The organism is Lentzea terrae (assembly GCF_003265345.1).
Classification (GTDB): Bacteria; Actinomycetota; Actinomycetes; order Mycobacteriales; family Pseudonocardiaceae; genus Lentzea; species Lentzea terrae.
This window is the reverse complement of record NZ_QFWW01000013.1, coordinates 111,933-166,646: the sequence shown is the minus strand read 5'-3', so window position 1 is coordinate 166,646 and position 54,714 is coordinate 111,933. Positions and strand designations below refer to the sequence as shown.

The window sequence follows — 54,714 nt, the reverse complement described above, 5'->3', positions numbered from 1 at the left end:
CGGCGCCACGGCCTTGCCGGAGATCTGGTTCGCCAGCAGCTCAACCGCAGCCCGCCCCATCGCCTCAATGGGTTGGCGAACGGTCGTCAGCGGCGGATCAGTGCAGGTCATGAACGCCGAATCGTCATACCCGATGATCGACACGTCCTGCGGCACGTCCAACCCGGCCCGCCGCACAGCCCGGATCGCCCCGAGAGCAAGCGGATCGCTGGCACAGATGATCGCCGTGACCCCGCGCTGCACGAGCTTGGTGGCCGCCGCCTGCCCACCTTCGAGACTGAACATGGCGTGCTCGACATCAGCCCCGCCACACCTGTCGATGGCCTGCTGCTTGCGCAGGCTGGGCACGTGATCCGGCGGCCCGAGCACGGCCCCGATCCTCTTGTGCCCCAACGAGACCAGGTGCCCGTACGCCTGCTCCACCGCCACCGCGTCGTCACACGAAACCCGCGGAAACGCCAGGTCGTCGATGGCCGCGTTGACCAGCACCGCCGGCAACTTCCTGCTCATCATCTGCTGGTAGTGCCCGTGGCTGGCGTCCTTCTGCGCATACAGCCCGCCAGCGAACACGATCCCGCTGACGTGCTGCTCCAACAGCAGCTCGAGGTACTCCGCCTCCGTAACGCCACCAGCCGTTCTGGTGCACAACACCGGCGTGAAGCCCCTTTGCGCCAACGCGTTGCCCACGACGTCCGCGAACGCGGGAAAGATCGGGTTCTGCAGCTCGGGCAACACCAGCCCGACCAGCCTCGCGCGCTCACCCCTGAGTTGCGTCGGCCGCTCGTAACCCAGCACGTCAAGCGCCGTGAGCACGGCACTGCGCGTGGCGTCCGAGACGCCCGGCTTGCCGTTCAGCACCCGGCTGACGGTGGCCTCGCTGACCCCGACCTTGGCCGCGACCTCGGCCAGCCTCCGTTGCGTCATGACGCAAGTGTACGCAAGTTCTTGCGCTCGCTTGCAGCGCCGCTCCACCCGCCTGGTCGTCGCCCGGATGGCCGCTGCGCGGATACGCTCCAATGAGCTGGCAAGGGGAGGAGACACCCATGAGCTCCCACCAGGTACCGGCCATGCCTGAGCCGGTGCCGCCATCCGTGCCGCCGGCGCCACAGGCGCCAGGTCAGCCGGTGACCGAGGTCGACTGGTTCCGCAGGATGCCGAACGGCGGCGGAACCGTTTACGCACGTCCCGCGGACTGAGTCCGCGTGCGGCCGCGCCTGCTGATCTACTTCGGCGGCCTGATCGCGGCCATCGTGCTGGTGAACACGCCAGCGCCGAAGATCTTCATGTCTGCGGTGCTCAACCCCGAGGCGGGCGACGCCGTTGGTCGAAGCCTCAGTTCGGTCACCAAAGACCTGGTGCTGGTGCTGTTGATCTCACTGTACTTCGAGTGGGCGCGCACCAGGGGACAGGCTGAGCTGCTCCGGGACATCGACCACAAACTCGATGCCATGCGGGAGGAGTCCCGCTCAGCGTCGGCGTCGTCCACCCGAAAGCTCGTACTCGACGCGACACCGCCGGAAGAACTCGTCACAACGGCATTGGATCGGCACATTCCGCAGTCGCGGGACAAGTCGTCGTTCGTGTCGCTGATGCTGTCGCCGAAACCAGCTCACCACGACGTTTCCGTCATGATGCGGGCCGAGCGCGGAGCCGGAGACACCCTGCTCATCAGCCACCGCTTCGACTTCACCACGTCACGCGGTCCTATTCTGATCGCAGCCACCACATCGCCGAAGCACGCCGCGACGTTGTCTGCAGCCTGCCCTCAGCTGCTCGACGCCACCGCCTTGCCGCGTTCCACACCGTTTCCCGAGGCGGTGAAAGCGTATGGAGACCGGTTGGAGTGCTACGTGGAGCGACAGCAGGGCAGCCTCAAGAAGGTCGACTTCCGCACAGTGCTCCCAGGCGAACTGACGAGGTACATCTCGCCGCCGGTCAAGATCGCGCTGGCTGACATCGCCCTTTTCGTCGCGGATCTCAGCCAGGAGAGCAGCGAACGAGTGCGGCTCAGCGTGCACACCCGGTGGTCGCAGGCGCTGTCCGAGCACTTCATCTACTGGTTCGCTGACCGGCCGATGTTTCTGCGCACCCTCACGGTGGACGTCCGGGCGGTGCTGGAACCGGAACGGGAGGTGCACGTGCAGGAGTTTCTCGGCGGTGTCGGCTCGCTGATGCGCGACGTCGGCGACGGCCATCTCGCCCTGAGCCCTGACCGGTGGGTGGTGCAGGGTCAGGGCGTGATCGCGGTGTGGTGACTCAGCGGCGCTGTTCCCGCCACAGCAACGCCACCCCGTGCCCAGGCAGCATCCACGACCGCACATCCAGGTCACCCAGTTGGTCGGCCCGCAGCCACTGCGCCGCCTCGGTGCCGGACCGGAACGTGAACGGCATGATCCGGAACTCGTGGCCGGGGGAGTGGTCGACGGCGAGCTCCGTCGCGTCGAAGCTTATGGTGTCCACATAGGACGGATAGGGTGACTGCCAGTACGCGAAGCCGTCGTTGGTGCGCTGCAAGGTCCGCGACGAGACGGTGAGGCCGAGAATGGCGCGGACGATGTGGTCGTCGGCGATGCCGCTGAGGTCGCACTCCAGGATGCGCAGGTCGCTCATGTGGTCGAGGGGGCTGAGCTTCGGCAGCGGTGGCATCGCCTCGCGGAAGAAGGTCAGGTAGTTCGCCCACTGGTCGAACTTCACCTCGATCGGCGGGATCTGGCTCGGCTCCGCGGACCGGCGCTGGCCGTCGTGGTCGAGGTAGTCGATGGTGATCTTCGTCGAGTCGCAGATGTCGTCGACCGAGTCGAGGAACAGTGACGCGTCCGGCATGAAGTAGAGCTCGAACAACGGGAACCGGCACGCGGCGCTGATCGTGTCGCGCAGAGTGGCGTTGCTGGTGGCGAAGATGACGAACCGGTCCACGGGGACGCTGTGCCGGAACATGTGGCTCTGCGTCGTGGTCAGGTGGTAGGTCTTCGTGTCCACGCCCTGCAGTTCGAGGCGGACGGTGGTGCGCGTGCTGATCGTCAGGTCGTCGCCCTTGGGGCGCATGCCGCTGCCGCCGAGCACGCCGGACACCACGTCGTCGTTCTGCTGGCCGGTGCCGTAGATCCGCGACAGGAACGTCCGCAGCACCTCGCTCGGCAACAGGTGCTCGACGATGCCGGGGCCGGAGATGCGGCCCATCTCGCTCACCAGTCGCTGGTGCAGGAACAATTCGTAGGAGCCCAGCAGGAAACCTGCCAGCGCGGGCAACGGCCACAGCACCACCAGCACGTCGTGCAGCACGCTTCGGGTCGTGGGTTGCCACAGCAGGACCGCGGTCAGGTCAACGGCCGCCACGACCAGCAGCAGAACCGCGACGGCCAGCGCTTGTTTGTGCCTGCGCGCCGCCACCACCTGGTCGCCGCCCCCTCACTCCACCCGGTTGTTCCATACATGGTGGGAGTACCGAGGGATTGGCGCCAGACCCTTTCGGTGCAGGACGAACACGGAGAACCTAGCGGCCCTTGCCCCAGATCGGGTTGTCTGACACCCCTACGTACGTGCTGAGGGTGGCTCGCGGCTGCGTGTCGTCGGACGCGACGTCGTTGTACAGACCCAGCAGGTGCGTGGTCATGGCGCTCTTCGCACCCACCTCGTCGTGCCTGCGCAGGAACCAGACGATCTGCTCGTGCTCGTTCGCGGAACGGTTGTGCACCTCACGAGACGGGTGCGCGTGCCGCTTGCAGTCCTGCAGGCCCGGCACGAGCGCCTGGTACATCTGCTCCAGCAGCTCGTTGTGGGACGCGCGGATCAGCGTCGAGTGGAACTCCTCGTCCGACTCGATGACCTCCTGCGTGTCCTCGACCGGTGCGCGCTGGTAGCGGCGGTTGAGCTTCGCGAGCTCGTCCAGCTCACCGTCGCCGGCGCGGACCGCCGCGAGCGACGCGGCCGTGGTCTCCAGGGCGATGCGCACTTCCAGCAGGTCCGTCTGGGAGAACTGCCTGGCGGCGAGCCTGCCCTCCAGGTGCTCCTCGACGGCGGCCAGGTCGGTGCGGCGCACGTACCAACCGAGGCCGCGGCGCACCTCGACGATGCCCTGCAGCTGCAGCCGCTGCAGAGCTGTACGCAGCGAGGACCGGGCGACATCCAGCTTGCGGGCCAGTTCCGGCTCGGTGGGGAGGCGGTCGCCCGCCTTGAGACTGCCGCCGATGATCTGCTCCCGGAGCTTCTGCTCGATGAGCTCCGGAAGTGGACGTCGCGAATCAGGCGAGAGCGCCCAGCTCTCGCCGAGATGTGCTTCGTCGGCGGGCATTGGTCCAGCTTAGGCCTGTTGCCTGTCGGTTGCAACTTGTCTGGCAACCTGGCGACCGTTGACAGACAACCGACCACGCGGGACCCTGTAATCAGGCAAGACGCTCAGGACCGCCCACACCTGGGAGCACGTACTTGCCTAGTCGGGAGGGAATCGAGATGTCTGCAGGGAGTGCACTCGGAATCGCCGCCGCCGTAGCAGTCGCCGTCACCGCCATCGGCTGGCGCACAGTGATCACGATGATCGCCGTCTCGGTCGTCGCACTGGCCGTCGTCGGCTTCGTGAACGTCACCAGCATCATGTTCGGATAACGAGGGGAATGCGGCGGCCGGCTCGCGCCTGATCCGAGGTGCGAACCGGCCGCCTGCCGTTTTGGGGGATGCCGTGTTGTGCAGATCACCACGTGGTTTACGCTTTGCCGCCATCAGGGACCCGCTGGTGTGGTGGGGCCCACTGACTCCATGGCGTCGGGGGACGTGATTACGGGGTCTTCGGTGATGGGTTCGTCCACCACGGGCGCGCATGTGCTGCATGCGGCAGTGGCGCCTGCGTCCGAACTGCTCGAAGAGCGGCGCACGCTCTACCGTCTGGCTGCGGAGCTCTTCACTCCGGGAACCGAGTTGTCGGACAACCTCGCGGATCACCCGATCGTCCGCTACGAGATCGGCCGGGTGCTCGCCGGGCACGGCGATCTGGACCCGGCGCGGCTGGCTGAGGTCGCCGCGATGCGCGTGCGCGATGCCGGCGTGCCGGTCGCCGCGGACCGCGATGCCGCCGAGCTGCTCGAAGCGCCCTTGCGCATCGTCGCCCCGCCGGGCGTGCGGCCGCTGCCGTTGACCGAGGCGGACGGCGAGAGGTTCGGCACCGCGATGACGATCGTGGCGGAAGGCGTCCGACTGTTCCGCACCCTCGCGCCGGACATGGCGGAGGACCTCCTCGCCCACGTGTCGATGGTCGCGGTGCTCAAGCGGGAGACCTCCGGTGGTGTGGTTTCCGCGTCATCGAGGTACGTGCCCGGTCTCGTGTTGATCGACGAACCCTCGCTGCCGATCGAGGTGGCGGAGGCGTTGGTCCACGAAGGAGCGCACGAAAAGTTCTTCGACTTCGCCATTGCGAAAGATTTTCTTGACGCGCGGGCCGAGGACGCGGATTATTTCGAGACTTCGTGGTCGCACGCGCGGTGGCCACTGGAACAGACGTTCGCGGCTTGGCACGCCTACAGCTGCCTGGCGCAGTTCTACACCTCAATTGGCACCGAACAACTCGGCCAGGATTCATTGCTGTCGAAAGCAAGAGAGCGGGCTGACGAGATCGGCCAGTGGCTGCTCGCACATGAGAACGACCTGCTTGAAGACGCACGCTGGCTCCTGCACGCCCTGATGGGCGACAAGGATGAACCCACCGGTGAGGCGGCCGCGCGGTCTCAAGTGGACGATGTCACACTGTCCCTCGACATTTCAGAGGACTGCCATTTCCATCTGCTCCCGGACGTGCGTTACAAGCGCGCGGCGACAGGGCGTGTGGTCGTGGGCAGGGCGGCACAACCCCCTGAAGTCTTCTGGCTGGACGAGGACGCGAGCTGGACTCTGGGCCAGTGGCGTAACGATAGAACGCCGAAAACGTTCGGGTGGATACTCGCCCGGGCAGCCGAGGAATGGCTGGTCGACCACGTGACAGCGTCGGCCCGGCTGAGAAAGGCACTCGGTTCGCTTCGGAGTTCGTCGCTCGTCGGGCTGTCCGACCAAGCACATTAAGTCGCCTCCCGAGAAGGAACCATGACCACCCCGAACCAGCCTCAACGCCTGCCGCAGTTCCCGCAGAACGCGGGCGTTCCTGTTTCCCACCCCGTCAGCGGAGTGGGCCCGGTGATCGGCCAGCCGGTCACCCCAGTTTCGTGGTTCAGGCGGATGCCGACCGGGGGCACGGTCTACGTGAAGCCCACCGAGGCGCAGCAGAGCTGACATCCCCGTGGTGAGGGGGTCGCCCGTCGGCCCCTTCGACCTTCGCCAGGCGATGGCGAGTTTGTTCATCGAATTTCGCGGTGTCTTCTGCGTGCCCTGACAGAGCGCGGTTTCCGCTGGTGCGGGCCGAACTGCTCTGAATCCGGGCTGTCGGGCAAGTCTTCGTTGAGCGTCAATCTCAAGAAGGATCCGATGACACAGAACGAGTCACTCTCTTCGCCACAGCAGCCTCTGCCTGTCCACCCTCCGCGTCTTTGTGTGGCAGGTCAGGCGCGTCGGCCCGTCACCCCCGTGCATCCCTGGTTTCGGCCCCAGGCCCTGGCGTGCACCCCACGGTGGCGCCACCGTCCACCTCAGGCCGTCAGCCGCGAGTTCGAGCGACTGAGTCTCCTCGGCTGACGTGTTGACCTTGAAGGGGCCGGTTCGCCGGCCCCTTCGGCGTTCGGTCGTTCGGGATTCAACTTCACAGGCGTATAACAACTAGGCCACAGGGCGTACCGCAGGCCGTAACTACCCCGATAGGGGGACGTCGATGGTCTTAGATCTCGACATCCCGCCGATCCCCAACGGAGTAACCCGATGCGCCTGACGCCCCTGAGAAGATCCGGCCTGCTCGGTGCCGCCACCATGGCGGCCGTGGCCACGCTCACCGTCGTGACCACCGCGTTCGCCACGCCCGACAAGCCGGTTCTGAACTCCGGTGACGAGCGTGCCGTCGCCCATGACAAGAACGTTGCGGAAGGTCATGGCGACGTCTGCACCGTCGGTGGGCTGACCGGCTCGGTGATCGACAAGGCGAAGTTGACCTTCACCGGTGGTGTCGCGAACGTGGACCAGTACCTCAACATCACGGCCGTGGACGCCGGAGTGACGGTCACCGGTGTGGTCGTGAAGGGCGGGGACGCGTTCAACGTCTACCTCGCGGCCAAGCTCGGCCCGCTGCCGTGGAACAAGCTCCGGTCGCCGGACAACAACGGTGGCAACATCCCCGCCATCAGCCACTGGTACGCCTGCGGTGTCAAGAAGGACCAGACGTCCAGCAGCAGCTCGTCCTCGTCTTCGACGTCGTCCTCGACCGTGACGCACTCGTCGACCCCGTCTTCGTCGGCGCCGTCGTCCTCGGAGGTCGCGGCCACCACGACGACCACCAAGGCCGTCGCCGCGTCGGGCAGTGACAACCTCGCGGCGACCGGTTTCGGGTCCGCCTGGATGGCCGGCCTCGGTGTCGCTCTGCTGGCCGCTGGTGCCGCCGTTCTGCTCGTGCTGCGCAGGCGTAGCGCTTCTTAAGTCCGTTCCATCAGCACGCCCCAGAGCGTGCCGAAGAGGACGCGGGTCTCGACGTGGAACTCCACGTCTTCAGGAGCCGCCCCGCCGCCGTAGGTCTCCACGGCGCGCTGGGCGGCTTCTGTGCCTACAGCGCCGGCTAGACACGCCAGGTCCCACGCGATGGGGCCGCGCCAGGTGTCCTCGAAGTCGTTCCAAACAGGCCCGTCAGCGGTCATCAGCACGTTGCCGTAGTGCGAGTCGCCGTGCAGTGGCTGGACGTCGTTGTAGTGCACGTCCCATGACGCCAGTAGCTCAGCACGTCGCGTGTAGAACGGCTCCAGCTCCGGTACGCCGATGCTCTCCAGGTAGGCGAGCGTGTTGTCGACGTCGTCGAGAGGCCCGCGCGTAGGTAGGTCGCCCTCGTACAGCCGTAGCTCGGCGTGGAGGTCGGGCAGCATCTTGAGCACATCCGGGCGGGTCAGCTCCGCAGCAGGATCGTGCGGCACATAAGTGCTGAACGTGAGCACATAGCCGTCAGCCACATGAGGCCCGGCCGGCAGCTCGTCAGAGGGCGTCACCACCGGAACGCCGCGCGAGGCGAGAAACGCCGACACCGACAGGTCACGAGCCAGGTGATTGGCAACGGACGGGCGCACCAGGGCCGTGCGCGCGGCGATTCGGGCTACGACCGGGGCCGGGCGCAGGTGCACGATGATGTTGCTGCCGTCTTTCAGGACGACCGGGTCGACGCAAACGACGCCGTGAGCGGCCGCCAACGAGACGGCTGTGCGTACGGCTGCTGAGGTGCTCACGCGAAGGAGGCTGGCATCAGCCCTGCGGGAGGAGCGACTCCATTTCCGCGATCTCCTTCTCCTGGTGCGTGATCACGTCCTGGGCCAGCGTGCGGGCCGCGGGGTCGGTGCCCGACGAGAGGTGCTTGCGCGCCATCTCCACCGCACCGCGGTGGTGCTGGATCATCAGTGAAAGCCACTGGCGGTCGAACTCGGTGTCCGAGAGGTCGGCGAGGTTGCCCAGCTCGACCATGCCGTGCGAGTCGGAGTGGCCGTGTGCCGAGTGCGACGACGCCTGCACCGGCGCGTTCCAGGTCCTGAGCCAGCCGTTCATGCGGTCGATCTCCGGCTTCTGCGACCCCGAGATGCGCTTCGCCAGGTCGATCACGTGGGAGTTCGAGGTGCGTGAGGCGACGAGGTCGCTCATCTCCAGCGCCTGCTCGTGGTGGGGGACCATGCCCTGCGCGAACGCGACGTCCGCGGAGTTGTGCGTGGCGGGCGAGCCGCAGGCGGCCAGCAACAGGACAACAGCGACAGCGAGCATTCGGAGCACGGCGGCAGGATACGTGTGACGTGCGCTACGCCGCTGGCCACCGGCCATGGCCCACCCGAATGGAGCTGATCGGCTCCGTCTAATATCCGGTGAGTTTCCCGAACGACTGGTCCCACCAAGGCCTGGAGGCACCGTGACGGCCGTAGCCCCGCAGCCGATCGCAACGCGTCCTTATCCGACGCGCACTGCGGTCAAGGGGTCCTTCCTGCTGCGGATGTTCCGCACCACGGACCACAAGCAGATCGGCATTTTGTACCTGGTCACCTCGTTCGCCTTCTTCATGGTCGGCGGCGCGATGGCCATGCTGATGCGGACCGAGCTGGCCCGTCCCGGCATGCAGTTCCTCAGCCAGGAGCAGTTCAACCAGCTCTTCACGATGCACGGCACCGTGATGCTGCTGCTGTACGCGACGCCCATCGTGTTCGGCTTCGCGAACTTCGTGCTCCCGCTGCAGATCGGCTCGCCCGACGTGGCGTTCCCCCGGTTGAACGCGTTCTCGTACTGGCTGTACCTCTTCGGCGGCCTGATCGTGATGTCCGGCTTCATCACCCCCGGTGGTGCGGCTGACTTCGGCTGGTTCGCCTACACGCCGCTGAGCAACGCCATCCACTCGCCCGGCGTCGGCGCCGACCTGTGGATCTCCGGCCTCGTCATCGGTGGTCTCGGCACGATCCTCGGCGCGGTGAACATGATCACCACCGTGGTCTGCCTGCGCGCGCCAGGCATGACGATGTTCCGGATGCCGATCTTCACCTGGAACATCCTGGTGACGTCGGTGCTGGTGCTGCTCGCGTTCCCGATCCTCACCGCGGCGCTGCTCGGTCTGCTGGCCGACCGCCACCTCGGTGCCCACGTGTTCGACCCCGCCAACGGCGGCGTGATCCTGTGGCAGCACCTCTTCTGGTTCTTCGGGCACCCCGAGGTCTACATCGTCGCGCTGCCGTTCTTCGGCATCGTGTCGGAGATCTTCCCGGTGTTCAGCCGCAAGCCGATCTTCGGTTACAACGGCCTGGTCTACGCGACGCTCGGCATCGCGGCCCTGTCCGTCGCCGTGTGGGCGCACCACATGTACGCGACCGGCGCCGTGCTGCTGCCGTTCTTCGCCTTCATGACGTTCCTCATCGCGGTCCCGACCGGTGTGAAGTTCTTCAACTGGATCGGCACGATGTGGAAGGGCCAGCTGACGTTCGAGACGCCGATGCTGTTCTCGATCGGCTTCATCGTCACGTTCCTCTTCGGTGGCCTCTCCGGCATCCTGCTGGCCGCGCCCGCGATCGACTTCCACGTGTCGGACACGTACTTCGTCGTCGCGCACTTCCACTACGTGCTCTACGGCACGATCGTGTTCGCGACCTTCGCCGGCATCTACTTCTGGTTCCCGAAGATCACCGGCCGGTTCCTCGACGAGCCGCTCGGCAAGCTGCACTTCTGGACGACCTTCATCGGCTTCCACGCGACGTTCCTCGTCCAGCACTGGCTGGGCAACGAGGGCATGCCGCGCCGATACGCCGACTACCTCGCGTCCGACGGCTTCACGACGCTCAACATGATCTCCACGATCGGTGCCTACATTCTGGGCGCGTCGACGCTGCCGTTCATCTGGAACATCTTCCGGAGCTACCGCTTCGGTGAGGTCGTGACGGTGGACGACCCGTGGGGCTACGGCAACTCGCTCGAGTGGGCCACCTCGTCCCCGCCGCCGCGGCACAACTTCACCGAGCTGCCCCGGATCCGGTCCGAGCGCCCGGCGTTCGAGCTGCACTACCCGCACATGGTGGAGCGCATCCGCAACGAGGGTCACGTGACCTTCACCGGCAAGACGATCCCGCACAAGGACGCGCCGCCCGCGCTGTCCGAGATGGCGGGTGCCGCGATCCAGTCCGGCACGGCCTCCGAGAAGTCGGAGTCCGACCACAAGTAACCTGCACTTCACAGGTTCAACGACGAGCCCCGGCCGCTGCCACGCTGCCGGGGCTCTTCGCGTCTGACGAGGAGACGACGACGTGAAAACGCCCGTGCTCATCACCGTGACCGGTCCCGACAAGCCCGGTGTCTCCTCCGTGCTCTTCGCCGTGCTGACCAGGCACGGAGTCGAAGTGCTGGACGTGGAGCAGGTCGTCATCCGGGGCCGGCTGGTGCTCGGCGCGCTGGTCTCGACCGACCACGACCCCGAGGGGCTGCAGGAGTCGGTCGAGCAGGCCATGGCCACCGTCTCGATGCACGTCGAGATCGAGATCGGCGCCGACTCGAAGCGCACCGCGCGCCTGGAGTCGTCGCACGTGCTGATCGTGCTGGGCCGCCCGGTCACCGCGAAGGCGTTCACCGAGGTCGCGCGCCGGCTCGCGTCGCTCGGCGTGAACATCGACGCGATCCGAGGTGTCGCCGACTACCCCGTCACGGGCCTTGAACTGCGCGTTTCGGTCGCGGACGACACGCTGGAGAACGACGCGGAGCTGCGTTCGGCGCTGGCTGACGTCTCGGTGCGGGTGGGCCTCGACATCGCCGTCGAACGGGCCGGGCTGACGCGGCGGGCCAAGCGCCTGGTCGTGTTCGACGTCGACTCCACGCTCATCCAGGGCGAGGTGATCGAGATGCTGGCCGCGCACGTCGGGTGCGAGGAGCAGGTGCGCGAGATCACCGAGGCCGCGATGCGCGGCGAGCTGGACTTCGCCCAGTCGCTGCGGCGCCGGGTCGCGCTGCTGGAGGGCCTCGACGAGAAGGTGCTGGACGAGGTCGGCGCGTCGCTGGAGCTCACGCCCGGTGCACGGACGACGATCCGCACGTTGAAGCGCCTCGGTTTCTACTGCGGTGTCGTCTCCGGCGGCTTCACGTCGGTGATCACGCCGCTGGCCGACGAGCTGCAGCTGGACTTCTGCGCGGCGAACACGCTGGAGGTCGTCGACGGCAAGCTGACCGGTCAGGTGATCGGCGACATCGTGGACCGGCCGGGCAAGGCCGTGGCGCTGCGCCGGTTCGCCGAGGAGGCGGGCGTGTCGCTGGCGCAGTGCGTGGCGGTCGGTGACGGCGCGAACGACATCGACATGCTGGGCGCGGCCGGGCTGGGCATCGCGTTCAACGCCAAGCCGGCGTTGCGCGAGGTGGCCGACACGGCGTTGTCGCACCCGTTCCTCGACGCGGTGCTGTTCATCCTCGGCGTCACGCGCGCCGAGGTGGAGGCCGCGGACGCCGCGGACGGCCTGGAGCTGACCCGGTTGTGATGATCCTCGACCTGATCGCCTCCCGTAACTACGCGGAGGAGTCCGAAGTGCGCGCGATGCCGATGGTGTTGCGCATCGAACGAGTTGATCCGCCTTCGAGAACGGCGTTGCTGGAGGCCGCGGCCGCTTCGGCGGTCGCGGTGTGCCTCGACCCGCGCGCGGACGTCGGTGGCGAGTGGCACGAGGCCGTGCGGGCGTGGGTGGCCGGGCGGATCCGCAAGGTGTCGCGGCGGGCCCGTGGCGTGCAGTGGGACGCCGTGCAGGAGCTGCCGGGCGTGACGATCACCGTGGACGGCGCGTCGGTCCGCTCGTTGCTGCCGGTGCTGGTGTCCGAGACGCCGCGTGAGGTCGCGAAGCTGCAGATCTCGGGCTCCGACCTGCCCGTCGACTCGCCGGGGCCGGTTCCCGCAGGAGCGCGGCTGCTGTACGTGAACCCGCGCGTCGAGATGTCCGCCGGCAAGCTCGCAGCTCAGGTTGGGCACGCGTCGATGCTGCTGGCGCCGCGGCTGTCCGTGGACGAGCTGAAGGCGTGGGCGTCGCTGGACTACCGGTGTGCCGTGCGGACACCGTCCGTGGCCGAGTGGGACTCGTTGGTGAACGGCGACGACGTCGTGGCGGTGCGGGACGCGGGCTTCACCGAGGTGGAGCCGGGCACGACCACCGTTCTGGCTGTTTGAGATCGGCCTAAACGGGTAAATCCGCCTTTCGTGGGCTTACTCGACGTGCTCGACGCGCGGCTCGGTGACGGGCTGGAAAACGTGCTGTGCTCCCACCACGCCCGAAGACTGCGGCGGCTGGGCTGGGGCGAGGTGCTGGACGGCGAGGGCGCGGGCTGGTTCACGCCCCGCCGGACCGTCCAGCACGGCAACAAGGTCGAGGTCCTGATCGACGGCGCCACCGCGTTTCCCGTTGTGGCGGAAGCGATCGAGAACGCCCAGAAGTACGTCCACATCGCGAACTGGCACGCCTCGCCGGACTTCCGGCTGACCCGCGAGCCGGGCGCGCCGCAGCTGCGCGAGCTGCTTTCGGCTGCGGCGGAACGGGTTCCGGTGCGCGTGCTGCTCTGGGCCGGCCCGCCGATCCCGTTCTTCGAGCCGACCCGCAAGCGCGCCGCTGCGGCCCAGAAGGCCTTTTTGGAGTGTGGCGCGGTCCGGTGCGAGCTCGACGCCCGCGAGCGAACCCTGCACTGCCACCACGAGAAGATCGTGGTCGTCGACGACGTGGCGTTCGTGGGCGGGCTGGACATGACAGCAGTCGAGGGGGACCGGCACGACTCACCCGAGCACCCGCCGCGCGACCTCGGCTGGCACGACCACGTGGCGCGGCTGGAGGGCCCGGTCGTGGCGGAGGTGGCCGCGCACTTCGCCGCGCGGTGGCTGGAGATCGCGGGGGAGACCCTGCCGGCGCCCGTCGTCCCGCCAGAGGCCGGTCCGTCGTCGGCACAGCTCGTCCGCACGATTCCGGAGCGGACCTACGGCTTCGCGCCGCACGGCGACTTCACCCTGCTCGACTCGTACCTGCGAGCGCTGCGCTCGGCCCAGTCGTTGATCTACGTGGAGAACCAGTTCCTGTGGTCGCCGGAGATCACCGAGGTGCTGATCGAGAAGCTGCGCCGCCCGCCGTCGCGCGAGTTCCGGATGGTGCTGCTGTTGCCGCAGAAGCCCAGCAACGGCGCCGACACCACCCGCGGCCAGCTGGGCCGGCTGATCGACGCGGACTCCGATGGGCGGCTCGTCGCTGCAACCCTTGTCGCACATGGCGATGCTCCGGTCTACGTACACGCGAAGCTGACCATTGTGGACGATCAGTGGCTCTCGGTCGGCTCGGCGAACCTCAACGAGCACTCGCTGTTCAACGACACCGAGGTCAACGTGGTGACCGACGACGCGTCGGTGGCTCGCATGACCCGGCTGCGGCTGTGGGCGGAGCACCTGGATGCGGACGTGTCGGGCCCGGTGGACGAGGTGGTGGACTCCGTGTGGAGGCCTTCGCTGGAGGGCCGTTCGCGAGTGATGCCGTTGCCGGGGGTGTCGCGGCGGGCTGGAAGGTTGCAAGGACCGTTACGTGGATTGCTGGTCGACGGCTGATCTCTGGGTCTAGTTTGGCGACGTGGCCAACGAGGTGACGATCCCGCTGTTGCCGTGCGCCTCCATCGACGAGGTGGCCGAGTTCTACGTGATGCTCGGGTTCACGGTCACGTATCGGCAGTACCGGCCGAACGCGTACCTCTCGGTGCGGCGCGAGGAGATCAACCTCCACTTCTTCGGCATCCCCGGCTACGAGGTCGAGCGGTCGTACAGCTCGTGCCTGATCCAGGTCGAGGACCCGCGGGAGCTGTACGAGGCGTTCGCCGTCGGCATGCGCGCGGTGTACGGGCAGGTGCTGGTCACCGGCATTCCGCGGATGACCCGGCCACGGCGGGACGGGTTCCTCTTCGTCGACCCCGGCGGCAACTGGATCCGGGTGGTGCCTGCGGTGCGGGAGCGGGAGCCGGCGCGGAACGGGCTGACGCGGGCGTTGCGCAACGCGGTGACGCTGGCCGGGTCGCACGGGGCTGAGCGGCAGGCGTTGAAGATCCTCGAAGGGGCGTTGGTGCGGGAGACGCATGCCTCGGAGGACGAACGGGCTGAGGCGTTGGAGTTCCGCGACGAACTGCTTGAACGGCTTAATCTACATAGGTAGTATTGGTGGCGTGGAGCCACTGCAACGCATCGGCAAGGCCACCGTCGACGTGCTCGAGGTGCTGCTCGGCACCGACGAGCCGCGCTGGGGCCTGGAGATCATCAAGCTGACCGGCCGGCCATCGGGCAGCGTCTACCCGCTGCTGGACCGGCTGGAGCGGGCCGGCTGGGTCACGTCGACCTGGGATGACGACGCGGAACGGCGCGGGCCGCGGCGGCGGATGTACCGGCTGACACCCGAGGGGGCGCAGGAGGCTCGCCGGGTGGTCGCGAAAGCCGCGGCGGCGCCACAAGTGCGACCTGTCCCGAGGACGGCGCAATGAGAGCCGCGTTGTTGTTGGTGCGGTTCGCTGCGGCGGTCATCAACGACGACCGCTATCGCGAGCAGTGGGAAGCGGATGTTGTTGGGGCGCGCGAGCTCGGCATGTCGCCGTTGAGGGTTGCGTTCGGGGCGTTGCGCGCTGTTGTGGTCATGCCGTCGAAAGGGGTTGCTGTGGCTGGGATTGGTCCGTTGGGCATCGCGTTGAAGCACGCGCAGACGCCGCGTGGGCGGGTGCTCGCGATTGCGGTGGTGTCAGCTTTGTTGTTGCTCGGCGGGGCGGCGATGCTGTTCGCTTGAGCAAATAGCTCCGTGTCGTTTTGACGGTTTCGGGCTTAGCTTCGGGCGGTGGCGAACGAACTGACGATTCCCCTCTTGCCCTGTCCCGACAGCGACGAGATCGCGTCGTTCTACGAGATGCTCGGCTTCGAGATCACCTATCGGCAGACGCGGCCGAACCCGCACGTCGCGCTCAAGCGGGAAGACATCAACCTGCACTTCTTCGGGATGGACGGCTTCGATCCCGAGCAGTCGTACGGCACGTGCCTGGTGATCGTGGAGGACACCGGGCCGTTGTACGAAGCCTTCGCCGAAGGCATGCGGCAGAAGCACGGGAAGGTGCTCATCTCCGGCATTCCGCGGATGACCCGGCCGCGGCTGCGCAACGACAGGTACACCGGGTTCAGCGTGGTCGATCCCGGTGGCAACTGGATCCGGATCAACAAGGCCGCCCAGGAACCCGAGGCGACGACCAAGCTCGCCAAGGCCATGGAGAACGCCGCGCGGCAGGCCGACGCGCGCGGGGACGAGCGTCAGGCGTTGAAGATCCTTGAAGGCGCGTTGAAACGAGCCGACGCGACTGACCCGGGCTTCGAAGAGGCTCAGCAGTACCGGGACGAGCTCGTCGAGCGGATCACGGGGTCTGGGCCGCGTCCAGTCGTTTGAGGGCGGCGCGCACCACTTCCGAGTCGTAGGTCGTCCAGAACGGGGGGAGTGAGGCGCGCAGGAAGCCGCCGTAGCGGGCCGTGGCCAGCCTCGGGTCGAGGATGGCCACCACGCCCTTGTCCGACATCGAGCGCAGCAACCGGCCGGCGCCCTGGGCCAGCAGCAGGGCGGCGTGCGTGGCGGCGACGGTCAGGAAGCCGTTGCCGCCGCGCGAGTTGATGGCCTTCTGGCGGGCCGAGGCCAGCGGGTCGTCCGGGCGCGGGAACGGGATGCGGTCCATGATCACGAGCTGCAGCGACGGGCCGGGCACGTCGACGCCCTGCCACAGCGACAACGTGCCGAACAGGCACGTGCGCTCGTCCTCGGCGAACTTCTTGACCAGCAGGCCCGTCGCGTCCTCGCCCTGGCAGAGGATCGGGTGTTCCAGCTTGTCGCGCAACGCTTCCGTGGCCGCCTTGGCCGCCCGCGTGGACGAGAACAGCCCGAGTGCCCTGCCGCCGGCCGCGTTCACCAGGCCCTCGATCTCGTCGAGGTACTCCGGCGGCAGGCCGTCACGGCCCGGCTGCGGCAGATGCCTTGCCACGTAGAGGATTCCGCTCGACCCGTGCTGGAACGGCGAGCCGACGTCGAGCCCCGTCCACTTCGGCCCCTCGACGTCCTTGATCTCCTTGTCGGTGGCCGCGCCCTCGATCTTGCGGACCTTCTCCGACGGCGGCAGGCCCCACTGCCGCGCCATCGTGTCGAACGCGCCGCCCAACGTGAGCGTCGCGGACGTGAGAACCGTGGTGCGCTTGGCGAACAGCCGCTCGCGCAACAGCCCGCCGACGCCGAGCGGTGCGACGCGCAGCACGGGCGCCTTCTGGTTGAAGTCGCCGGACACCCACACGACATCGTGTTCCTCGCCGAACGCCTCGAGGATCCGCACCGCGCAGTCGTGCACCTCTTCGAGCAACGCCAGCGCGAGCTTGCGCGCCGTCGCCCCGTCCGGGTCCTCCTTGCGCTCCGGCCCCATCGCCGACACGCAGTTGTGCGCCGCGTCGCGGGTGGCCGCCAGTGCCCCGGCCAACGCGCGGGGCAGCGCGTCGAGTCGGCCGGACGGCATGTCCTCGAGGATCATCGCCAGCCCGTCGCTCGCCTCGGCGAGCCGGTCCGCGATGTCCTGGTCGATCAGCCGGCCGCACCTGCGCGCGGCCAGTGCCACGGACGCCCCGCTCAGCTCCTCCGTCGCCACCGACGTGACGCGGTCGACGAGGTCGTGCGCCTCGTCGATCACCACCACGTCGTGGTCCGGCAGGACCTGGTAGCCCTCCAACGCGTCGATGGCGAGCATCGCGTGGTTCGTGACCACCACGTCGGCCTTGCCCGCCTGCGCCCGCGCCCGTTCCGCGAAGCAGTCGGCCCCGATCGGGCACTTCGACACGCCCAGGCACTCGCGCGCCGTGACCGACACCTGCCGCCACGCCTGCTCGCTCACGCCGGGCACCAGCTCGTCGCGGTCGCCGGTCTCGGTGTCCGACGACCACTCGTGCAGCCGCTTCACCTCGCGCCCGAGCTTCGACACCGCGAACGGGTCGAACAGCGCGGCCTCGTCCGGCTCGTCGGGCGCGCCGTTGTGCACGCGGTGCATGCACAGGTAGTTCCTGCGGCCCTTGAGGATCGCGAACGTGGGCTCCCTGCCCAGCTCCTTCTTCAACGCCTTGGCGAGCCGCGGCAGATCCCGGTCGACCAGCTGCCGTTGCAGGGCGATCGTGGCCGTGGAGACCACCACCGTCTCGGCCTCGGCCACGGCGTGCCTGATCGACGGCACCAGGTACGCCAGTGACTTGCCCGTGCCCGTCCCCGCCTGCACGGCGAGATGCTCGCCCGTCCGGATCGAGTGGTCGACGGCCTCGGCCATCTCCACCTGGCCAGGGCGCTCCGCACCACCGACGGCGTGGACGGCGGTCTCGAGCAGGCTCAGCGTGGGGGGAACTTCAGGCACGAGACAGACCGTACCCGGCGGGTCCGACACTCCGGTGCGACCCGCTCAGTCACCGCCTCCGCCACCGCAGCCGCCGCCACCGCTGTCGCCACCGGACGAGCACCCGCTGCCGGACGAACAGCCACTTCCGCAGCTGCTGCCGGACGAGGTGTCCCGGGCGGGCAGCATCCCGACCATCACGGGCGTGAGGCCGAACATCCCGGCGACCGCGAGCCCGCCGATCTTCCCGCGCAGCCCGCGCAACGCCACCGCGCCCAGCGGGTCCTGCGGCGAGACGCGCCGCTCGGCCCGGTTCACCAGCCGGTATCCGGTTCTGGTCCGCAACCGGCCGGGGTCGCGCGCACCCAGCACCGAGGCCCAGACGATCACCAGAACCCCGGCCGCGAAGAAGACCCAGCGCGGGATCTCGGCGAGCCGCGGCACGAAGTCCGCCAGCGACTCGGTGATGTCCGGGAAGACGAGATCGACGAACCCGAACAGGACGAGACCGATGCCCAGCGTGAACAGCCACGGGTAGAGCCGGGGCCGCAACGAGCGCCGCCGCCGCAACAAGCCGCGGCCGGCCAGGTGCGACCGCAGCCCCTCGGCCTCGGCCGAGACCGCGGCGTCGCGCAGCACCTCGTCCAGGTACCGGCGGCCCCGCAACCCCTGCAGGACGTGGGCTTCCAGCGGAGTCACCCGGCCGGGGTTCTGGTGGACGGCGGTCACCACGCCGTCACGGGAGATCCGGACCAGGCCGGCCTGCAGCAGCCGGGCCAGGGCGACCTCGGCGGCACGGCCGGGGCCGCCGGCCAGGCAGCCCAGCTCTTCCGGGGTATGCGTCGTCACGCGGACTTTCTCGGCCGCGGACCGCACGTCGTTACCGGCGCCGGACGAGCGCCCAGGCTCCCGGCAGCACACCGGCCGCCAGTGCGATCTTCAGCGCGTCGCCGAGCAGGAACGGCAGCACACCGACGGCGACCGCCTTCGACAGCGACATCCCGGTCACCGCCGTCAGCCACGGCACACCGACGGCGTAGATCGCCAGGTTGCCCAGCGCCATCGTGCCGACAACGCGCAACGGCGTGCGGTCACCACCACGGCCGGCCAACGCGCCGACAAGGGCGCCAGCGAACACGAAGCCCACGATGTAGCCGAGGGACGCCGGCGCACCCGACGTACCGCCCTGGAACCACGGCACGCCGGCGACGCCCGCGATCAAGTACAGGAGCATCGAGGTCGCGCCGCGCTGCCACCCGAGCGTGGCACCCACCAGCAGAGCGGCGAAGGTCTGGCCGGTCAACGGCACCGGGCTGCCCGGGATCGGCAGGGCCACCTGGGCGGCGAGGCCGGTGAAGGCGGCGCCGGCGACCACCAGGGTCAGGTCGCGGACCACCGCGCCCGGCACGAAGTCGGCGAGCACGGTGCGACGAGGCGCGAGTGCGAGAGTCACGTTCCCTCCCTGGCAGCAATGGCGGAGAAGCTGAGGTTAACCAGGGAAACTCGAGAACGTCTTTGTCGGATCTCCACAAAGTGACGGGTTACACATCCACCGCGACCTTGCCCGCCACGCGTTCGGTGTTGCGGCGGGTCTTCGTCCAGCCGTTGTGCCCGCGTACCAAGCGGATCAGCGCGCGCCACGACGTGATGTAGAAGGTGTAGATGTACAGCGCGTAGCCGAGCCCGTACGCAATGGACTTCCAGAAGCTCACGGGCACGCAACGCGCGCGGTACACCGGTCCCCACAAGATGAACGGCAACAGTCCGAACGCGCCGTACACGGTGAAGAGGATCCACGCGCCATCGTTGAACCACGCCACGACCTCGGCCGGCGACACCACGAACCGGTACGCCAGCAGAGCCATCGGAATCGGGTAGATCACCGTGCCCAGCAGCTGCATCCACGGTTGCGCGAGGTAGTACATCATCTCTGCGGCACCGAGAGTCGTGAGGTGCTCGGAGTCCCAGATGCGCCGCAGATAACGCATGCACTGCATGGTGCCCTGGCCCCAACGGGTGCGTTGCGCCAGGAACCGGCGCAACGAGTACAGCGCCTCCTGGTTCACGTGCGTGTCCAACGTGAACCCGGTGTGCCAGCCCGCGGTCAGCAGGTGCACGCCGAGCTCGAAGTCCTCCAGCAACGAGCCGCGCCACGGGCTGCCGGTCGGCCCGGCGATGGAGTCCAAAGCGGACAGTCGGGTGAACTGGCCGTTGCCGCCCATGGAGATCGTGCCGGTGGCGCCGCGCGAGAGCTGGATCGCCGCGATGGCCGTGCGGAACTCCAGGTCCTGCATCCGCACGAGTCCGGCTCCGAACGCACGCTGCCACCGGGACACGCCGGGCTGGCGCTGGCCGGCGTTGATCATCCGCACGTCGACCTGCACGGCACCGATGCGCGGGTTGCCGAAAAGATGCGCAGCCGCACAGACTTCCAGGCAGTTCGGCGCCGGCCGGCCGTCCGCGTCCACCACCACGACGATCGCGCGGTCGGCGTCTGCGCGCCGGCCCATCCACATCTTCAACGTGCGGTAGGCGTCGTTCAGCGCGTTGCCCTTGCCGGTGCGGGCGTACGGACGTTGGCGCTGCACGAGGTGGATGTGTGTGTCCCGCACACCGCCGTTGCGCTTCAACATCCGCACGACGCCGGCGGTGTGGTCGTCGGAGTCGTCGTCGATGACCCACACGTGCGCGATGGGGAAAGTGCCCCGCAGATACCGAATCGTGTCGCCGATGACCGCCTCTTCGTCGCGGCACGGCACGAAGAAGTGCCACTCCAACGACGAAGGCTCGCCCAGCGGTGCCGGTTTGCGCCGCAGGTACGGCACCACGATCACGAACACGTACGTCACGAAGGCGACGCTCATCGTCAGAGCGAGCGCCTGCGTGAACCCGAGGACGAGGTCGAAGCTCACTTCCGGGTGGCCAGCCAGACGAACGCGACCAACGCCGCCGCGCCACCGAACACGCTCACCATCGAGCCGAGCAGCGTGTGGCCCCAGTAGTAGCCGGTGTCGACGCCCAGCCAGTCCACCAGGCCCACCAGCGTCAGCACGCGGAACTGGTTCACGATCACGACCGCCAGCGCCGCGATGCCCAGCGCCATCAGCACGCGAGCCTGGATCCGCGGCCGCAACGCGATCATCACGGCACCCACGACGATCAGCGGCAACACCAGGAAGGCGGACGTGCACTCCGGCGTCATCCGCAGGCCCAGCGGGGTGTCCGAGCCCAGTCCGAAGTAGACGGTCTGTCGCTCGGGGATCACGTCCACGCCGTACGAGCTGATGAGGCTGAGGATCGCGCCGGACAGCGAGATCTCCGCCGTGCGGTACAGGCGGTGTGCGAGCACGAGTCCTGCGGCGAGGGTGAGCAGGACGACCACCGTCACCCGGCTCGGGAATGCGGTGCGGCGCACGGCAAGCGTCACCCGAGGATCCTTTCCACCGATTGAGGGAGCGCCCAGACGGGCTACCTGACGTTCCATCGGTAGACGGAACGTCAGCCCTCATCCCCGGATCGAGTGACGCCGTAACCGGAAATTGATCAAAAAACCCACGATGAGTGGCGCTGATTGGGCGAGTCGAGTGGTCGTGTCGCTCGATACGGGGAGTAACCCTCAGTTCCCTCGAAAGAAAGCCGATGCCGGTAATTGCCCCCGGAAAGCGTGAACCAGATTGGTTCCAACGTGCCCTGGGGTCGGAGGAACCAAGGGAAGGAGTTTCATGCGTGTCCGAATGACGGGACTGGCAGGAGTCATCGCGATTGCCGCACTCCTGGTCGGTGCCGCACCTGCTTCGGCCGCTCCGGGGGACGCCTCGGCATACGGTGCGAAGCTCAACGTGACGCTGCTCGGCAACCCGGCGGTCAACGCCGAACCGTTCGCCGCCGCCAACGCGAACGGGCCGACGCAGAACACGTTCGCCGGTGTTGATCTGCCCGGGATCTTGAAGACCGGTCTCATCAACGCCTCCGCGTCGCGGGACGAGAAGTCCGGTGGCGTGTACTCGCGGGCGAGCACCGCGGACGTGCGGGTCGACCTGCTGTCCAAGGTCACCGGCAAGATCTCCGCCGAGCTGGTCGAGGCGGAGTGCACGGCGACCCAGAAGGGTCTGGCCGGCAAGTCCAAGCTCGCGGGCGTCAACCTCGGCAAGCTCGGCCAGGTCAACGCCGATCCAGCGGCCAACACGGTTCTCGACGTGCAGCTGGCCGGCATCAAGATCGCTGAGGTGATCTTCAACGAGCAGATCAAGAACAACGACGGCAGCCTCACCGTGAACGCGATTCACATCAAGCTGCTGCAGGGCAAGCTCGGCTCCATCGGCACCGGCGACGTGATCATCTCGTCCGCCACCTGCGGTCCCGCCGGCCTGCCCATCCCGATGGCGTCGGGTGCGGGCCTGTGGATCGGCCTCGGCCTGCTCGGTGTCGTCGCCGCTCCGGTCGCCTTCGTGGCGCTGCGCCGCCGCGCGTCGCTCAACGCGGCCTAAGAGGAGCGGCAGATGTACAAGGTCCCCGGTACCGGCATCGGTGTCGGCACGGGTGTCGGAGCCCTCGCGGTCACCGGCGCGAACGTGACGTGGTGGATCGTCGCGGGAATCGTCCTCCTGCTCGTGGGCGCATTTCTCCTGCACAGCACGCGCCGCAAGCGCGTCCCGGCCACCGCGAAGGCCAGAAACCGAGCCGGCTGACAGAGCCCGCCTGGGGTTGCCCCCGGTCCCAGGCGGGCCTCCCGGTCTCCCCGAGAGAGGACAACGGTGAGCAAAGAAGTTCTGCTGGTGGCCGGTACGCGGCCAGAAGCCGTGAAGATCGCCCCGGTCGCCATCGCGTTGCGGGGGCACCCCGGCCTCCGCCCCACGATCGTCCACAGCGGACAGCACTCCGGCATGGTCGAGCAGGCGCTGGGCGCGTTCGACCTGGTGCCCGATGTGCGGCTGGACGTGCCCAGGGTCAACGGCACCCAGGCCGAGCTGGTCTCCCGGCTGCTGCCCGAGTTCGACGCCGTGCTCGAGGAACGCGACCCCGCGGTCACCCTCGTGCAGGGCGACACGACGACGACGCTGGCCGCGGCGCTGGCGTCGTTCTGGCGCGGCATTCCCGTGGCACACCTCGAAGCCGGTCTGCGCACCGGCGACCTCTACGGTCCGTTCCCCGAGGAGGGGAACCGGCAGATGATCTCCCGCATCACCTCGCTGCACCTCGCGCCGACCGACGACGCCGCCAACGCGTTGAACACGGAGTCCCTGCCGGACAGCCACATCGTCGTCACCGGCAACACCGTCGTCGACGCCGTGCAGCGCGTGGCGTCGGCGGACCTTCCCGCCTCCAGCCCGGATCTGGTTGCGCTGGAACGCACTCTGGACGCAACCGGTGGCCGGCTCGTGCTCCTCACGGTGCACCGCCGCGAGTCGTGGGGCCGTCCGCTGATGCGCGTGCTGAACGCCGTGCGCTCGATCGCCGACCGCCACCCCGACGTGCACGTGCTGATCCCCGCGCATCCGAACCCCGGTGTGCGCGAACAGGTCGTGTCACTGCTCGGCGGTCACGAGCGAGTCGTCATCACCGATCCGTTGGACTACCCGGACCTCGTGCGGGTGCTGCGCCGCGCGGCCCTGGTCCTGACCGACTCCGGTGGCATCCAGGAGGAAGCGCCCACGTTCGGCGTGCCGGTGCTGGTGCTGCGGGAGACCACCGAACGCATGCTCGCCGTCGACGCCGGGTGCGCCTGGCTCGTCGGCACGGACACCACCCGCATCCTCGCCGAAGCGGGCTGGGTGCTCGGCTCCCGGCTGCGGCTTCCGCTGGGGCGCAACCCGTTCGGCGACGGGCGTGCCGCGGTCCGGGTGTGCTTCGCGCTGGAGAGGTTGGCGGGACTGCCGACTGCTTTACCGCGCCGGGAGCCGTTCGCCACGCTCGTGGGCGTGCACTGACTTGTCACCCGGTCGGGTAATCGCGAATTCACGAATGGGTGACGTGAGTGCGGATCCGTTATCAGCATCACGCCGCACAACCATTATCGGGCGGTGGGAATTCGAGCCATAGGGGAGAAGGCAACAGTGCGCAAGAATTTGGTCGCAGGGGCGGTGGTCGCGTTGACGTTGGCGACCGCGGCCCCCGCACTCGCCAGCAACCCACCCGGCACCGCGTCCTCCGGTTCGGCCGACTTCGCCAAGGCGGACCAGACGTTCAAGGTCGAGCCGCTCGCGGTGTGCAACGTCAACCCCGAGCAGGCGGGCACCGTCACCGGCAGCAGCCCCGCGGTGAGCAAGAGCGGGCTGAAGATCGGTGAGACCAGCTCCACCTGCACGACCGAGGTCGTGAACCCGGATGAGTTCATCACCAAGACCAGGTCGGTGGCCGTCGGCAAGGCGTTCGAGCTGTCCGCGCTCGTCGCCGCGAAGGGCCCGCGGCTCAAGATCGGCGAGTGGAAGATCACCTGCGAGGCCACCGACGCCGGCACCGCGGCCGGCTGGGAGCTCAAGGGGATGTCCGGCTGGACCGGGCTGCCGCAGCAGATCCCGTCCGGCTACGTGCACGAGGTCAAGGCCAGCACCGGAACCGTGCTCGCCAAGGCCAAGTTCACCGACACCGTGTTCCCGGTGCCGAACGACGGCAGCATCAGCATGACGCTGCTGAAGATCACCTTCGAACCGTCGTCCGGCTACACGGGCAGCATCACCGTCGGCACCACGGCCTGCACGCCAACGCCTTAAGCAACACCGACACCCGCGGCGCGCAGCTCGGACAGGGCGGCGTCGCGGGTGTTCTGCGCAACGGCCGCAGTCAACTCGACCAGCACCGTGGTGCGGAAGCCGTTGCGTTGCGCGTCCAGGGCGGTGGCGCGGACGCAGTGGTCGGTCGCGATGCCGACGACGTCCACATCGGTCACGCCCCGGTCCGTCAACCACCCCGCGAGGTCGTTCTCCGCCTCGAAACCCGAGTAGGCGGCGGCGAACCGGCCCTTCGAGAAGACCTGCTCCACCGCGGAGACGTCCAGCTCCGGGTGGAACGACGCACCGGGCGTCCCGGCCACGCAGTGCGCGGGCCAGGTGTCCACGTAGTCCGGCGTCTCCGCGAAGTGCGCACCCGGATCCACGTGGTAGTCCCGCGTCGCCACGACGTGGTCGTACGACGACGAAGCGATGTGCTGGGAGATGGCTGCCGCGACGGCCGCTCCACCGGAGACGGCCAGCGAGCCGCCCTCGCAGAAGTCGTTCTGCACGTCGACGACGATCAGGGCCTTGGTCATCGGGACTCCTCCAGGTAGACCGTCGGGATCGCGGGCTCACCGCGCGAGAGCTTGAGGCCTTCCCACGGCACGCTCACCAGTGCCGCGCGCAGCCGTTCGCGGCTCTGCTCCAGCGTGGGGACCTCCGGCGAGATCTGTCCAGCGCGCATCAGCGGGATCTGCACGAGCCGGTCGTACGGGCCGAGGCCGGGATCGGCGGACGCCTGGAACACGACCTCCTCCAGCGCCGTGCCGGTGTCCTTGTGCCGCCGCAACGCCTTCTTCCAGCCGCCGCGCGACTGCTTGGACGTGCTGCGCTTCTCGACGTGCTTGCCGTCGACCTCGACCAGCTTGTAGACCATGCCCGCGGTCGGCGCGCCGGACCCGGTCACCACCGAGGTGCCCACGCCGTACGCGTCCACGGGCTCGGCGCGCAGGGCGGCGATCGCGTACTCGTCGAGGTCGCTGGACACGACGATCCGGGTGTTGCGGGCACCCAGCGAGTCGAGCAGGTCGCGAGCCTGCCTGGCCATGACGCCGAGATCACCCGAGTCGATCCGGATCGCACCGAGATCGGGCCCCGCGACCGCGACGGCGGTCTTGATGCCCTCGGTGATGTCGTAGGTGTCGACCAGCAACGTCGTGCCGACGCCCAGCGCCTCGACCTGGCTGCGGAAGGCTTCTTCTTCACTGTCGTGCAGCAATGTGAACGCGTGCGCGCACGTGCCGGCCGTCGGGATGCCGTGGCGGCGGCCTGCTTCGAGGTTCGACGTCGCGGTGAAGCCCGCCAAGTAAGACGCACGGGCACACGCCACGGCGGCTTCCTCGTGCGTGCGGCGCGAGCCCATCTCGATCATGCGTCGGCCGTTCGCCGCGGTCACCATGCGGGCGGCGGCGGACGCGATCGCGCTGTCGTGGTTGAGGATCGAGAGCGCGAGCGTCTCCAGCACCACGCCCTCGGCGAACGACGCGCGCACCGTGAGGATCGGTGAACCGGGGAAGTACAGCTCGCCCTCCGGATAACCGTCGATCTCACCGGAGAACCGGTAGTTCGCGAGCCAGGCCAGCGTCGAGTCGTCGACCACGGCGTTGCGGCGCAACTGGTCGATCTCCTCCTCGCCGAAGCGGAAGTTCTCGATCGCCTCCAGCAGCCTGTTGACGCCCGCGACCACGCCGTAGCGGCGGCCGTCGGGAAGCCTGCGGGCGAAGACCTCGAACACGCACGGACGGTCACCGGTCCCGTCACGCAGCGCGGCCGCGAGCATGGTCAGCTCGTAGTGGTCGGTCAGCAACGCCGTCGAGTTCATGGTCGCCAACCCTAAGGTCGCATCCGGTTTAGCCGCATGCGGTCTCCGCCACTGCGGCGAACATGACACCATTGGCGGTATGACCACGCCCGTCGAACAGGAACGGACGCAGCCGGAGGCCGTCGGCGAGGAGATCGCCGCCGAGGACCGACCGTGGCAGACCGTGGTCTGGAACGACCCGGTCAACCTCATGTCCTACGTGACGTACGTGTTCCAGAAGCTGTTCGGGTTCAGCAGGGACAAGGCGACCAAGCTGATGCTCGACGTGCACCACAAGGGCAAGGCGATCGTGACATCGGGCACCAAGGACAAGGTGGAGGCCGACGTGGCGAAGCTCCACGCGGCAGGGCTCTGGGCGACCATGCAGCGGGCCTCGTGAAGCGGTGGATCCGCGACGGCGACGTCGTCATCGGGAGACTGGACCGCCAGGAGGCCGCAGTCGTACGGGGTCTGGTCAGCCAGATCCAGGACATGCTGCTGGCCCGCGCGGAAGAAGCGCCCCAGGACGAGCTCGCCGAGCTGACCGGCATCAGAACAGGATCGTCGGAAGCACCCGACGATCCCATTCTGGGCAGGCTTCTGCCCGACTTCCACCGGCTGGACGACGACGCGCCGGACCCCGACGAGGTCAACTCGGCGGCGGCGCTGCGGTCGTTGCACGAGCCGGAGCTTCTGGACCACAAGACAGGTGCGGCCGAGATCGTGCTGCAGACCTGCTCGCCCGACGGCGGTGAGATCAGGCTGTCGATCGGTGAGGCCGAGGCCTGGCTCGCGTCGTTGAACGACGTGCGGCTCGCGCTGGGCACGGCTCTGGACGTCACCGAGGACATGCCGGACGAGCTGCCGCCGGAGGACCCCAGATCGCCGCACCTCGGCGTCTACCACTGGCTCACCTGGGTGCAGGACACCCTGGTCGAGGCGATGATGCCGTGATTCCCGGCGTGCTGGTCGGCCATCACCACCGGATCGAGCCCGGCTGGGCGACCGGGACCACCGTCGTGCTGGTTCCTTCTGGTGCGGTCGGGGCTGTTGACGGCCGTGGTGGTGCACCAGGAACGCGCGAGACCGACCTGCTGGACCCGGCGAACCTGGTCCAGCAGGTGCACGCCATCTGCCTGAGCGGCGGTTCGGCGTACGGGCTCGCGGCCGCGGACGGCGTGATGCGGTGGCTGTCGGAGCGGTCGATCGGTTTCCAGGTGGGCGCTCAGCCGCACCACGTGGTGCCGATCGTGCCGGGTGCGGTGATCTTCGACCTGCCGATGTCGTCGTGGGGCAACCGACCGGATTCGTCGTTCGGTTACGAAGCTTGTGCAGCAGCGTCTGCCGAGTTCGCTCTTGGCTGCGTCGGCGCGGGTGCCGGCGCGCGGGTCGGTTCGTTGAAGGGCGGCGTCGGAACCGCTTCGACTTCGGTCGGTGCACACCAGGTGGGTGCGTTGGCCGTCGTGAACGCGGCCGGCGAAGTCGTCGACCGCACAACGGGGTTGCCGTGGTTGTCGGCGCTGGGCACCTCGGCCGTCGCGTTGCCCGAACGCAAGCCGGAAGGCCTCAACACCACGATCGGCGTGGTGGCGGTGGACGCGGCACTGTCCAAAGCGGAGTGTCAGCGGCTCGCGATGGCCGCGCAGGACGGACTTGCCCGCGCGGTGCGGCCCGCCCACTCGATGTTCGACGGCGACACGGTGTTCGCGCTGGCCACGGGTGCCGTGCCACTGGCGGAGCCACGTCCGTTCGCGTTGGACGCCCTGTGCGCGGCCGCCGCGGAGATGTTCGCGGAGGCCATCGTGTCGGGCACGCGCGAGGCGACGACGTTGAACGGCGTGACTGCTTTCCGCGACCTCTGAGTGGGTAGCCCACCGGGCATGACCGATGTGATCGACCAGGCCGCCGGTGTCGTCGCCGAGCTCGTGCCCCCGCCAGTCCGCCGCCACCCGCTGCACGGCCGCAACACCGCGTTGCTGCGCGTCGCGATCGGCGCCACCAGCACGGCGATGGCGGTGGAAGTCGCCGAGTGGGCGTCCCTCTCCGAGCAGGAACGCCGTGGCGGCGTGCTCCGGCTCGGCGCACTCGCCGCCGCCATGTGGTGCCTGGTCAAAGCGCTGCGTTGTCGATGAACGCCTTGAAGTTGTCGATGTTGCGCTCAGCCTGCTCGCGCAACGACTTCTCGAGCACCTTCCGGCCGAGCTTCAGCAGACCTGAGAGCTCGATCTCGTTGGCGCACATCAGCTTGGTGCGTCCGTCCGCGAGCGCCGTGTAGCGGTTGGTGATCGTGTGGACCATTCCGCGCGTTTCGTAGCGGGAGGTCCGTTCGTCGGCGGTCGCGGCGAGGACGGTCTCTTCGAGCTTGAACCTGCGGTAGGTGAGGGTCGCCGTGGAGCCGGCCACGCCGGGCGTCTCGCTGTGCTGGGTGATGCTGACCAGGTCCGGCTGCCACTCGTGCAGGTGGGCCGGGTCGGCCGTGAGCACCCGCACCTGGTCGATCGGCTTGTCGAGCACGACTTCCTTGGTGAACCTCATCAGAGCTCCTCGACCCATTCCCCGGCGATCTGTTCTGCGAGTTGCTGCGCCGCCGCCAGGTCTTCCGGCGCCGATGCCGCGATCCAGTCGACGGCGCGTCCCTCCGGCAGCTCGTCGGCGAGGTACTTCTCCAGCGCGATGAGCCCGAGCTCCCAGCCGACGCCGGTGCCGGGGACGAACTCACCGGGCATGGGGGAGTGCGTCAACGTGAGGATCGTGGACTCGCCGTCCGCTTCGAGGCGCACGAGCACGTCGGTGTTCATCTCACCGATTTCCCAGGTCAGGCCGATTTCGCTGGGCCGGTCGCAGCGGACGATCTCGCCGCCCGCGTTGCCCTCCAGCTGGTAGCGCCCGCCTTCCCGCAGGTCGCCGGATATCGGCAGGAACCAGCGGACCAGGCGTTCCGGCGAGGTGATGGCGTCCCAGACGTCCTCCCGGTCCGCCTTGTAGTGCCGCCGGATGACGAGCTTCCCGTCCTCATAGCTGCGGTCCGTCACGGTCTGCCTCCTCCTGAAGCCGGCGCTCACGCTTCCCGCGCGCCAACTCGGTCGCGAGCGCGTCGAGGTGCGGTTCCCAGAACCGCCGGAAGTGGTCGAGCCACGCGTCGATCTCCTGCAGCGGGTCCGGCGCCACCGCGTACACCCGCCGGGCACCCTCCGGTCTGACCTGGACGAACCCGTTCGACCGCAACACCTTGAGGTGCTGCGAGACGGCGGACTGGGTGATCCCGAACTCGGCCTGCACCGCGGCGCCGACGTCACCGGCCGCCCGCTCACCCGTGGCGAGCAGCTCCAGGATCCTGCGGCGGACCGGGTCGCCGAGTACGTCGAACGCGTGCACAGCAGGCACTGTAGTAGCTACGACTAATATTAGCCAGGGCTAAAACAAGCTGTTCGAGGCGGGTATCTCGCATACCGAGACAACTCTCGTCAGCCCGTAGGATTGAGTACGTGCTGGTGATTCGCCGTGACCTGGTGGACGCGATGGTGGCCCACGCGCGCCGCGACCATCCCGACGAGGCGTGCGGGCAGATCGCGGGGCCCGAGGGCTCCGACCGCCCTGAGCGCATCATCGAGATGGAGAACGCGGAGCGGTCGCCGACGTTCTACCGGTTCGACGCCGCCGAGCAGCTCAAGGTGTACCGCGAGATGCAGGCCAACGACGAGGAAGCGGTGGTCATCTACCACTCGCACACCGCGACGGAGGCCTACCCGTCCCGCACGGACATCAAGTTCGCGAACGAGCCCCAGGCGCACTACGTGCTGGTCTCCACGCGTGATCCGATCGAGTACGAGCTGCGGTCGTACCGCATCGTCGACGGTGTCGTGACCGAGGAACCGGTCAAGATCATCGAGTCCTGAGTTACGTTTCCCCGGAGGTAGAACCATCATGGCCGTCACCGTGTCGATCCCGACCATCCTGCGCACCCACACCGGGGGCGAGAAGTCGGTGTCCGCCACCGGCGCGACGCTCGCCGAGGTCATCGACGACCTGGAGAACAACCACGGCGGCCTCAAGGCCCGCCTGGTCAAGGAAGGTGCGCTGCACCGCTTCGTCAACGTCTACGTCAACGACGAGGACGTGCGCTTCTCCGGTGGCCTCGAGGCCCAGGTGAAGGACGGCGACAACGTCACCATCCTCCCGGCTGTCGCAGGCGGCTGATCTCCCCATGGCCCGCTACGACTCGCTCCTGGACGCGCTCGGCGGGACACCGCTGGTGGGCCTGCCCCGCCTGTCTCCGTCGGAGAACGTGCGCATCTGGGCGAAGCTCGAGGACCGCAACCCGACCGGCTCGATCAAGGACCGGCCCGCGCTGGCCATGATCGAGGCGGCGGAGCGGGACGGCGTGCTGCGTCCCGGTGCGACGATCCTGGAGCCGACGTCCGGCAACACCGGCATCTCGCTGGCGATGGCCGCGAAGCTCAAGGGCTACGGCCTGGTGTGCGTGATGCCGGAGAACACCTCGACCGAGCGCCGCCAGCTGCTGCAGGCCTACGGCGCGCGGATCGTGTTCTCCCCGGCCGCCGGCGGGTCGAACCAGGCCGTCGCCACGGCCAAGGAGCTCGCCAAGCAGAACCCGGACTGGATCATGCTCTACCAGTACGGGAACCCGGCGAACGCCGAGGCGCACTTCCGCGGCACGGGGCCGGAGATCCTTGCCGATCTGCCGTCCATCACGCACTTCGTCGCCGGTCTCGGCACGACGGGCACGCTGGTCGGCGTCGGCCGGTACCTGCGCGAGGCCAAGCCGGACGTGCAGATCATCGCCGCCGAACCGCGGTACGGCGAGCTGGTCTACGGCCTGCGCAACCTGGACGAGGGCTTCGTGCCGGAGCTGTACGACGAGTCGGTGCTGACCGGGCGGTACTCGGTCGGTTCCTACGACGCGTTGCGCCGCACCCGGCAGCTGCTGGAGACCGAGGGCATCTTCGCCGGCATCTCGACGGGCGCGATCCTGCACGCCGCGCTCGCCGTCGCGCAGAAGGCCGAGGTCGCGGGGAAGTCCGCCGACATCGTGTTCATCGTCGCGGACGCGGGGTGGAAGTACCTGTCCACCGGTGCCTACGCCGGAACGCTGGACGAGGCGGCCGCCAAGCTCGACGGCCACCTCTGGGCCTAGAAACCCGTTACAGGGCGCCCTTCCACGCGAGATCTTCGCTCATAACTCATCCCCCAGATGTTGAGCCGACGAGTGATCTTAACTCGTCGGCTCGCGTCTTGAGCAGCGATCATCCGTTGAAGGCAACGCCAGGCAGGCCCGCGCCGACGCCGGGCAGCACGAGCACCGAGCCGTTCAGCTGCCGGTCCATCAGCGCCTGGTCCGACAGGCCGACGCGCGCCGACGTGACGTAGAGGTCGGTGAAGTCCTGGCCGCCGAAGCAGCACGCGGTCGGCTGGTCGACCGGCAGTGCGATCTCGCGGTCGAGCTCGCCTTGCGGGGTGTAGCGGCGCACGGCGTGCCCGCCCCACAACGCGACCCACACGCACCCGTCGGCGTCCACGGTGAGGCCGTCCGGCCAGCCCTCGGTGTGGCCGACGTGGGTGAGCGGGCGCCGGTTTTTCGGGGTTCCGGTGGCGTTGTCGAAGTCGAACACGTCGATCCGGCGCGTCGGGGTGTCGATGTAGTACATCAGCGTGCCGTCGGGGCTCCAGCCGACGCCGTTGCTGGTGTTCACCTTGTCCACCATGACCTTCGCGGCGCCCTCGCCGGTGATCCTGGCGAGCCAGCCCTCGTCGGCGGCCTGGTCGTAACGCATGGTGCCGGCCCACAGGCGGCCCGACGGGTCGACGCCCGCGTCGTTGCCGCGCACGCCGTCGCGGGCCCAGTAGACGAGCCAGGACTTGGTGCCGTCGCGGTCGATCAGCGCGATGCCGTCACGCAGGTTGCAGACGATGCCACCGTGGGAGCGCGGCTTGGCGGCGCCCACGTGCTGAGGGAGCGTGAGCACGGCGTCGTCGTCCCGTGCGGGGGCGTAGCGGTGGACCTCGGATGCCAGGATGTCCACCCACAGCAACGTAGAACTGCTGTGGTCCCACGTCGGCCCCTCGCCGAGCTGGGCCGATGTATGCACCGCTACTTCGATCGACACCTGATCAGCTTAGGTCCACGTACCCTGGGGAAGTGGACCGCACCGCGCTAGCGAAACGAGTCATTCCGCCGCACCCCGTGCTGTCGTTGCTCGTCGTGGCCGGGTTCGTCGGCTTCCTCTACGTGGTCGAGGCGTTCGACGTGGCGACCGGTGGCTCGCTGGAAGGCGACGGCGTGCGGCCGCGCGACTTCAGCGAGTGGGACAACCTGCTCTGGATGCCGTTGATCCACGGCGACTGGAGCCACCTCACCGGCAACGCGGTTCCGTTGCTGCTGCTCGGGTTCCTCGCGACCTCCGGTGGACTCAAGCAGTTCTTCCAGATCACCGCGGTCATCTGGCTGACGTCGGCGCTGGGCGTCTGGGTGTTCGGCAGCCCCGGCAGCCACATCGGCGCGTCCGGGCTGGTGTTCGGGTTCCTGGCGTTCCTGCTCGTGCGCGGCATCTTCGCGCGGTCGTGGCTGCAGTTGCTGATCGCGGTCGGCGTGTTCGCGTTGTACGGCGCTGCACTGTGGGGCGTGCTGCCCGGTCAGCCGGGTGTGTCGTGGGAAGGCCACCTGTTCGGCGCAATCGGTGGCGTTCTCGCTGCGTGGGGTGTGTCTCGTGACAACCGCCGCAAGACAACACCAGCTACATTCACGGCGTGACGATCGGGATCATGGATTCGGGCGTCGGAGGCCTCACGGTCGCCCGAGCGATCATGGACCAGCTGCCCGGCGAGTCGATCCACTACATCGGCGACACGGCTCATGGTCCATATGGGCCGCTGCCGATCGCGCAGGCGCGCAAGCACGCGCTGGAGATCTGCGACCGGTTGGTCGACGAGGGCGCGAAGATGCTCGTGATCGCGTGCAACACCGCGTCCGCCGCGTGCTTCCGCGACGCCCGTGAGCGCTACGACGTGCCGGTGGTCGAGGTGATCCTGCCGGCCGTGCGGCGTGCGGTTCGGACGACTCACAGCGGCCGCGTCGGCGTGATCGCCACGGTCGGCACCATCAACTCGCACGCGTACCAGGACGCGTTCCAGGCGGCGCGTGACGTGACTGTGACGGCGGCGGCGTGCCCCCGGTTCGTCGACTTCGTCGAGCGCGGCGTCACGTCCGGGCGGCAGGTGCTCGGGCTGGCGCAGGCGTACCTGGAGCCGTTGCAGCGCGCTGAGGTCGACACGGTGGTGCTGGGCTGCACGCACTACCCGTTGCTGACCGGCGTGATCCAGATCGTCATGGGCGAGGCCGTGACGCTGGTGTCGAGCGCCGAGGAGACGGTGAAGGACGTCGTGCGGCTGCTGACGGAGCGCGACGAGTTCGCCACCGACCCTGCCGTCCACCGGGTGACGTGCACTGGTCCGCCCGAGCGGTTCGCGAAGCTCGCGGCCAGGTTCCTGCCTACCTTTGAGCAATGGGGCTGACGTGCTGCTGACCGTGCTCGGCTGCTCCGGCAGCATTCCCGGACCCGGCGCGGCGGCGTCGGGTTACCTGCTGGAGGCCGACGGGTTCACGTTGGTGCTGGAGTTCGGCAACGGGGTGCTGTCGCGGTTCCAGCAGGAGCGTCCGCTGTTCTCGATGGACGCTCTGGTGCTCTCGCACCTGCATCCTGACCACTGCATCGACGTGTCTTCGCTATACGTGGCGCGGAAGTACCACCCGACGCCGCCTTCCAGCCCGTTGCCGGTCTACGCGCCCGCGGAGGCTCCGTCGCGGTTCGTCGCGGCCTACGCGCCGAACGAGGCAGAGCGGTCTTCGCTGGACTTCAGCGACGTGTTCTCGTTTCACGACTTGGGTTCGCGGATCCAAATCGGACCGTTCACTGTGGACTCTGCCGTGGTCGCGCATCCTTGCGAGGCTTACGGGTTCCGGATTTCGTGCGGTGGCGTGACGTTGGCCTACACAGGCGACAGCGGACCGTGCTCGTCGCTCGACACGCTGGCTTCCGGCGTGGATGTGCTGCTGAGCGAGGCGAGCTGGACGCACGCCCCCGACCGGCAGCCGGATCTGCACCTGTCCGGGCGCGAGGCAGGTGAGCTGGCCGCGCGGGCGGGGGCCGGGCGGCTGCTGATCACGCACGTGCCGCCGTGGACCTCCCGCGAGGACGTGCTGAAGGAGGCCCAGTCCGCGTTCGACGGGCCGTGTGAGCTGGTCGTCGAGGGCGGCCGGTACGAGCTGGGGAGTGCAGATGATCGAGCTTGAGAGAGTCGGCGAACACGAGTTCGTTGCTTCCAACGGACGTGGTGCCTCGGTGCGGATCGGCCGCAAGGGCCAGGAGGGCTCGTTCAGCCCGGTCGAGCTGCTGGTGGCGGCCGCGGCGGGCTGCGCGCTCGTGACGTCGGAAACGCTGGTCCTGCGTCGCACCGGCGGTGATCAGCTGTCGGCGGTCGCGGACGCGGTGCAGTCCGAGAGCGGCAACGAGGTGATCTCCATCCCGGTGACGCTCTCGTACGACCTGTCCGCGGTGGACGACCCGGAGGCGCTCGAAACCGTCGTCCGTCGCGCCGTGGAGCAGTTCTGCACGGTCACCCGGACGTTGAAGCAGTCGGCGACGGCGCCCCTTCAGCTGCCGATGCCGCTCCAGACCGCCGTCGACCCGCTGTGACCCGCGCGCACGGTCTGGTAGACGGTGCCGGCCGCGAGCAGGACCACCAGCACCGACACGACGACTGAGATCACCCGCCACGTCTTCGTGGTGGGTGCCTCGGCCGCGCGTTCCCGGTCCGCGAGCCTGCCCGCGACCAGCAGCGCGATGACCGCGACGCCGAAGCCGAGCGCGATGGGCAGCAGCGTGGTGCCGAGGTCGGCGTGCGTCTGGATTGCGGGATTGGGCCCGACCCGGCTCTCCAGTGCGGCCTTGAGGTCCTCACCGGCCTGCTTGGCCACCGGAACCGCCGCGACACCGGCCAGCGTGACCCCGAGCACGGGCCACGCGTACTTGCGCCGCCAGCCCGGGACCAGCGCGATCGCGACCGAGCTCAGCGCCGCGAGAGGCAACAGCACGACCACCGCGTGCACGAACAACGGGTGGAGCGGAATACCGTCGATCGTCAGCATGTCTCTCCCTACGCCATGGCGCTCTGCCGGGTTCATCCGATGTTCTTCGACGTCGCTAGGCTGTGGCGGGTGAGCGAGCACTCGAAGCGGGCGTTCAAGTACCGCGGGACTCGGCCGGGCGCTGGTTCGTGTCGCTGTTGTGCGAAGACCCGAGTGTGACACCGCTGCCCGTTACCGACTCGGTGGTGGGCATCGACTTCGGCCTCGATCACCTGCTCGTTCTCTCGACCGGGGAGAAGATCGGTAATCCCCAGCACGAGCAGCGCGACCGGACGGCGCTGGCGAAGGCGCAGCGGGCGTTGTGTCGCAAGCAGAAGGGCAGCACCAACCGGGCCAAGGCCCGCGTCGAGGTCGCCCGTGTGCATGCCCGGACGGCCGACCGGCGCACGGACTACCTGCGCAAGATCACTACTCGGCTCGTGCGTGAGAACCAAACGCTCGTGATCGAGGACCTGGCCGTGTCCAACATGGTCGGCAACCACCGCCTGGCCCGCGCGATCAGTGGTGCGGGCTGGCGGCAGTGCCGGCAGATGCTGGAGTACAAAGCGAGGTGGTACGGGCGGCAAGTGATCGCGGTCGATCGCTGGTTCCCGTCGTCCAAGCTGTGCTCGGCCTGCGGCGCGCTCGCGGAAACCATGCCGCTGCGCGTGCGGACCTGGACCTGTGCCTGCGGCGCAGCCCATGATCGGGACGTGAACGCGGCACGCAACATTCTGGCCGCCGGGTTGGCGGTGACAGTCTGTGGAGCCGGCGTAAGGCCTCAACGGAGTTCTCCGGGCGGGCAGTCGGTGACGAAGCAGACACCCCTGCGGCGCGAGCCGTAGGAATCCCCCTTGTTCGCGGCGGGGAGGAGGTCAATAGGGTAGGCCTCGTGGTGCGAAGCGACGGCCGAAACGACGACGTGTTGCGTGACATCCGGATCACGCGTGGATATCAGACCTGGCCCGCGGGCTCGGTCCTGATCGAGTTCGGGAACACCCGCGTGCTCTGCGCCGCGAGTGTCACCGAAGGCGTCCCCCGCTGGCGGCAGGGCTCCGGCCTGGGCTGGGTGACCTCCGAGTACGCGATGCTCCCGTCCGCGACGCACACGCGCAGCGACCGCGAGTCGGTGAAGGGCCGGATCGGCGGCCGCACGCACGAGATCTCGCGCCTGATCGGCCGGTCTCTGCGCGCCTGCATCGACCTGGCGGCGTTGGGCGAGAACACCATCGTCATCGACTGCGACGTCATCCAGGCCGACGGCGGCACCCGCACCGCGGCGATCACCGGCGCCTACGTGGCTTTGGCCGACGCCGTCACGTGGCTGGGCGCCGCGGGTAGGTTGGCCGACCCCTCGCCGCTGTCGTGCGCGGTGTCCGCCGTGTCCGTCGGTGTCGTGGACGGGCGCGTGCGGCTGGACCTGCCGTACGAGGAGGACTCGCGCGCGGAGGTCGACATGAACGTCGTCGCCACCGACGCCGGCACGTTGATCGAGGTGCAGGGCACCGGTGAGGGCGCCACCTTCGCGCGGTCCACTTTGGACCGCATGCTGGACGTGGCTCTGCTGGGTTGCGCCGAGCTGAACCGCATCCAGGCTGCGGCGCTTGCTGAGCCTTACCCCGGCGTGCTGCCGGAGCCGAAGGCGAGCCGGCGATGAAGGTGTTGCTGGCTTCGCGCAACGCGAAGAAGCTTCGCGAGCTGCAGCGCATCGTGGCCGCTGAGGGCCTGACGGGGATCTCCGTCCTGTCTTTGGCGGATGTGCCGTCGTTTCCCGAGGCGCCGGAGACCGCGCCGGACTTCGAGGGCAACGCGCTGGCCAAGGCTCGTGACGCCGCTGCCGCTACCGGGCTGGTGTCCGTTGCGGACGACTCCGGGCTGGCGGTCGATGAGCTGAACGGCATGCCTGGCGTGTTGTCGGCCCGTTGGTCTGGCAAGCACGGCGACGATGACGCCAACCTGGATCTGTTGCTGGGCCAGCTCGGCGACGTGCCGGACGAGCGCCGTGGTGCGGCGTTCGTGTCGGTCGTGGCGATGGTCGTGCCCGGTGGCGAAGAGGTCGTCGTGCGTGGCGAGTGGCGTGGGACGTTGCTGCGTGCGCGGCGCGGGACCAACGGCTTTGGTTACGACCCGATCTTCGTGCCTGAGGGGTACGAGATCACGTCGGCCGAGATGACCGCCGAGGAGAAGGACGCGGAGTCGCACCGCGGCCGCGCACTCAAGCTCTTGGTCCCCTACCTCCGCAAGCTGGCCTAGCCGTACCACTGGACCTTGACATCGGGGCCGAGCTCATCGACCCCGGTGTAGGTGGTGCTTCGACTCAGCCACAGCTGCAGTGGCGTCCCGCGCAGCGGCCTCACGTCGACCGGCTCGTTCCCCATGAGCTCGAGTTCCTTCAACCCGGGAACCGCTGGGATGACGCTCAGGTCGTCCCAGTTCCAGCACCCCAGCTTGTGCAGACGAGCCACGTCACCGATCGCCTCCGCGACGCTGTCCGTCGCAGCAGGGCTCAAAGTGAGGTTCTTGAGCGAACGTCCGCGAATGAAGCTGAGGTCGTGCCACGGTTCCCCCTGTATGAGCAGGAGCGAGTACGGGACATGCGGGAGCTGATCGGTGTTCGTGAACCGTCGAGCGTTAACCAGGAAGACGACCCGTGGCTCGGTCGACTTCAGCGGGCTCAGATCGACTTCCCCCCTGCCCGTCATGTTGACACTGAGGTACCGGAGCTGCTTCACCTCGGCGAGGAATCGCAGGTCGGGCGGCGCGACCGAGGAACTGAGGAGGATGTCGGTGCCGATCAGGCGGCGTAGCAGGGGAAGGTACGGGATCAGCCGAGTGGTCCTGATCCGCGCATGCCCGTCGATCAACGGTGCATCTGCCAGCAGCTCCTCCGCATAGCGCCGGGGATCGAACCTGGGCCACGCGTCGAGCAGTTCTTCCTGCACGGTCAGCCGCTTGTCTCCGGCATAGTCGGCCAGCAAGGCCATCGCTTCCGGCGAGCCCGTCAATGCGGCGCTGCGGACGGTTGCACTCGCGGCAGCGTCGGAAAGTCCGTCGAGGCTGGTCGGCAGATAGCGGAGCAGACGGTGCCCGATCGTCGCCAGCGAAGCGGTTTCCTTCTTGCCCCTGGGTGGGACCAACCGGTTCCGGATGATCGCGTCGACCCGCTCGTGCACCTCAGCGTCGACGTCCCGGACGGTCTCCAAACAGGCTGCGGCCAGCAGTCGCAGCCGGCGGGCGGTGCGCGGTTCGCGGTCGGCCCGGTCGAGCACCTCGGTGAGCAGCTCGTTGACCTGGGAACGCTGGCCGTGACCGCAGGCGAGCACCACGGTCTGGGTCCACGAGTCCTGATGGGCGTGGGCGACCAGGGTCTCGATCTGCCCGTCCTGCATGGCTTCTTCGCCTGCCAGGTACTCCTGGAACGTCCGGTGCACGAAATCGACCTGGCCGGGCACGGGTTCGCGGATGACGCCGCTGCGCTCCAGCAGGTGTGTGACGACGGTGCTGGGTTCCTCGTCCACGTTGGGCATCGAGCGGATCTTGCGGGTGACGTGCTCGTGCACCTTGGCGGTGGGCAGCTGGCTTCGTCCGCCCAGCGTGAGACGCCAGGCCAGATCTCGCAGCAGCACGGTCTTGTCCGAGGTGGTCAGGATTCTGGCGATGCCCCGTTCGGCGTCTCGGAGATCCAGCAGCATCGTGAGTGCTGCCGCATACAGCTCCATGCGGTGCTGTGGCAGTTCGGACGTCCGGCCGAGGTTGAGTGCACACAACATCGCGCACAACAACGGCGAAGAGGCCAACGCACGCAGATGTTCACGGCTGTCGAGCTGGCTGACCAACCGCCGCTGGGCTTCCTCCGGTGCCTCGGCGGCTTCGTGCCACCGCTGGAGGAACACCTTCACATCCGTCGGGCTCATCGGCTCCAGCAGGACGGAGGAGAACTCGAGCTCTGCCAGCCACTTTCCGTCAGCTGCGGCCGGGCGTGCCGTCACGACGATTCGTGCGGATGGGAAAGCAACGGCGAACTCCCGTAGCCACTCGCGGACACTGTGCCGTTTCGCCGGTGGCACCTCGTCGACGCCGTCCACCAGCAGCAGTCCTGCGCCTGCTTGCAGGACGCGATGGACCCAGCCGGCGGGCATGATCCCGGCCAGCCAGCCGGTGACGAAGTCCTCCGGCCTGGTGGGCAGCGGGGAGTCGGCGTAGCCGCGAAGCCGGATGGGGAACGGGATCAGCCCGTTCCAACCGCAGAGATCGCCCACGAATCCGCCACGCGCGGCCGTGACAGCCAGCCAGTCGAGCAGGGTCGTCTTGCCGGAGCCTGCCTCTCCGCGGACGAGAGTGCGGTCGGCAAGTGCGGACTCCACTCTCACCCCGGAATGCACGTGATGATCGTGCTCGCCGAACCACTCGCGTTGCCGCCGTTCCTGGCCTGAGACGGTCAGGCTCAGATAGGCGACGCTGAGCGCCAGGCGTGGTTTGTCCTTCATGGACAGACCGAGGAGTTCGAGACGGTCCAGGTTCGCGGCGATGTAGCGGAGGTACTCGTCGCGGAACTCGTCGTCGTTGTCGGTGCCTTGTGGGGCGTACAAAGACGTTCGGGGCAGCCGGGACAGGACGTCTTCGAGCAGGGCGGTCTGGGCGGTGGCTCGGGAGAGGACCTCGGCGAGAGCGCGCGGCTGGAACGACGGCAGGTGCCTGAGGATCTGCACGAGGTAGCGGCACGACTGGTCGAGCGCGATGTCGTAGCAGCGGCCCAGGTCGGCGCGTGGCAGCGAGCGGCGGACCCGTTGGGCCAGGACTTCCGGGTCGGCGTCGTCGGCTAACAGGGCCTCGTCGGACAGGTCGACGGACGACAGCGCCGCCTCCACCGCTCGCACGGAGGCGGCGACGTCGTCTTCGGGGAACCGTTCGAGGACGGCCTCCAACTGCTCGGTCACCTGGTGTCCGATGTGCTGGACGAGGGTGTCGAGCTTCGCTCGTTGGGTGGGCTTCGAGAGTTCCAACGCCGCCAGGTCGGCCAGCGACAGGGTTCGGGTGTCGGGCTCGGCGTGGCTCGCCAGCCATTCGGTGGCGGCGCGCATCGCCACCGACTGGCCTAGCTGGGAGACGGCAGCGATCTCGAAGTGCACCCAAACGAGGTTAGACGGTGGCGGCCTGCGCGTGGGACGCAACGGACACCACGCAGACGCCTGCGGCGATCAAGGCCATGCCGAGGAGCATCGCGAGGTTCAGCGGGTCTTCGAAGAGGACGCGGCTGGTGATGGCGACCAGGGCGATGCCGGCGCCTGCCCAGATCGCGTAGGTGATGGCCACCGGCAGACCCATTCGGATCACCACCGATTCCAGGTAGAGGGCGGTGAGGAAGCCCGCGCCCAAACCGATCACGGGCAGGGGTTTGGTGAAGCCGTCGGAGTACTTGAGACAAAGGGTTGCGAAAACTTCCGCGCCCACGGCGACGGTCAGCAGTATCCACTTGAGCATTGAATTTTCCCAGCACGAAATGCACGCAGCGCTTGGCGTGCGTGTTGATGGAGCGATGGACGTTTGGGCTTAAAAGCCCAGGTCAACCGCCGCGCGTGGGAAAGTGGACACGCAGAACGAAATCAGACGGGATGTCGGGGCCGCGAGGTGCCGTCAAGCGACACACGGTGTATCACCCTCACCGGAACAGGGGCGGCTTTGTTGCACGCCCTCCACCCGACCATACCTCAAGAAGGGGTCGCCGCCGCAAGCGAAACGGCGGCGACCTCGCCCTCGAACGAAAATCAGGCGGGGAGTTCGCGCAGCAGTTTCGCGACGTGGCCGGTGGCGCGGACGTTGTACATGGCCTTGACGATCTTGCCGTCCGGGCCGACCAGGAACGTCGAGCGGATGACGCCCTGGACGGTGCGGCCGTAGTTCTGCTTCTCGCCGAACGCGCCCCACTCCTGCAGGACCTTCTTGTCCGGGTCGCCGAGCAGCGGGAAGTTGAGGCCCTCCTCGGCGCGGAACTTGGCGAGCTTCTCCTGCTTGTCGGGCGAGATGCCGACGACCTCGTAGCCGGAGTCGGCGAGGGCGCCGAGGTTGTCGCGGAAGTCGCAGGCCTGCTTGGTGCAGCCCGGCGTGCTGGCGGCCGGGTAGAAGTACACGACCACGGACTTGCCGAGGTAGTCGGACAGGGACACCGGCTTGCCCTCGCTGTCGGGCAGCGTGAACGCGGGCGCGGTGTCTCCAGGTTCGAGACGACTGGTCATGACGGCCAGACTAGGCCTGGCCCTCGAACACGGTCGCCACGTCCTGGCCCTGTCCACCCGGCTGGACGGTCAGCTGCATCAGCACCGGCTGTTCGGACACGGCGAACGCCACCTGGAACTGGGTGTCGCGGCCCGGCGGGAGCTCCGCCACGGCGCCGGCCAGGCCGTTGAGGCCCTGCACCGAGTCGACCAGTTCGGGGACGGGGGAGTCGCCGACCGTGGCGCGCACGATCAGCTGGGAGGGGCGGTAGGACGCCTTGGAGCCGTTGTAGACGGTGATCGTGAAGACCGCGGTGCGCTTGGCCGGCGGGATGGCTGTTTCGGACGGGGCCAGCGAGCGGGGCGCGGACAGCACGACGGAGAGGCCGGAGGCCCACACGCGCTGGGTGCCGAACGCGGCGGCGCCGGACGCGCTGGGCGTCTCGGCTCGCTGTTCCACTGTCAGGTTCTCATCCGGGGTGATGGCGACACTGGGGCCCGCACATCCCGCCACGGCCAGCAGCAGGCACAGGCCCGCGGCCGATTTGGCGAACTTCACGAACTCCCCTTTCCCACCCCGGCGGTGGGTGTGAACGACTCCCGTCAACTGTGACGGTGCCGAAGGGGTGGCGGGGACCGAAAAGGGGCCTTGAGGCAGACCTGGTGCCGGGCCGTGGCCGTCTCGTGATGGGCGGCGTGGGCGGCGCCACACAGTGCGCCTGCCCCACGCCGTCCGCGGCGGCGGCCGCTTGATGAAGCTAGGGAGCGCGTCGGGGGGCGTGCGCGCTCACACCGATCATCGCCGACAGTGTGTCTGGCGCTACAAGCGGAGCCGTATATCACCCGTTCAGACCAGTGTCAGTCGTACGAAACGTGAAGGTCAGGCGTGACCGACTCACGTATGTGCGGCTGAACGGCCCAGCGAAGGCGTCCGTTCGGCCACCTCGCTGAGCAGTTCGAAGGAACGGAGGCGGTCTTCGTGGCCGTGCACGATGGTCGTCACCATGAGCTCGTCGGCGGCGGTCGACTCCATCAACTCGTCGAGCCCGGCGCGGACCGTTGAGGGGGACCCGATGATCTGGGTGGACATGCGGTCTTCGACCACCAGCTCGTCGATCTCGGTGTACGGGTAGTCCGCTGCCTCCTGCGGCGTCGCCAGCGGACCCGGCCGTCCCTGGCGCAGCCGCACGAACGACAGCGCGCCGGGACCGGCGATCCAGCGGGCGTGCTCGTCGGTGTCCGCGACGATCACCGAGGCGCACACCATCGCGTACGGCTCGGCGAGAACCTCCGACGGGCGGAAGTGCCGCCGGTACAGCTCCAGTGCCGGCAACGTGTTCTGCGCGCTGAAGTGATGGGCGAAGGCGAACGGCAGCCCCAGCAGACCCGCGGCCTGCGCGCTGTAGCCGGACGAGCCCAGCAGCCAGATCGGCGGCTTGTTGCCCGCGGCGGGCACGGCGTTGAGGTCGGCGGTGCCCTCGAAGTACTTGATGAGCTCGGTCAGCTCCTGCGGGAAGTTCTCCGCGGACAGCCCCGCCTCGGTGCGCCGCAACGCCCGTGCCGTCTTCTGGTCGGTGCCGGGCGCGCGGCCGATGCCGAGGTCGATGCGGCCGGGGTGCAGTGCTTCGAGCATGCCGAACTGCTCCGCGACCACCAACGGAGCGTGGTTGGGCAGCATCACGCCGCCGGAGCCGACGCGGATCGTCGACGTGGCGTCGGCGATGTGCCCGATCAGCACGGCGGGCGCGGACGACGCGATGCCCGGCATGTTGTGGTGCTCTGCGAACCAGTAGCGGTGGTAGCCGAGGCGTTCGGCCTGCTGAGCGAGTTCCCGCGAGTTCCGCAGCGCGGTCGTGGCGTCCGATCCCGACGTGATGGGAGCGAGGTCGAGAACGGACAGCGGGATCTCACTGAGACGGCTCATACATCGATCAACACCGATACTTGGTGACTTCTTCCGTGACGCGGGTAACTCGTTTCGCGGCCTCGGCGTAGCTCGTGCCCTCCGGGTGCAGCGTCAGCACGGCCACGACGCTGAACCCGCACGTCCCGGACGTGTGCATGGCCGGCGACTTCAGGTCGAGGTCGTAGGCGATGCGCGGGCGCGGCGTGTCCACGCACGGTTCGACCGGGTCGCCGAAGCCGGACCAGCCCTGCTTGAACGCGGGCCGCCAGGTCGCAGAGGGCAGCCCGAACGACTGGTCGAAGCCGTCCGACGCGCACTTCTCCGCCCGCTTCAGGTGGCCCATGATCGTCTTGCGGACCTCCGGCTTCGCCCGCTCCAGCAGGTACCGGTAGGTCTGCACGACGTCGTACGCGCTCACCGCCGTGTAGCCCCACATACCGCGCCGCTCCGGCGGGCGCGTGTCCTGCAGACCGAGACGTGCCGCGGTGCGCACGACGACCTGCTCCCAGCCGTTCTCGACCCACAGCTCACTCGCCGAGTAGTCGTCGCTCACGCGCAACATCGGCTCGATGCGCGGGTCGTCGCCGCGCGTCTCCAGCTGCTCGATCGCGATGAGGATCTTCACCAGCGACGCGGACCTGATCGGCTTGTGGACGTCTCGGCCTTTGATCGTGTGCGTGATGCGGTCGTAGACGGCGTACGAGGACGTGGTGGCGGGCACGGGAATCGGCGTGGCGGCCAGCGCCAGCGTCAGGAGGAGGTGCACGATCTTGGACGCTATCGGCTGCCAGTAGGAGTTGTCTGCTGATCCGTGTGTCACAGCTGGGACGTTTCGTTGACTCCGTTCGGTTGATCGTGGTGTGACGGATGTGGTGGTGATCGGCGCGGGACAGGCGGGCCTGTCCGCCTCGTACTTCCTTCGCCGGCGGGATGTCGACCACGTGGTGCTGGACGCGAACGACGCGCCCGGCGGCGCCTGGCTGCACCGCTGGCCCTCGCTGCGGATGCGGACCGTGCACGGGATTCACGAGCTGCCCGGCATGCCGTTCGAACAGCCGGCACCCGAGGAGCGCGCCAACGAGGCCATCCCGTCCTACTTCGCGCGCTACGAACGGCTCTTCGACCTGCCGGTGATCCGTCCGGTGAACGTGCTGCAGGTCGTCGACGACGGCTCGCTGCTCAAGGTCGAGACGTCCGACGGCGTCTGGACCACGCGCGGCCTGATCAACGCGACCGGCACGTGGCGCCGCCCGTTCTGGCCGTACTACCCGGGCCAGGAAACGTTCCGGGGTCGCCAGCTGCACACCGCCGACTACCAGGGGCCTGCCGAGTTCGCCGGTAAGCGGGTCGTGGTGGTGGGCGGCGGTGCTTCGGCGACGCAGTTGCTCATGGAACTCGCTCCTCTCGCTGCGGAGACTCGCTGGGTCACCCGCCACGAGCCGGTGTGGCGGGAAGGGCCGTTCACCGAGGAGTACGGCCGCTGGGTGGTCGGCATGGTCGACGAACGCGTCCGGCAGGGGCTGATTCCGCGCAGCGTCGTCAGCGTGACCGGGCTGGCGCTCAACGACCAGACGCGTGCCGCGATCGCGTCCGGGTTGCTGGACCGCAAGCCGATGTTCGAGCGGATCACGCCCAGCGGCGTGCAGTGGGCGTCCGGTGAGCGCTTCGACGCCGACGTGATTCTGTGGGCGACCGGCTTCCGGCACGACCTCGACCACCTTGCGCCGCTGCACCTGCGTTCTGCCGGTGGCGGGATTCAGGTCGACGGGACGCGGGTCGTGGCCGACCCGCGGATTCACCTCGTGGGTTATGGGCCGTCGGCCAGCACGATCGGGGCCAACCGGGCAGGTCGGAGTGCTGTTCGGGAGTTGCTGCGGCACCTGGAGGCTGTACCGGCTGGGTGATCGGGCGGGCTGTGGGCTCGTTGGAGAGCTGGCTGTTGGTTCATGCGGGGCCTCGGCGGAGGTGAGGTCGCGTGGTTGCGGGGCAGCGTGAGCGGGGGTTGGTGTGGGGCGTCGGCGACGTGAGGGGTCGCGTGGTCGCGGGGTTGGTGTGGGCCTTGGTGAAGTGGCGTGCGGTTGCGCGCCCCTGGTGTGGTGCGGAGGGCGTCGGCGACCTGAGGGGTCACGTGATCCACAGGTCTGATGTGGGCGTTGGCGATGTGAGCGCCATGTGGTTGCCCGCGTGATGTGCGCGGAGGGCCGTTGGCGACGTGGGGTTGCGTGACCGTCGGCCCGATCGGGGCTAGTGGCGCGTCCCGGAACGTTGGCGAGGTAATTCACGCTCAGCAGGGCACCACGATGCACCCGTCTGACCGCGAATTCCCCCGGCAACGTTCCGGGCCACACCACTAGCTGAGCTGGTCGGAGTGCTGCTGTTCGCGGGCCGGAGCGGCTGCTCGGCGGCGGGACAGCCGGGTGACCACGAAGAGCACCACCGCCACGAGCGCGAGGACCAGGACGACCTTCGACGCGAGGCCCACGTACTGCTCGACCAGGTGCCAGTTGTCGCCCAGCAGGTAGCCCGCGAGGATCAGTGCTGTGTTCCACAGGAGGCTGCCGGCCGTGGTGTAGGCGACGAACGGGGCTAAGCGCATGCGTTCGATGCCGGCCGGGATCGAGATCAGGCTGCGGAAGACCGGGATCATGCGGCCGAAGAAGACGGCTTTGTAGCCGTTGCGCAGGAACCACGCCTCGGTTCGGTCCACATCGGACACCCGCACGAGGGGCATGCGGGAGGCGATGCGGCGCACGCGGTCGCGGCCCAGCAGGGCGCCGATCCAGTACAGCAGCAGGGCTCCCGCCACGGAGCCGAAGGTGGTCCAGAGGATGGCGTCGAACAGCGACATCTTGCCCTGGGCGGCGGTGAAACCGGCCAGTGGCAGGAAGACCTCGCTGGGCAGCGGTGGGAAGAGGTTCTCCAGCGCGATCGCCAAAGCCGCTCCGGGTGCGCCGGCCGTGTGCATCAGGTCGGTGACCCAGTCGACCAAGTTCATGGGGTCCAAGTTACGGACAGGGAACTGAGAGGACAGTGGGGTAAGCCGCAAAGTCGGGGTGGGGAAAACCCCACCCCGAGCCTTGTGGAAAACCGTCAGGAACAGCGAATCCTTGCGTCGGCCCAAGAAGCGTGGTCGTTCTGCGTGCCGTCACCGCCGTCGAGAACTCGCAGCGTGAGAGTTCTCACGCCGCTCACGTCGACGGCCAGGTCACGGGCCGGAGTGCGCACGCCGAGCAGTCCGGTGTCGGCCAGCACCACGCCGTCGCCGAGCACCTGGAACGACACCGTGCCGCCGACGCGTTGGCGTGCCACGTCCAGACCGGCCTCGTCGTCGACTCCGACGGAAGCGGCGAACCCGGCACAACGGGAGTCGAGCGCGTAAGTGATCTCGGACGACGCGTGTGTGCCGAGGCCCTTGCCGTACGTCACCCGCCGAAGAGCGATGCCACGACCATCGCCCGCAGCAGCACCGCCGTTGGTCAGGTCCTTCTCGACCGGACCGTCACCGCCAGAAGCAGAAACCCACGGCCGGTCCGACAAATAGGACCAGCCATCGGAAAGCGGCCGGACCAGGTGCACCCGCGCGGTCTTCTCCGCCTCCACGCCGCGGTCGAACGACGCCACGACCGGGATGTCGAAGTAGCCGTAGGACGACGGCGAAGCGGGCGGCACGACGGTCCACGAACCCGAGAGCGCCTGGCCAGGTCGCACGTGGGAGGCCTTGACCGGCGAGCCCTGCACCGACCACCCGGCCGGCACACGCGGAGCCAGCGTCACCCCGCGCACGTCCTGCTTCGTCGTGAAGAGTCCCGTCACCGTGAAGCCCTTGGCAGCGGCGTGAACAGATGTCGCAGGCACCGCCGACACCGGCCGCTCACACGTGCGAGAACCCGCCCGGCAAGCGATTGCGGCGAAACCGCCATTCGCTGCCACGTCCAACGTCAGGACATCCCCGGAGCGCACGGTCCGTGACTCGCGCACGAGACCACTAGGGCCATCACGCGTGATCTCCACGAGCCAGCGCCCCGAAGGCAACGAGAACGGCACGGAAACAGTCCGCGCGGCACCGGAGTAGCCGCCGCCGATGAACCACCGATCACCGGAACGGCGCGCGAACACCGAGTGGTCGGCAGGACGCCCGGACAGCAACCGGGTCTCGTCCCAGGCGGTCGGCACCTGGTCGACGAAGCGCTCGGCGACGGGCCGCGCCGCGTAGTCCTCAGGACGACCAGCCAGGTTCGCGAGACCCGACTCGTAGATCACGGTCAACGCCAGCTCGTGCGCGTCGGACGTGGTGCGGGACGGACGGTGCCAAGCCAACGGCGTGTAGTCCATGCCACCGACGACACCGCGCGTGAACGGCAACGCAGTCAGATGCGTCCCGGTGAGACCTGAGGACTTCTCACCGCCGTGTACGGCTTCCATCGTCATGACGTGCGGCCATGTGCGGTGAATGCCGTGCGGGATCGTCGAGCCATGGAAGTTGACCAACAACTTGTGCGCAGCCGTCTCCGCGAGAATCCGGTCGTACCAGCGGTAGCGGTCCTGGCCGTCCGAGTCCATGAAGTCGATCTTCACGCCCGCGATGCCCCACTTCTCGAACAGCGCCAGCCGGGCCGCGCTCTCCTCAGGCGTGTCCAGCTCGTCGTAGTGGATCCACAGGTGGATCTTCACGCCGCGAGCGCGCGCGTAGGAGACCAACGACGGGATCCACGAGGTCTGCTCCCACGACGGGTCGTAGTCCCAGTTCGGGTCGAAGTACCAGCCGGCGTCGACCAGCGCGTACGGCCAGCCGTGCGCAGCCGCGTAGTCCACGTACTGCTTCTGCATCGCAAGGCTCTGGCCTGCCTCCCGACCACCGGCGAGCCAGCTCCAGAACACCTTGCCGGGCTTGATCCACGACGTGTCGCGGACCTGCGAACGCGGCGCCAGGTCGTCCATCAACGTCGAAGTGGACACGTCCGCGAGAGAGCCGACGACAGCGGTGCGCCACGGGGACTGCCACGGCCCGTCAACGACGATCCGCTCGTCCCAATACTTGATCGAATAGGCACCGGAACCAGCCGTGTGCACCAGCCGGGCACCGGAGTGCCGACCGTCCACAGCGGACTCGGTGAGCAACGAGTAGACGCCCTGGTGCTCGAACAGCGCAGGGTGCAGGTATTCAGCCGACTCCGCAGTGGCGGCATTCATCTGCACGAACGGGTTTTCGTAGTCACGCCGGTACTTCGCGATCCACGCGGTGGCGGCGGAAGGCACGACGAACGCCGACGTCTCGCGCAGCACGTTGCCCAGGCCTGCGGGCAGTTCGTATCGGTAGGCAACGCCGTCCGAAGCAGTCCGCACCACCAGGTCCAACCGGGCCGCACCGGCGAACGAGTAGCGCTCTTCCTTGTGCGCCACGGTGCGCTGCCGCTGCTTGCCCGACGACGCCGTGTAGTGCTCGACCACCCGCCGTTCGGACCGGCCGGTCAGTGTCAATCCGCCAGAAAGATCCGCTCTTTCCGTCACCACGCCCAGTGGGCTCGGCTCCAGCACGGTGGTGCCGCCACGGGTCACCGACAGCGTCGGCACGCCGTTCGACACCTGCACGACAGCCTTCGGCCAGACCCCGGTTGCTGCTGGTTCTGCTGCTGCCACAGGGGTTGTGACACTCGCTGTCAGTGCGACGACTAACGCTCCTGCCGCGCGCCATCGCACGGGGGTCAATCGCATGGCCAGTCCTCCCAGAACCTCGGTCGCGGCGGCGACAGATCCGATGTATACGCGTTGCCGCGCCATTGGTCCACAACGTGACTGGAAAGGCCTTTCCGCCCAGTAGTCGGTTGACTACGATGCGTTCGATGGCCGAACAGGTGGGAACGTGTGCGACCTGCGGCGCCGCGACCGCCACCTCCCGGCGCAGACACGCGCGGTACTGCTCGAACGCCTGCCGCCAGCGGGCTTACCGGCAACGCGCGAACGAGCCCGGCACGGCGGCACTGGACAGCTTCATCGGCCGCGCCGGCGAGCTCGACCGGCTCACCACGTTCGCCGACGCCCGCGTGCTCACCCTCGTCGGCCCGCCCGGGGTCGGGAAGACCAGGCTGGCCAAGGAGTTCACCAACGGCCAGGCGCACTGGGTCGAGCTCTCGTCGGCTTCGAGCCAGGTGGCGCGTGCGTGCGCGACAGCTCTCGGCATCGGCGAGGTCACCGGCGAACCCGTGCTGAGCGCCCTGGTGCGCGCGCTGGCGGGCCGAACGACGGTGCTGGTGCTGGACGACTGCGAACACCTCGCCGCGGAGTGTGCGGCTCTGCTGGAGCCGCTGCTGCTCGGCTGCCAGGGACTCCGGGTGATCGTCACGAGCCGCGAACCGCTGCGGGTACCGGGCGAGGTGCTGTTCGCGGTGCAGCCGTTGCCGATCACGTGCGCGGTGGAGCTGTTCGCCGACCGCGCGCGGGCCAACCAGCTGGGCCTGCGGCTCGACGACCGAGCGGCGCTGACCACGTTGTGCGCCCGCCTCGACCGCCTGCCGCTCGCCATCGAGCTCGCCGCCCGGCTCGTCACCGTGCTGCCGGTCGGCGAACTGCTGGCGCACCTGGACGACCGGCTGGAACTGCTCAACCGCGGCAACCGCACCGCGGCCGAACGCCACCAGAGCCTGCGCGCCGCGATCGAGTGGAGCTACGACCACCTCAGCGCCGACGAGCAGCACGCGTTCCGGTGCCTCTCGCCGTTCCCCAGCTTCGGGCTCGACGTCGCGGTGGCGGCGTGCGACCTGCCTGCGGACCGGGTGCTGGCGCTGCTGTCCTCGCTGGTGGCCAAGTCGCTGGTGACGTCCGCCGGGGCCGGCCGGTTCGAGCAGCTCGAGTCGGTTCGGTTGTACGGCCGGGAAAAGCTCGCGGAACAGGCGGAGGTCGTGCTCGCCCGAGTGGCGCGCACCGCGGAACCGGCGGTGGCCAGGACGCTCAGCGAACGCGAGCAGCAGGTCGTGGCGCTGGTGGCGGCCGGCCGGAGCAACGTCCGCATCGGCGCCGAGCTGAAGATCTCGCTGCGGATGGTCGAGACACACCTGCAGCGCGTCCGGCAGAAGCTGGACCTCAGCACGCGGACCCAGATCGCCGACTGGGTGATCAACGCGGAGGGGGGTTCGCCGCGGGCCTGACCCTGCGGCGAACCCGCAAACGCGCTGATCAATGAGGTCGGGGGGACTCGAACCCCCACTGGCTGGGACCTAAACCCAGTGCCTCTGCCAATTGGGCTACGACCCCTCGCGTGGAAGCCTATAGGCCTTTCATGTACTCGCTCTCTCGGGTCGCTCGAAGCCGCGCCACCGACCGTCCACTACGGTTGCGGACAGAACCGCTGCTAGGAGGACATGTGGCTCGCGATCCCGACACCATCCAGCGCGAGATCGAACAGGCTCGCACCGCGCTGGCCGCCACCCTGGACGAGCTCAGCGAGCGTGCGAACCCGCAGAAGCTCGTCGAGCAGGGCAAGTCGTCCGTGCTCGACGTGCTGAGCCAGCCCAAGGTCAAGTACACGTTGATCGCGGTCGGCGCGGTGGTCGGCTTCGCGCTGGTCCGCAAGCTGTTCCGCTAGGGGACGCGCACCAACGGTAAGAGCACCTGCTCGACGACCTTCTCCACGAACGGTTCGTCGAGCGGGTCACCGGTGAGCATCAGCCGGTAGATCAACGCCGCACCGGCGATTTCGACCGCCATGCCGCGCGGGGCGTCGGCGCGCAGCTCGCCCCGTTCGGCGGCGCGGTCCAGGATGCCGCGCAGCACGTCGCGCTGCGAGATCAGGAACGTCTCCCGGAACGCCGCCGCCAGCTCGGGCTCGTGCGGCAGCTCGCCGACGAGCGCCTGGGCGGCCTTGCCGATCGGTCCGGAGAGGAACGCGGCGAACGACGAGAGGAACTCGCGCAGGTCGCCGGCCAGGGAGCCGGTGTCCGGTGCCGCGAGGTTCTGCGTGGCGAGCTGGGTGCACGTGTCGATCACGAGATCGAGCTTCGACTCCCACCGCCGGTAGATCGTGGCTTTGCCAGCCCTCGCGCGGGCCGCCACGGCGTCCATGGTGAGGGCCCGGTACCCGACCTCGGCCATCACCTCGAGCGCTGCCTGACGTAATGCGTCGTCCCTGCTGGCGTCGCGAGGACGGCCCCGCTGGGGGACCCTGCCCTCGTTGAACGCCGCTGTCGACACGGCCATGCCACCTCCCAATAGCAAGGGCACGGCTCGTGCGACTCTCCCCGCCCCTTTGGCGGGACATCCTAGGCGTCTTGCCCCTCCCGCAGGGGCAGGAGCACCCGGTTGTTGCTTCGTGTTGCGGTTAGTTGGCTCTTGCGCGATGTGACCCAGAACTCCTACCTTTCCCAGTTGTCTGGACCAAGCTGCACCGCCGCGCAGCTGGACGGTTGTTGTCGTCATGCGCGGGCGAGGAGCAGATATGGTCTTTGGCAGGCGGGGTTTCATCGGCGGAACCACAGCGGCGGCGCTGCTCGTCCATACGGGTGTCGCAACCGGAAAAGAGACCGTGTCCTCGGATGTTTTCGACTGCGACGGCATGTCGGAACGCGATTGGCGCGAGTTCATCGGCCAGCAGGATCTCGTTTGGCAGAAGCCGCCGACCCAGTACGGGCAGGCGCCGTTCCTCGGTGACGGCCGCCTCGGCAGCGTCGTGTACGCGGAGGGCAACACCGTCCGCTTCACCGTGCAGCACGCGGACGTGCAGGACCACCGCACCACCGGCGGCAGCCAGTTCGGCGTGTGCAGACTTCCTGTCGGAAACCTGAAGATGACCGCCGCGGGCACCGTCACGGCCGTCGACTGGCGTCTGGACCTGTGGAACGCGGAGCTGCGTGGAACCGTGACCACGACCCTCGGCGTGATCTCGTTCGCCGCCTACGTCCACAGCACCCGCTCGGTGCTGTCCTTGCAGGTCACGCCAACCGGCGACGAGAAGCCGGTGCTGGAGTTCGTGCCGTCCAAGGCGATCCCGCCACGTGCGGACTTCAACCCGCTCCCGGACGGCTACGTGCTCAACCCGGACCCTGTGACGAAAGCCGACGGCCGCGAGACGCTGGTGACGCAGGCCCTGAACGCGGGCGGTCAGACAGCAACCGCTTTCCGGATCACCACGACCGGTCGAACGCAACGCCTGCTGCTGTCCGTCGCGCACACCTACCCCGAAGCCCGCGCCGACCTGATCGCACTGAAGGCCGTGCGTGAGGCCGCGCCGGCCAGGACGCACCGCAAGTGGTGGAACGCCTTCTACCAGAAGAGCTTCCTGTCGTTCGGCGAGCAGCGGCTGCAGGCGTTCTACTGGATCCAGCTCTACAAGGTGGCGTCCGGTTCGCGCGCCGGCAGCCCGGTGATGGCGACGACGGGCCCGTGGCTCGAGAAGACGCCGTGGGCCGCAGCCTGGTGGAACCTCAACGTGCAGCTGGAGTACTGGCTCATCCACGGCTCGAACCACCTGGAGCTGGACTCGATCACCAGCACTCTGAAGGACAACCAGGACCAGCTCGTCCGCAACGTCAAGGAGCCCTACCGGCACGACTCGGCGGGGGTCGGGCGCAGCACCGACCGCACGACGTCCAACGCGGGCACGCTGTACGAGCCGGGCACGGGCGGCACCGGGGTGAAGGAGCTCGGCAACCTGACCTGGGGCCTGCACAACGTCTGGCTGTCCTACCGGCACAGCATGGACAGCCGGATCCTCGCCGACGTCGTGTTCCCGCTGCTGCGCCGGTCGATCAACTACTACCTGCACTTCCTGAAGAAGGGCAACGACGGCAAGCTGCACCTCGACGTCACCACCTCACCGGAGTACGGCGACGCCCCCGACTGCAACTACGACCTGCAGCTGATCCGCTGGGGCTGCCAGACGTTGATCGACTCGGCGAAGCTGCTGAAGATCGAGGATCCGCTCGAGCCGAAGTGGCACGAGGTGCTGCGCGACCTCACCCCGTACCCGGTGGACGCGAACGGGTTCATGATCGGCGCCGGGGTTCCGTTCGTGAACTCGCACCGGCACTACTCGCACCTGCTCGCGGTGTTCCCGCTGATGACGGTGAACTGGGAGCAGCAGGAGAACCGCGCGTTGATCGAGAAGTCGTTGCACCACTGGATGTCGCTGGAACCCGCGCACCGCGGCTACAGCTACTCCGGGTCCGGGTCGATCGCGGCGCGCATGTTCCGCGGCGACGAGGCCTACGCGTACTTCGTGAAGATGTTCGACACGACCAAGCGCTACCCGGTGCTCGAGAACACCATGTACACCGAGGCCGGCCCGGTCGTGGAGACCCCGCTGTCCGGCGCCCAGACCATCCACGACTTCGTCTGCCAGAGCTGGGGCGGGATCGTCCGGGTGTTCCCGGCCGTGCCGTCCGCGTGGCCGGACGTGGTGATCGCCGACCACTCGGCCGAGGGCGGTTTCTCCGTCACGGCCAGGCGCGCCAAGGGCAAGACCGAGTTCGTGCTCGTCCGCAGCCGTGCGGGCGAGCCGTTGGTGCTGCGCCACGGCATCGAGGGCCCGGTGTCCGTCGTGACGCCGAACGGCCGTCCGGTGCGGCACCACGTGCGCGGCAACGGGGACCTGGAGATCCCGTTGCCGCGCGGCCAGGAAGTGCTGGTTCACCCCAGGGGCCGCCGCCCTGAACTGGCAGCAAAGCCCGTCGCCATCACGACCCCCGGCAAGCCGTGGGGTCTGCCCGCGTGACACCCCCTGTGAAAGGAACTCCCATGCGCATCCTCGCGCTGGCGACCGCACTGTCCACTGTGGTCAGTGCATCCGTCATCGCCCTGGCACCGGCGGCCCAGGCGCTTCCCGACGGTCTCGCGCTCACCCCGCCGATGGGCTTCAACAACTGGAACGCCACCCACTGCCGAGCCGACTTCAACGAGGCGATGGTCAAGGGCATCGCCGACCTCTTCGTGTCGAAGGGCCTGAAGGACGCCGGCTACGAGTACGTCAA

At 68.4% G+C, this 54,714-nt stretch carries 63 protein-coding genes and 1 tRNA gene (2 of these 64 running past the window's edge); 37 read left to right on the top strand and 27 right to left on the bottom strand.

Annotated features, from left to right (window positions below; all coding sequences use genetic code 11):
- On the bottom strand, nt 1–924 hold the 5' portion of the coding sequence (locus DI276_RS19465; RefSeq protein ID WP_112265357.1) for a LacI family DNA-binding transcriptional regulator. 60 nt of this gene lie to the left of the window's left edge; only the first 924 of its 984 coding nucleotides appear in the window; it begins with the start codon at nt 922–924; its stop codon lies beyond the left edge, outside the window.
- A gap of 119 nt (nt 925–1,043) precedes the next feature.
- Between DI276_RS19465 and DI276_RS50065 the strand changes: the two genes are divergently transcribed.
- The gene (locus DI276_RS50065) at nt 1,044–1,196 is read left to right on the top strand and encodes a hypothetical protein (protein ID WP_157984807.1); all 153 of its coding nucleotides are present in this window, start codon (nt 1,044–1,046) and stop codon (nt 1,194–1,196) included.
- A 6-nt stretch (nt 1,197–1,202) separates the two neighbouring features.
- Complete coding sequence (locus tag DI276_RS19460; RefSeq protein WP_112265355.1) at nt 1,203–2,255, top strand: hypothetical protein; 1,053 nt, start codon at nt 1,203–1,205, stop codon at nt 2,253–2,255.
- 1 nt (nt 2,256) lies between these two features.
- Here the strand turns inward: DI276_RS19460 and DI276_RS19455 are convergent, their stop codons facing one another.
- The gene (locus tag DI276_RS19455; RefSeq protein WP_232836763.1) at nt 2,257–3,390 is read right to left on the bottom strand and encodes a hypothetical protein; all 1,134 of its coding nucleotides are present in this window, start codon (nt 3,388–3,390) and stop codon (nt 2,257–2,259) included.
- Between the two features lie 103 nt (nt 3,391–3,493).
- A complete protein-coding gene (locus DI276_RS19450; protein ID WP_112265353.1) occupies nt 3,494–4,291 on the bottom strand; it encodes a FadR/GntR family transcriptional regulator in 798 nt (265 codons plus the stop codon).
- Between the two features lie 158 nt (nt 4,292–4,449).
- Between DI276_RS19450 and DI276_RS51010 the strand changes: the two genes are divergently transcribed.
- The 4 genes from DI276_RS51010 to DI276_RS19435 all read left to right on the top strand — a co-directional run bounded on the left by DI276_RS51010 (nt 4,450) and on the right by DI276_RS19435 (nt 7,539).
- Entirely contained in the window at nt 4,450–4,602 is a 153-nt protein-coding gene (locus DI276_RS51010) for a hypothetical protein (RefSeq protein ID WP_198680755.1), read from the top strand.
- 186 nt (nt 4,603–4,788) lie between these two features.
- Nucleotides 4,789–6,045: an aKG-HExxH-type peptide beta-hydroxylase gene (locus tag DI276_RS19445; RefSeq protein WP_112265351.1), complete on the top strand. Its 1,257-nt coding sequence runs from the start codon at nt 4,789–4,791 to the stop codon at nt 6,043–6,045.
- Nucleotides 6,046–6,066: 21 nt separating this feature from the next.
- Nucleotides 6,067–6,252 (top strand): hypothetical protein, encoded by a 186-nt coding sequence (locus DI276_RS19440; protein WP_112265349.1) that lies wholly within the window; start codon nt 6,067–6,069, stop codon nt 6,250–6,252.
- Nucleotides 6,253–6,831: 579 nt separating this feature from the next.
- Complete coding sequence (locus tag DI276_RS19435) at nt 6,832–7,539, top strand: LPXTG cell wall anchor domain-containing protein (RefSeq protein ID WP_112265347.1); 708 nt, start codon at nt 6,832–6,834, stop codon at nt 7,537–7,539.
- Here the strand turns inward: DI276_RS19435 and DI276_RS19430 are convergent.
- Together DI276_RS19430 and DI276_RS19425 are read right to left on the bottom strand one after the other, a co-directional pair.
- Nucleotides 7,536–8,330, bottom strand: coding sequence for a phosphotransferase (locus DI276_RS19430; RefSeq protein WP_112265345.1), 795 nt, complete (start codon nt 8,328–8,330; stop codon nt 7,536–7,538). The two genes, DI276_RS19435 and DI276_RS19430, sit on opposite strands and share 4 nt — an antisense overlap.
- Nucleotides 8,331–8,346: 16 nt before the next feature.
- Nucleotides 8,347–8,853: a DUF305 domain-containing protein gene (locus DI276_RS19425; RefSeq protein ID WP_198680777.1), complete on the bottom strand. Its 507-nt coding sequence runs from the start codon at nt 8,851–8,853 to the stop codon at nt 8,347–8,349.
- Nucleotides 8,854–8,995: 142 nt separating this feature from the next.
- Between DI276_RS19425 and ctaD the strand changes: the two genes are divergently transcribed.
- The 8 genes from ctaD to DI276_RS19385 all read left to right on the top strand — a co-directional run bounded on the left by ctaD (nt 8,996) and on the right by DI276_RS19385 (nt 16,025).
- The gene (gene ctaD, locus DI276_RS19420; RefSeq protein ID WP_112265340.1) at nt 8,996–10,783 is read left to right on the top strand and encodes an aa3-type cytochrome oxidase subunit I; all 1,788 of its coding nucleotides are present in this window, start codon (nt 8,996–8,998) and stop codon (nt 10,781–10,783) included.
- A gap of 82 nt (nt 10,784–10,865) precedes the next feature.
- A complete protein-coding gene (gene serB / locus DI276_RS19415; protein ID WP_112265338.1) occupies nt 10,866–12,080 on the top strand; it encodes a phosphoserine phosphatase SerB in 1,215 nt (404 codons plus the stop codon).
- Nucleotides 12,080–12,757 carry an aminoacyl-tRNA hydrolase gene (locus DI276_RS19410; RefSeq protein WP_112265750.1) on the top strand — a complete coding sequence of 226 codons (678 nt, stop codon included), beginning with the start codon at nt 12,080–12,082 and terminating at the stop codon, nt 12,755–12,757. The genes serB and DI276_RS19410 overlap by 1 nt, the downstream gene beginning before the upstream one ends.
- Nucleotides 12,758–12,787: 30 nt before the next feature.
- Nucleotides 12,788–14,167: a phospholipase D-like domain-containing protein gene (locus DI276_RS19405; RefSeq protein WP_112265336.1), complete on the top strand. Its 1,380-nt coding sequence runs from the start codon at nt 12,788–12,790 to the stop codon at nt 14,165–14,167.
- A gap of 22 nt (nt 14,168–14,189) precedes the next feature.
- Nucleotides 14,190–14,762, top strand: coding sequence for a VOC family protein (locus DI276_RS19400; protein WP_112265334.1), 573 nt, complete (start codon nt 14,190–14,192; stop codon nt 14,760–14,762).
- A 10-nt stretch (nt 14,763–14,772) separates the two neighbouring features.
- Nucleotides 14,773–15,084, top strand: coding sequence for a helix-turn-helix transcriptional regulator (locus DI276_RS19395; RefSeq protein WP_112265332.1), 312 nt, complete (start codon nt 14,773–14,775; stop codon nt 15,082–15,084).
- The gene (locus DI276_RS19390; RefSeq protein WP_112265330.1) at nt 15,081–15,380 is read left to right on the top strand and encodes a hypothetical protein; all 300 of its coding nucleotides are present in this window, start codon (nt 15,081–15,083) and stop codon (nt 15,378–15,380) included. Before DI276_RS19395 ends, DI276_RS19390 begins: the two co-directional genes overlap by 4 nt.
- A gap of 48 nt (nt 15,381–15,428) precedes the next feature.
- Nucleotides 15,429–16,025: a VOC family protein gene (locus DI276_RS19385; protein WP_112265328.1), complete on the top strand. Its 597-nt coding sequence runs from the start codon at nt 15,429–15,431 to the stop codon at nt 16,023–16,025.
- Here DI276_RS19385 and DI276_RS19380 read toward each other — a convergent pair.
- The 5 genes from DI276_RS19380 to xrtP form a co-directional block, all read right to left on the bottom strand.
- Complete coding sequence (locus DI276_RS19380) at nt 15,994–17,922, bottom strand: ATP-dependent DNA helicase (RefSeq protein ID WP_112265748.1); 1,929 nt, start codon at nt 17,920–17,922, stop codon at nt 15,994–15,996. The genes DI276_RS19385 and DI276_RS19380 overlap by 32 nt on opposite strands.
- A gap of 129 nt (nt 17,923–18,051) precedes the next feature.
- Complete coding sequence (locus tag DI276_RS19375) at nt 18,052–18,834, bottom strand: TIGR04222 domain-containing membrane protein (protein WP_157984806.1); 783 nt, start codon at nt 18,832–18,834, stop codon at nt 18,052–18,054.
- 31 nt (nt 18,835–18,865) lie between these two features.
- The gene (locus DI276_RS19370) at nt 18,866–19,438 is read right to left on the bottom strand and encodes a biotin transporter BioY (protein WP_198680753.1); all 573 of its coding nucleotides are present in this window, start codon (nt 19,436–19,438) and stop codon (nt 18,866–18,868) included.
- An 88-nt stretch (nt 19,439–19,526) separates the two neighbouring features.
- Nucleotides 19,527–20,849 (bottom strand): glycosyltransferase family 2 protein, encoded by a 1,323-nt coding sequence (locus DI276_RS19365; RefSeq protein WP_112265746.1) that lies wholly within the window; start codon nt 20,847–20,849, stop codon nt 19,527–19,529.
- 44 nt (nt 20,850–20,893) lie between these two features.
- Complete coding sequence (gene xrtP, locus DI276_RS19360) at nt 20,894–21,412, bottom strand: exosortase P (RefSeq protein WP_408610561.1); 519 nt, start codon at nt 21,410–21,412, stop codon at nt 20,894–20,896.
- Between the two features lie 295 nt (nt 21,413–21,707).
- On the opposite strand from xrtP, the gene DI276_RS19355 reads away from it, so the two are divergent.
- From DI276_RS19355 to DI276_RS19340, 4 genes are all read left to right on the top strand, one after another.
- Nucleotides 21,708–22,472: a choice-of-anchor P family protein gene (locus DI276_RS19355; protein WP_112265320.1), complete on the top strand. Its 765-nt coding sequence runs from the start codon at nt 21,708–21,710 to the stop codon at nt 22,470–22,472.
- A gap of 12 nt (nt 22,473–22,484) precedes the next feature.
- Entirely contained in the window at nt 22,485–22,673 is a 189-nt protein-coding gene (locus DI276_RS19350) for an LPXTG cell wall anchor domain-containing protein (protein ID WP_112265318.1), read from the top strand.
- A gap of 66 nt (nt 22,674–22,739) precedes the next feature.
- A complete protein-coding gene (gene wecB, locus DI276_RS19345) occupies nt 22,740–23,912 on the top strand; it encodes a non-hydrolyzing UDP-N-acetylglucosamine 2-epimerase (RefSeq protein ID WP_112265316.1) in 1,173 nt (390 codons plus the stop codon).
- A 126-nt stretch (nt 23,913–24,038) separates the two neighbouring features.
- On the top strand, nt 24,039–24,695 hold the full coding sequence (locus DI276_RS19340; RefSeq protein WP_112265314.1) for a hypothetical protein: 657 nt from the start codon (nt 24,039–24,041) through the stop codon (nt 24,693–24,695).
- Here the strand turns inward: DI276_RS19340 and DI276_RS19335 are convergent.
- Nucleotides 24,692–25,231, bottom strand: a complete 540-nt coding sequence (locus tag DI276_RS19335) for an isochorismatase family protein (RefSeq protein ID WP_112265312.1) — start codon at nt 25,229–25,231, stop codon at nt 24,692–24,694. The genes DI276_RS19340 and DI276_RS19335 overlap by 4 nt on opposite strands.
- Nucleotides 25,228–26,517 carry a nicotinate phosphoribosyltransferase gene (locus DI276_RS19330; RefSeq protein WP_112265310.1) on the bottom strand — a complete coding sequence of 430 codons (1,290 nt, stop codon included), beginning with the start codon at nt 26,515–26,517 and terminating at the stop codon, nt 25,228–25,230. The genes DI276_RS19335 and DI276_RS19330 overlap by 4 nt, the downstream gene beginning before the upstream one ends.
- A 79-nt stretch (nt 26,518–26,596) precedes the next feature.
- Between DI276_RS19330 and clpS the strand changes: the two genes are divergently transcribed.
- The 4 genes from clpS to DI276_RS19310 are packed head-to-tail and all read left to right on the top strand — an operon-like array spanning nt 26,597 to nt 28,628.
- Nucleotides 26,597–26,896 carry an ATP-dependent Clp protease adapter ClpS gene (gene clpS / locus DI276_RS19325; protein ID WP_045310228.1) on the top strand — a complete coding sequence of 100 codons (300 nt, stop codon included), beginning with the start codon at nt 26,597–26,599 and terminating at the stop codon, nt 26,894–26,896.
- Nucleotides 26,893–27,450, top strand: a complete 558-nt coding sequence (locus tag DI276_RS19320) for a DUF2017 domain-containing protein (RefSeq protein WP_082114422.1) — start codon at nt 26,893–26,895, stop codon at nt 27,448–27,450. Before clpS ends, DI276_RS19320 begins: the two co-directional genes overlap by 4 nt.
- Nucleotides 27,447–28,358 carry a P1 family peptidase gene (locus DI276_RS19315; RefSeq protein ID WP_112265308.1) on the top strand — a complete coding sequence of 304 codons (912 nt, stop codon included), beginning with the start codon at nt 27,447–27,449 and terminating at the stop codon, nt 28,356–28,358. The genes DI276_RS19320 and DI276_RS19315 overlap by 4 nt, the downstream gene beginning before the upstream one ends.
- Before the next feature lie 18 nt (nt 28,359–28,376).
- Nucleotides 28,377–28,628, top strand: coding sequence for a hypothetical protein (locus DI276_RS19310; protein ID WP_112265306.1), 252 nt, complete (start codon nt 28,377–28,379; stop codon nt 28,626–28,628).
- Here the strand turns inward: DI276_RS19310 and DI276_RS19305 are convergent.
- From DI276_RS19305 to DI276_RS19295, 3 genes are read right to left on the bottom strand one after another with little or no spacing between them, the layout of a single operon-like run.
- On the bottom strand, nt 28,606–29,031 hold the full coding sequence (locus DI276_RS19305) for an SRPBCC family protein (protein ID WP_157984805.1): 426 nt from the start codon (nt 29,029–29,031) through the stop codon (nt 28,606–28,608). The two genes, DI276_RS19310 and DI276_RS19305, sit on opposite strands and share 23 nt — an antisense overlap.
- Complete coding sequence (locus DI276_RS19300) at nt 29,031–29,528, bottom strand: SRPBCC family protein (protein ID WP_198680752.1); 498 nt, start codon at nt 29,526–29,528, stop codon at nt 29,031–29,033. Before DI276_RS19300 ends, DI276_RS19305 begins: the two co-directional genes overlap by 1 nt.
- Nucleotides 29,509–29,871 carry an ArsR/SmtB family transcription factor gene (locus tag DI276_RS19295; RefSeq protein WP_112265300.1) on the bottom strand — a complete coding sequence of 121 codons (363 nt, stop codon included), beginning with the start codon at nt 29,869–29,871 and terminating at the stop codon, nt 29,509–29,511. The genes DI276_RS19300 and DI276_RS19295 overlap by 20 nt, the downstream gene beginning before the upstream one ends.
- Nucleotides 29,872–29,981: 110 nt before the next feature.
- Between DI276_RS19295 and DI276_RS19290 the strand changes: the two genes are divergently transcribed.
- From DI276_RS19290 to DI276_RS19280, 3 genes are read left to right on the top strand one after another with little or no spacing between them, the layout of a single operon-like run.
- Entirely contained in the window at nt 29,982–30,392 is a 411-nt protein-coding gene (locus tag DI276_RS19290) for a Mov34/MPN/PAD-1 family protein (RefSeq protein WP_045310223.1), read from the top strand.
- A 28-nt stretch (nt 30,393–30,420) separates the two neighbouring features.
- On the top strand, nt 30,421–30,693 hold the full coding sequence (locus tag DI276_RS19285) for a MoaD/ThiS family protein (RefSeq protein ID WP_112265298.1): 273 nt from the start codon (nt 30,421–30,423) through the stop codon (nt 30,691–30,693).
- 7 nt (nt 30,694–30,700) lie between these two features.
- On the top strand, nt 30,701–31,651 hold the full coding sequence (locus tag DI276_RS19280; RefSeq protein ID WP_112265296.1) for a PLP-dependent cysteine synthase family protein: 951 nt from the start codon (nt 30,701–30,703) through the stop codon (nt 31,649–31,651).
- Between the two features lie 109 nt (nt 31,652–31,760).
- Here DI276_RS19280 and DI276_RS19275 read toward each other — a convergent pair whose 3' ends face one another.
- A complete protein-coding gene (locus DI276_RS19275; RefSeq protein WP_112265294.1) occupies nt 31,761–32,621 on the bottom strand; it encodes an SMP-30/gluconolactonase/LRE family protein in 861 nt (286 codons plus the stop codon).
- Between the two features lie 32 nt (nt 32,622–32,653).
- Here DI276_RS19275 and DI276_RS19270 point away from each other — a divergent pair, with 32 nt between their 5' ends.
- From DI276_RS19270 to DI276_RS19255, 4 genes are read left to right on the top strand one after another with little or no spacing between them, the layout of a single operon-like run.
- Nucleotides 32,654–33,265, top strand: coding sequence for a rhomboid family intramembrane serine protease (locus DI276_RS19270; RefSeq protein WP_232836762.1), 612 nt, complete (start codon nt 32,654–32,656; stop codon nt 33,263–33,265).
- 11 nt (nt 33,266–33,276) lie between these two features.
- Nucleotides 33,277–34,026, top strand: coding sequence for a glutamate racemase (gene murI, locus DI276_RS19265; protein ID WP_112265290.1), 750 nt, complete (start codon nt 33,277–33,279; stop codon nt 34,024–34,026).
- Between the two features lies 1 nt (nt 34,027).
- Nucleotides 34,028–34,804 carry an MBL fold metallo-hydrolase gene (locus tag DI276_RS19260; RefSeq protein ID WP_112265288.1) on the top strand — a complete coding sequence of 259 codons (777 nt, stop codon included), beginning with the start codon at nt 34,028–34,030 and terminating at the stop codon, nt 34,802–34,804.
- Nucleotides 34,791–35,207: an OsmC family protein gene (locus tag DI276_RS19255; RefSeq protein WP_112265744.1), complete on the top strand. Its 417-nt coding sequence runs from the start codon at nt 34,791–34,793 to the stop codon at nt 35,205–35,207. Before DI276_RS19260 ends, DI276_RS19255 begins: the two co-directional genes overlap by 14 nt.
- Here the strand turns inward: DI276_RS19255 and DI276_RS19250 are convergent.
- A complete protein-coding gene (locus tag DI276_RS19250; RefSeq protein ID WP_232836761.1) occupies nt 35,165–35,659 on the bottom strand; it encodes a DUF2231 domain-containing protein in 495 nt (164 codons plus the stop codon). The genes DI276_RS19255 and DI276_RS19250 overlap by 43 nt on opposite strands.
- 62 nt (nt 35,660–35,721) lie before the next feature.
- On the opposite strand from DI276_RS19250, the gene DI276_RS19245 reads away from it, so the two are divergent.
- From DI276_RS19245 to rdgB, 3 genes are read left to right on the top strand one after another with little or no spacing between them, the layout of a single operon-like run.
- Entirely contained in the window at nt 35,722–36,483 is a 762-nt protein-coding gene (locus DI276_RS19245) for an RNA-guided endonuclease InsQ/TnpB family protein (RefSeq protein WP_332874702.1), read from the top strand.
- 47 nt (nt 36,484–36,530) lie between these two features.
- The gene (rph, locus tag DI276_RS19240) at nt 36,531–37,295 is read left to right on the top strand and encodes a ribonuclease PH (RefSeq protein WP_112265284.1); all 765 of its coding nucleotides are present in this window, start codon (nt 36,531–36,533) and stop codon (nt 37,293–37,295) included.
- Nucleotides 37,292–37,891, top strand: a complete 600-nt coding sequence (gene rdgB / locus DI276_RS19235) for an RdgB/HAM1 family non-canonical purine NTP pyrophosphatase (protein ID WP_112265282.1) — start codon at nt 37,292–37,294, stop codon at nt 37,889–37,891. Before rph ends, rdgB begins: the two co-directional genes overlap by 4 nt.
- On the opposite strand, the gene DI276_RS19230 is transcribed toward rdgB, so the two are convergent.
- The 6 genes from DI276_RS19230 to DI276_RS19205 form a co-directional block, all read right to left on the bottom strand.
- Nucleotides 37,888–40,767: an NACHT domain-containing protein gene (locus DI276_RS19230; protein ID WP_112265280.1), complete on the bottom strand. Its 2,880-nt coding sequence runs from the start codon at nt 40,765–40,767 to the stop codon at nt 37,888–37,890. The genes rdgB and DI276_RS19230 overlap by 4 nt on opposite strands.
- Nucleotides 40,768–40,777: 10 nt before the next feature.
- The gene (locus DI276_RS19225) at nt 40,778–41,119 is read right to left on the bottom strand and encodes a DMT family transporter (protein WP_112265278.1); all 342 of its coding nucleotides are present in this window, start codon (nt 41,117–41,119) and stop codon (nt 40,778–40,780) included.
- A gap of 284 nt (nt 41,120–41,403) precedes the next feature.
- On the bottom strand, nt 41,404–41,871 hold the full coding sequence (gene bcp / locus DI276_RS19220; RefSeq protein WP_112265276.1) for a thioredoxin-dependent thiol peroxidase: 468 nt from the start codon (nt 41,869–41,871) through the stop codon (nt 41,404–41,406).
- 10 nt (nt 41,872–41,881) lie between these two features.
- A complete protein-coding gene (locus tag DI276_RS19215; protein ID WP_112265274.1) occupies nt 41,882–42,409 on the bottom strand; it encodes a hypothetical protein in 528 nt (175 codons plus the stop codon).
- Nucleotides 42,410–42,745: 336 nt separating this feature from the next.
- Nucleotides 42,746–43,774 carry an LLM class flavin-dependent oxidoreductase gene (locus DI276_RS19210; RefSeq protein WP_112265272.1) on the bottom strand — a complete coding sequence of 343 codons (1,029 nt, stop codon included), beginning with the start codon at nt 43,772–43,774 and terminating at the stop codon, nt 42,746–42,748.
- Nucleotides 43,775–43,781: 7 nt separating this feature from the next.
- Nucleotides 43,782–44,522, bottom strand: a complete 741-nt coding sequence (locus DI276_RS19205) for a hypothetical protein (protein WP_157984804.1) — start codon at nt 44,520–44,522, stop codon at nt 43,782–43,784.
- Between the two features lie 94 nt (nt 44,523–44,616).
- Here DI276_RS19205 and DI276_RS19200 point away from each other — a divergent pair, with 94 nt between their 5' ends.
- Nucleotides 44,617–45,660 carry an NAD(P)-binding domain-containing protein gene (locus tag DI276_RS19200; protein WP_112265268.1) on the top strand — a complete coding sequence of 348 codons (1,044 nt, stop codon included), beginning with the start codon at nt 44,617–44,619 and terminating at the stop codon, nt 45,658–45,660.
- 446 nt (nt 45,661–46,106) lie between these two features.
- Here DI276_RS19200 and DI276_RS19190 read toward each other — a convergent pair whose 3' ends face one another.
- A complete protein-coding gene (locus DI276_RS19190; RefSeq protein ID WP_112265264.1) occupies nt 46,107–46,751 on the bottom strand; it encodes a DedA family protein in 645 nt (214 codons plus the stop codon).
- Between the two features lie 95 nt (nt 46,752–46,846).
- The gene (locus tag DI276_RS19185) at nt 46,847–49,393 is read right to left on the bottom strand and encodes a glycoside hydrolase family 97 catalytic domain-containing protein (RefSeq protein ID WP_198680751.1); all 2,547 of its coding nucleotides are present in this window, start codon (nt 49,391–49,393) and stop codon (nt 46,847–46,849) included.
- Between the two features lie 203 nt (nt 49,394–49,596).
- Between DI276_RS19185 and DI276_RS19180 the strand changes: the two genes are divergently transcribed.
- On the top strand, nt 49,597–50,898 hold the full coding sequence (locus DI276_RS19180) for a LuxR C-terminal-related transcriptional regulator (RefSeq protein WP_198680750.1): 1,302 nt from the start codon (nt 49,597–49,599) through the stop codon (nt 50,896–50,898).
- 32 nt (nt 50,899–50,930) lie between these two features.
- Here DI276_RS19180 and DI276_RS19175 read toward each other — a convergent pair.
- Nucleotides 50,931–51,004: transfer RNA gene (locus tag DI276_RS19175), tRNA-Leu, on the bottom strand.
- Nucleotides 51,005–51,113: 109 nt separating this feature from the next.
- Between DI276_RS19175 and DI276_RS19170 the strand changes: the two genes are divergently transcribed.
- Nucleotides 51,114–51,335, top strand: a complete 222-nt coding sequence (locus tag DI276_RS19170; RefSeq protein WP_030469566.1) for a DUF3618 domain-containing protein — start codon at nt 51,114–51,116, stop codon at nt 51,333–51,335.
- Here DI276_RS19170 and DI276_RS19165 read toward each other — a convergent pair.
- Entirely contained in the window at nt 51,332–51,946 is a 615-nt protein-coding gene (locus DI276_RS19165) for a TetR/AcrR family transcriptional regulator (protein ID WP_232836760.1), read from the bottom strand. The genes DI276_RS19170 and DI276_RS19165 overlap by 4 nt on opposite strands.
- A gap of 355 nt (nt 51,947–52,301) precedes the next feature.
- On the opposite strand from DI276_RS19165, the gene DI276_RS19160 reads away from it, so the two are divergent.
- Complete coding sequence (locus tag DI276_RS19160) at nt 52,302–54,458, top strand: glycosyl hydrolase family 95 catalytic domain-containing protein (RefSeq protein ID WP_112265740.1); 2,157 nt, start codon at nt 52,302–52,304, stop codon at nt 54,456–54,458.
- A gap of 23 nt (nt 54,459–54,481) precedes the next feature.
- Nucleotides 54,482–54,714: the beginning of an NPCBM/NEW2 domain-containing protein gene (locus DI276_RS19155; protein ID WP_112265257.1), read on the top strand. Its footprint extends 1,417 nt past the window's final position; the window shows 233 of its 1,650 coding nt (coding positions 1–233); the start codon lies at nt 54,482–54,484; the stop codon falls past the right edge of the window.

What these genes read in the sequence shown, in the direction of transcription:
- murI (WP_112265290.1), top strand. Translation starts at nt 33,277, where the DNA reads ATGGATTCGGGCGTCGGAGGCCTCACGGTCGCCCGAGCGATCATGGAC.
- DI276_RS19210 (WP_112265272.1), bottom strand. Translation starts at nt 43,774, where the DNA reads ATGAGCCGTCTCAGTGAGATCCCGCTGTCCGTTCTCGACCTCGCTCCC.
- clpS (WP_045310228.1), top strand. Translation starts at nt 26,597, where the DNA reads ATGACCACGCCCGTCGAACAGGAACGGACGCAGCCGGAGGCCGTCGGC.
- DI276_RS19425 (WP_198680777.1), bottom strand. Translation starts at nt 8,853, where the DNA reads ATGCTCGCTGTCGCTGTTGTCCTGTTGCTGGCCGCCTGCGGCTCGCCC.
- bcp (WP_112265276.1), bottom strand. Translation starts at nt 41,871, where the DNA reads ATGACCAGTCGTCTCGAACCTGGAGACACCGCGCCCGCGTTCACGCTG.
- DI276_RS19310 (WP_112265306.1), top strand. Translation starts at nt 28,377, where the DNA reads ATGACCGATGTGATCGACCAGGCCGCCGGTGTCGTCGCCGAGCTCGTG.
- DI276_RS19335 (WP_112265312.1), bottom strand. Translation starts at nt 25,231, where the DNA reads ATGACCAAGGCCCTGATCGTCGTCGACGTGCAGAACGACTTCTGCGAG.
- DI276_RS50065 (WP_157984807.1), top strand. Translation starts at nt 1,044, where the DNA reads ATGAGCTCCCACCAGGTACCGGCCATGCCTGAGCCGGTGCCGCCATCC.
- DI276_RS19250 (WP_232836761.1), bottom strand. Translation starts at nt 35,659, where the DNA reads ATGCTGACGATCGACGGTATTCCGCTCCACCCGTTGTTCGTGCACGCG.
- DI276_RS19450 (WP_112265353.1), bottom strand. Translation starts at nt 4,291, where the DNA reads ATGCCCGCCGACGAAGCACATCTCGGCGAGAGCTGGGCGCTCTCGCCT.
- DI276_RS19380 (WP_112265748.1), bottom strand. Translation starts at nt 17,922, where the DNA reads ATGGCCGAGGCCGTCGACCACTCGATCCGGACGGGCGAGCATCTCGCC.
- DI276_RS19190 (WP_112265264.1), bottom strand. Translation starts at nt 46,751, where the DNA reads ATGAACTTGGTCGACTGGGTCACCGACCTGATGCACACGGCCGGCGCA.
- DI276_RS19285 (WP_112265298.1), top strand. Translation starts at nt 30,421, where the DNA reads ATGGCCGTCACCGTGTCGATCCCGACCATCCTGCGCACCCACACCGGG.
- DI276_RS19445 (WP_112265351.1), top strand. Translation starts at nt 4,789, where the DNA reads ATGGGTTCGTCCACCACGGGCGCGCATGTGCTGCATGCGGCAGTGGCG.
- DI276_RS19435 (WP_112265347.1), top strand. Translation starts at nt 6,832, where the DNA reads ATGCGCCTGACGCCCCTGAGAAGATCCGGCCTGCTCGGTGCCGCCACC.
- DI276_RS19440 (WP_112265349.1), top strand. Translation starts at nt 6,067, where the DNA reads ATGACCACCCCGAACCAGCCTCAACGCCTGCCGCAGTTCCCGCAGAAC.
- DI276_RS19255 (WP_112265744.1), top strand. Translation starts at nt 34,791, where the DNA reads ATGATCGAGCTTGAGAGAGTCGGCGAACACGAGTTCGTTGCTTCCAAC.
- DI276_RS19280 (WP_112265296.1), top strand. Translation starts at nt 30,701, where the DNA reads ATGGCCCGCTACGACTCGCTCCTGGACGCGCTCGGCGGGACACCGCTG.
- DI276_RS19305 (WP_157984805.1), bottom strand. Translation starts at nt 29,031, where the DNA reads ATGAGGTTCACCAAGGAAGTCGTGCTCGACAAGCCGATCGACCAGGTG.
- DI276_RS19160 (WP_112265740.1), top strand. Translation starts at nt 52,302, where the DNA reads ATGTCGGAACGCGATTGGCGCGAGTTCATCGGCCAGCAGGATCTCGTT.
- DI276_RS19330 (WP_112265310.1), bottom strand. Translation starts at nt 26,517, where the DNA reads ATGAACTCGACGGCGTTGCTGACCGACCACTACGAGCTGACCATGCTC.
- DI276_RS19225 (WP_112265278.1), bottom strand. Translation starts at nt 41,119, where the DNA reads ATGCTCAAGTGGATACTGCTGACCGTCGCCGTGGGCGCGGAAGTTTTC.
- DI276_RS19410 (WP_112265750.1), top strand. Translation starts at nt 12,080, where the DNA reads ATGATCCTCGACCTGATCGCCTCCCGTAACTACGCGGAGGAGTCCGAA.
- DI276_RS19390 (WP_112265330.1), top strand. Translation starts at nt 15,081, where the DNA reads ATGAGAGCCGCGTTGTTGTTGGTGCGGTTCGCTGCGGCGGTCATCAAC.
- DI276_RS19355 (WP_112265320.1), top strand. Translation starts at nt 21,708, where the DNA reads ATGCGTGTCCGAATGACGGGACTGGCAGGAGTCATCGCGATTGCCGCA.
- DI276_RS19180 (WP_198680750.1), top strand. Translation starts at nt 49,597, where the DNA reads ATGGCCGAACAGGTGGGAACGTGTGCGACCTGCGGCGCCGCGACCGCC.
- DI276_RS19365 (WP_112265746.1), bottom strand. Translation starts at nt 20,849, where the DNA reads ATGAGCGTCGCCTTCGTGACGTACGTGTTCGTGATCGTGGTGCCGTAC.
- DI276_RS19350 (WP_112265318.1), top strand. Translation starts at nt 22,485, where the DNA reads ATGTACAAGGTCCCCGGTACCGGCATCGGTGTCGGCACGGGTGTCGGA.
- DI276_RS19165 (WP_232836760.1), bottom strand. Translation starts at nt 51,946, where the DNA reads ATGGCCGTGTCGACAGCGGCGTTCAACGAGGGCAGGGTCCCCCAGCGG.
- DI276_RS51010 (WP_198680755.1), top strand. Translation starts at nt 4,450, where the DNA reads ATGTCTGCAGGGAGTGCACTCGGAATCGCCGCCGCCGTAGCAGTCGCC.
- rdgB (WP_112265282.1), top strand. Translation starts at nt 37,292, where the DNA reads ATGAAGGTGTTGCTGGCTTCGCGCAACGCGAAGAAGCTTCGCGAGCTG.